This is a genomic window from Collinsella aerofaciens (assembly GCF_015555045.1).
Lineage (GTDB): Bacteria > Actinomycetota > Coriobacteriia > Coriobacteriales > Coriobacteriaceae > Collinsella > Collinsella aerofaciens_W.
The window spans coordinates 57,672-115,342 of the sequence record NZ_JADNJQ010000003.1 but is presented as its reverse complement, the minus strand read 5'-3'; the positions used below and the strand labels follow the sequence as shown (position 1 = coordinate 115,342).

46 protein-coding genes and 7 tRNA genes (1 of these 53 only partly in view) are annotated in these 57,671 nt (G+C 58.4%); 26 read left to right on the top strand and 27 right to left on the bottom strand.

The window, feature by feature from the left end; translation table 11 throughout:
• Positions 1 to 121 precede the first annotated feature (121 nt).
• From I2E45_RS02325 to I2E45_RS02280, 10 genes are all read right to left on the bottom strand, one after another.
• A tRNA-Lys gene (locus I2E45_RS02325) sits at positions 122 to 194 on the bottom strand.
• Between the two features lie 28 nt (positions 195 to 222).
• Positions 223 to 1,503 carry an aminopeptidase gene (locus I2E45_RS02320; protein WP_195444074.1) on the bottom strand — a complete coding sequence of 427 codons (1,281 nt, stop codon included), beginning with the start codon at positions 1,501 to 1,503 and terminating at the stop codon, positions 223 to 225.
• A gap of 89 nt (positions 1,504 to 1,592) precedes the next feature.
• Entirely contained in the window at positions 1,593 to 2,168 is a 576-nt protein-coding gene (locus I2E45_RS02315; protein WP_022093792.1) for an ABC-2 transporter permease, read from the bottom strand.
• Positions 2,169 to 3,047: a phosphoribosylaminoimidazolesuccinocarboxamide synthase gene (locus I2E45_RS02310; RefSeq protein WP_035136481.1), complete on the bottom strand. Its 879-nt coding sequence runs from the start codon at positions 3,045 to 3,047 to the stop codon at positions 2,169 to 2,171.
• A gap of 118 nt (positions 3,048 to 3,165) precedes the next feature.
• On the bottom strand, positions 3,166 to 4,731 hold the full coding sequence (locus I2E45_RS02305) for a sensor histidine kinase (protein WP_195444072.1): 1,566 nt from the start codon (positions 4,729 to 4,731) through the stop codon (positions 3,166 to 3,168).
• Between the two features lie 11 nt (positions 4,732 to 4,742).
• Positions 4,743 to 5,465: a response regulator transcription factor gene (locus tag I2E45_RS02300; protein ID WP_006236208.1), complete on the bottom strand. Its 723-nt coding sequence runs from the start codon at positions 5,463 to 5,465 to the stop codon at positions 4,743 to 4,745.
• Positions 5,466 to 5,618: 153 nt separating this feature from the next.
• A complete protein-coding gene (locus tag I2E45_RS02295; protein WP_055310311.1) occupies positions 5,619 to 6,830 on the bottom strand; it encodes a twin-arginine translocation signal domain-containing protein in 1,212 nt (403 codons plus the stop codon).
• Complete coding sequence (locus I2E45_RS02290) at positions 6,830 to 7,093, bottom strand: TIGR03905 family TSCPD domain-containing protein (RefSeq protein WP_022093796.1); 264 nt, start codon at positions 7,091 to 7,093, stop codon at positions 6,830 to 6,832. The genes I2E45_RS02295 and I2E45_RS02290 overlap by 1 nt, the downstream gene beginning before the upstream one ends.
• Before the next feature lie 128 nt (positions 7,094 to 7,221).
• Positions 7,222 to 8,568 carry an adenylosuccinate lyase gene (gene purB / locus I2E45_RS02285; RefSeq protein ID WP_195444070.1) on the bottom strand — a complete coding sequence of 449 codons (1,347 nt, stop codon included), beginning with the start codon at positions 8,566 to 8,568 and terminating at the stop codon, positions 7,222 to 7,224.
• A gap of 555 nt (positions 8,569 to 9,123) precedes the next feature.
• Positions 9,124 to 9,198: transfer RNA gene (locus I2E45_RS02280), tRNA-Gly, on the bottom strand.
• A 297-nt stretch (positions 9,199 to 9,495) separates the two neighbouring features.
• Here I2E45_RS02280 and I2E45_RS02275 point away from each other — a divergent pair.
• Complete coding sequence (locus tag I2E45_RS02275) at positions 9,496 to 12,927, top strand: SpaA isopeptide-forming pilin-related protein (RefSeq protein ID WP_195444067.1); 3,432 nt, start codon at positions 9,496 to 9,498, stop codon at positions 12,925 to 12,927.
• A gap of 66 nt (positions 12,928 to 12,993) precedes the next feature.
• On the opposite strand, the gene I2E45_RS02270 is transcribed toward I2E45_RS02275, so the two are convergent.
• Both I2E45_RS02270 and I2E45_RS02265 read right to left on the bottom strand, forming a co-directional pair.
• Positions 12,994 to 13,212, bottom strand: coding sequence for a hypothetical protein (locus I2E45_RS02270; protein WP_195444065.1), 219 nt, complete (start codon positions 13,210 to 13,212; stop codon positions 12,994 to 12,996).
• Between the two features lie 21 nt (positions 13,213 to 13,233).
• Positions 13,234 to 16,410 carry a prolipoprotein diacylglyceryl transferase gene (locus tag I2E45_RS02265; RefSeq protein ID WP_195444063.1) on the bottom strand — a complete coding sequence of 1,059 codons (3,177 nt, stop codon included), beginning with the start codon at positions 16,408 to 16,410 and terminating at the stop codon, positions 13,234 to 13,236.
• A 198-nt stretch (positions 16,411 to 16,608) separates the two neighbouring features.
• Here I2E45_RS02265 and I2E45_RS02260 point away from each other — a divergent pair, with 198 nt between their 5' ends.
• Complete coding sequence (locus tag I2E45_RS02260) at positions 16,609 to 17,631, top strand: helix-turn-helix transcriptional regulator (RefSeq protein ID WP_195444062.1); 1,023 nt, start codon at positions 16,609 to 16,611, stop codon at positions 17,629 to 17,631.
• Positions 17,618 to 18,535 carry a helix-turn-helix transcriptional regulator gene (locus tag I2E45_RS02255; protein ID WP_195444060.1) on the top strand — a complete coding sequence of 306 codons (918 nt, stop codon included), beginning with the start codon at positions 17,618 to 17,620 and terminating at the stop codon, positions 18,533 to 18,535. The genes I2E45_RS02260 and I2E45_RS02255 overlap by 14 nt, the downstream gene beginning before the upstream one ends.
• Here I2E45_RS02255 and I2E45_RS02250 read toward each other — a convergent pair.
• Both I2E45_RS02250 and I2E45_RS02245 read right to left on the bottom strand, forming a co-directional pair.
• Entirely contained in the window at positions 18,532 to 21,426 is a 2,895-nt protein-coding gene (locus I2E45_RS02250; RefSeq protein WP_195444058.1) for a helicase C-terminal domain-containing protein, read from the bottom strand. The genes I2E45_RS02255 and I2E45_RS02250 overlap by 4 nt on opposite strands.
• Positions 21,420 to 22,385 carry a D-alanine--D-alanine ligase family protein gene (locus tag I2E45_RS02245; RefSeq protein ID WP_195444056.1) on the bottom strand — a complete coding sequence of 322 codons (966 nt, stop codon included), beginning with the start codon at positions 22,383 to 22,385 and terminating at the stop codon, positions 21,420 to 21,422. The genes I2E45_RS02250 and I2E45_RS02245 overlap by 7 nt, the downstream gene beginning before the upstream one ends.
• Before the next feature lie 85 nt (positions 22,386 to 22,470).
• Between I2E45_RS02245 and rlmN the strand changes: the two genes are divergently transcribed.
• Positions 22,471 to 23,523, top strand: coding sequence for a 23S rRNA (adenine(2503)-C(2))-methyltransferase RlmN (gene rlmN, locus I2E45_RS02240; protein ID WP_195444053.1), 1,053 nt, complete (start codon positions 22,471 to 22,473; stop codon positions 23,521 to 23,523).
• Between the two features lie 197 nt (positions 23,524 to 23,720).
• On the opposite strand, the gene I2E45_RS02235 is transcribed toward rlmN, so the two are convergent.
• The 9 genes from I2E45_RS02235 to rpmH all read right to left on the bottom strand — a co-directional run bounded on the left by I2E45_RS02235 (position 23,721) and on the right by rpmH (position 28,761).
• Entirely contained in the window at positions 23,721 to 23,975 is a 255-nt protein-coding gene (locus I2E45_RS02235) for a hypothetical protein (protein ID WP_138374275.1), read from the bottom strand.
• Positions 23,965 to 24,870, bottom strand: a complete 906-nt coding sequence (locus I2E45_RS02230) for a ParB/RepB/Spo0J family partition protein (protein ID WP_195444051.1) — start codon at positions 24,868 to 24,870, stop codon at positions 23,965 to 23,967. The genes I2E45_RS02235 and I2E45_RS02230 overlap by 11 nt, the downstream gene beginning before the upstream one ends.
• Positions 24,863 to 25,663, bottom strand: a complete 801-nt coding sequence (locus I2E45_RS02225; protein ID WP_022093800.1) for a ParA family protein — start codon at positions 25,661 to 25,663, stop codon at positions 24,863 to 24,865. The genes I2E45_RS02230 and I2E45_RS02225 overlap by 8 nt, the downstream gene beginning before the upstream one ends.
• Before the next feature lie 134 nt (positions 25,664 to 25,797).
• Entirely contained in the window at positions 25,798 to 26,463 is a 666-nt protein-coding gene (gene rsmG / locus I2E45_RS02220; RefSeq protein ID WP_229058784.1) for a 16S rRNA (guanine(527)-N(7))-methyltransferase RsmG, read from the bottom strand.
• 169 nt (positions 26,464 to 26,632) lie between these two features.
• Positions 26,633 to 27,202, bottom strand: coding sequence for a Jag family protein (locus I2E45_RS02215; protein ID WP_022093802.1), 570 nt, complete (start codon positions 27,200 to 27,202; stop codon positions 26,633 to 26,635).
• 44 nt (positions 27,203 to 27,246) lie between these two features.
• Positions 27,247 to 28,017: a YidC/Oxa1 family membrane protein insertase gene (locus I2E45_RS02210; RefSeq protein WP_195444049.1), complete on the bottom strand. Its 771-nt coding sequence runs from the start codon at positions 28,015 to 28,017 to the stop codon at positions 27,247 to 27,249.
• 29 nt (positions 28,018 to 28,046) lie between these two features.
• The gene (gene yidD, locus I2E45_RS02205; protein WP_022093804.1) at positions 28,047 to 28,271 is read right to left on the bottom strand and encodes a membrane protein insertion efficiency factor YidD; all 225 of its coding nucleotides are present in this window, start codon (positions 28,269 to 28,271) and stop codon (positions 28,047 to 28,049) included.
• Entirely contained in the window at positions 28,268 to 28,606 is a 339-nt protein-coding gene (gene rnpA, locus I2E45_RS02200; RefSeq protein ID WP_195444047.1) for a ribonuclease P protein component, read from the bottom strand. Before rnpA ends, yidD begins: the two co-directional genes overlap by 4 nt.
• 20 nt (positions 28,607 to 28,626) lie before the next feature.
• A complete protein-coding gene (rpmH, locus tag I2E45_RS02195; protein WP_019127408.1) occupies positions 28,627 to 28,761 on the bottom strand; it encodes a 50S ribosomal protein L34 in 135 nt (44 codons plus the stop codon).
• Positions 28,762 to 29,106: 345 nt separating this feature from the next.
• Between rpmH and I2E45_RS02190 the strand changes: the two genes are divergently transcribed.
• The 16 genes from I2E45_RS02190 to I2E45_RS02115 all read left to right on the top strand — a co-directional run bounded on the left by I2E45_RS02190 (position 29,107) and on the right by I2E45_RS02115 (position 49,981).
• The gene (locus I2E45_RS02190; protein ID WP_195444045.1) at positions 29,107 to 30,459 is read left to right on the top strand and encodes an ATP-binding protein; all 1,353 of its coding nucleotides are present in this window, start codon (positions 29,107 to 29,109) and stop codon (positions 30,457 to 30,459) included.
• 15 nt (positions 30,460 to 30,474) lie between these two features.
• Positions 30,475 to 32,199, top strand: coding sequence for a DnaA ATPase domain-containing protein (locus I2E45_RS02185; protein WP_324249324.1), 1,725 nt, complete (start codon positions 30,475 to 30,477; stop codon positions 32,197 to 32,199).
• A 238-nt stretch (positions 32,200 to 32,437) separates the two neighbouring features.
• On the top strand, positions 32,438 to 33,541 hold the full coding sequence (gene dnaN, locus I2E45_RS02180; RefSeq protein WP_138341047.1) for a DNA polymerase III subunit beta: 1,104 nt from the start codon (positions 32,438 to 32,440) through the stop codon (positions 33,539 to 33,541).
• 9 nt (positions 33,542 to 33,550) lie between these two features.
• Entirely contained in the window at positions 33,551 to 34,657 is a 1,107-nt protein-coding gene (gene recF / locus I2E45_RS02175; protein WP_195444043.1) for a DNA replication/repair protein RecF, read from the top strand.
• Complete coding sequence (locus I2E45_RS02170) at positions 34,644 to 35,207, top strand: DciA family protein (RefSeq protein WP_271742068.1); 564 nt, start codon at positions 34,644 to 34,646, stop codon at positions 35,205 to 35,207. The genes recF and I2E45_RS02170 overlap by 14 nt, the downstream gene beginning before the upstream one ends.
• Before the next feature lie 105 nt (positions 35,208 to 35,312).
• On the top strand, positions 35,313 to 37,343 hold the full coding sequence (gyrB, locus tag I2E45_RS02165; RefSeq protein ID WP_055310298.1) for a DNA topoisomerase (ATP-hydrolyzing) subunit B: 2,031 nt from the start codon (positions 35,313 to 35,315) through the stop codon (positions 37,341 to 37,343).
• A 41-nt stretch (positions 37,344 to 37,384) separates the two neighbouring features.
• Positions 37,385 to 40,096 carry a DNA gyrase subunit A gene (gene gyrA, locus I2E45_RS02160; protein WP_195444080.1) on the top strand — a complete coding sequence of 904 codons (2,712 nt, stop codon included), beginning with the start codon at positions 37,385 to 37,387 and terminating at the stop codon, positions 40,094 to 40,096.
• A 300-nt stretch (positions 40,097 to 40,396) separates the two neighbouring features.
• Positions 40,397 to 40,473, top strand: a tRNA-Ile gene (locus tag I2E45_RS02155).
• 67 nt (positions 40,474 to 40,540) lie between these two features.
• A tRNA-Ala gene (locus I2E45_RS02150) sits at positions 40,541 to 40,616 on the top strand.
• 4 nt (positions 40,617 to 40,620) lie between these two features.
• Positions 40,621 to 40,697 (top strand) — tRNA-Ile (locus tag I2E45_RS02145).
• A gap of 158 nt (positions 40,698 to 40,855) precedes the next feature.
• Positions 40,856 to 41,356, top strand: coding sequence for a bifunctional nuclease family protein (locus I2E45_RS02140; RefSeq protein ID WP_006235839.1), 501 nt, complete (start codon positions 40,856 to 40,858; stop codon positions 41,354 to 41,356).
• Between the two features lie 18 nt (positions 41,357 to 41,374).
• Positions 41,375 to 41,746 (top strand): hypothetical protein, encoded by a 372-nt coding sequence (locus I2E45_RS02135; protein ID WP_147293023.1) that lies wholly within the window; start codon positions 41,375 to 41,377, stop codon positions 41,744 to 41,746.
• A gap of 30 nt (positions 41,747 to 41,776) precedes the next feature.
• Positions 41,777 to 42,226, top strand: coding sequence for a hypothetical protein (locus tag I2E45_RS02130; protein ID WP_040359688.1), 450 nt, complete (start codon positions 41,777 to 41,779; stop codon positions 42,224 to 42,226).
• Positions 42,227 to 42,343: 117 nt separating this feature from the next.
• Entirely contained in the window at positions 42,344 to 44,182 is a 1,839-nt protein-coding gene (gene typA, locus I2E45_RS02125; RefSeq protein ID WP_195444041.1) for a translational GTPase TypA, read from the top strand.
• A gap of 425 nt (positions 44,183 to 44,607) precedes the next feature.
• Positions 44,608 to 48,342 (top strand): Spy0128 family protein, encoded by a 3,735-nt coding sequence (locus I2E45_RS02120; protein WP_195444040.1) that lies wholly within the window; start codon positions 44,608 to 44,610, stop codon positions 48,340 to 48,342.
• Positions 48,343 to 48,448: 106 nt separating this feature from the next.
• On the top strand, positions 48,449 to 49,981 hold the full coding sequence (locus I2E45_RS02115) for a SpaA isopeptide-forming pilin-related protein (protein ID WP_195444039.1): 1,533 nt from the start codon (positions 48,449 to 48,451) through the stop codon (positions 49,979 to 49,981).
• Between the two features lie 192 nt (positions 49,982 to 50,173).
• On the opposite strand, the gene I2E45_RS02110 is transcribed toward I2E45_RS02115, so the two are convergent.
• The 4 genes from I2E45_RS02110 to I2E45_RS02095 all read right to left on the bottom strand — a co-directional run bounded on the left by I2E45_RS02110 (position 50,174) and on the right by I2E45_RS02095 (position 52,716).
• Entirely contained in the window at positions 50,174 to 51,319 is a 1,146-nt protein-coding gene (locus I2E45_RS02110; protein ID WP_195444038.1) for a bactofilin family protein, read from the bottom strand.
• A 107-nt stretch (positions 51,320 to 51,426) separates the two neighbouring features.
• Positions 51,427 to 52,116: a trimeric intracellular cation channel family protein gene (locus I2E45_RS02105; protein ID WP_229057814.1), complete on the bottom strand. Its 690-nt coding sequence runs from the start codon at positions 52,114 to 52,116 to the stop codon at positions 51,427 to 51,429.
• Between the two features lie 370 nt (positions 52,117 to 52,486).
• Positions 52,487 to 52,577: transfer RNA gene (locus I2E45_RS02100), tRNA-Ser, on the bottom strand.
• Positions 52,578 to 52,625: 48 nt separating this feature from the next.
• Positions 52,626 to 52,716: transfer RNA gene (locus I2E45_RS02095), tRNA-Ser, on the bottom strand.
• Positions 52,717 to 53,220: 504 nt separating this feature from the next.
• On the opposite strand from I2E45_RS02095, the gene rpsF reads away from it, so the two are divergent.
• From rpsF to I2E45_RS02065, 6 genes are all read left to right on the top strand, one after another.
• On the top strand, positions 53,221 to 53,514 hold the full coding sequence (rpsF, locus tag I2E45_RS02090) for a 30S ribosomal protein S6 (protein WP_006235831.1): 294 nt from the start codon (positions 53,221 to 53,223) through the stop codon (positions 53,512 to 53,514).
• 48 nt (positions 53,515 to 53,562) lie between these two features.
• On the top strand, positions 53,563 to 54,015 hold the full coding sequence (locus I2E45_RS02085; RefSeq protein WP_006235830.1) for a single-stranded DNA-binding protein: 453 nt from the start codon (positions 53,563 to 53,565) through the stop codon (positions 54,013 to 54,015).
• A 72-nt stretch (positions 54,016 to 54,087) separates the two neighbouring features.
• Positions 54,088 to 54,354, top strand: coding sequence for a 30S ribosomal protein S18 (gene rpsR, locus I2E45_RS02080; RefSeq protein ID WP_006235829.1), 267 nt, complete (start codon positions 54,088 to 54,090; stop codon positions 54,352 to 54,354).
• A gap of 15 nt (positions 54,355 to 54,369) precedes the next feature.
• Positions 54,370 to 54,909 carry a 50S ribosomal protein L9 gene (gene rplI / locus I2E45_RS02075; protein WP_138113615.1) on the top strand — a complete coding sequence of 180 codons (540 nt, stop codon included), beginning with the start codon at positions 54,370 to 54,372 and terminating at the stop codon, positions 54,907 to 54,909.
• A 218-nt stretch (positions 54,910 to 55,127) separates the two neighbouring features.
• Positions 55,128 to 56,525, top strand: a complete 1,398-nt coding sequence (gene dnaB, locus I2E45_RS02070; protein WP_006235827.1) for a replicative DNA helicase — start codon at positions 55,128 to 55,130, stop codon at positions 56,523 to 56,525.
• Between the two features lie 93 nt (positions 56,526 to 56,618).
• Positions 56,619 to 57,671: the 5' portion of an adenylosuccinate synthase gene (locus I2E45_RS02065; RefSeq protein ID WP_161160904.1), read on the top strand. The gene runs 234 nt beyond the window's last position; 1,053 of the gene's 1,287 nt are visible here — the first part of the coding sequence; it begins with the start codon at positions 56,619 to 56,621; its stop codon lies beyond the right edge, outside the window.

The following is a 57,671-nucleotide window of genomic DNA, read 5'->3' as shown; positions in this document are numbered from 1 at the left end:
CGGTAAAAGGCGGGTTTTGTTCGCCAAGCGTTCTTATATATAGATAGATACGGGTTCGAACCCGTGCACCGGCAACAAAAAAGACGGCCAACCGAAGTTGACCGTCTCAACAATCTTTGGGTGGGCCGTCAGGGGTTCGAACCCTGGACCTTGGGATTAAAAGTCCCCTGCTCTGCCAGCTGAGCTAACGGCCCGCGGGTGGCATTGTACCACGGTCTGGGACTATTCCCAACTCCATTGGCCGTTCTGGAAAATCACAACTTCACGTCCATCAGGCGTAATGCCCGTAATATCGATGTCGTCCGTGCCGATCATAAAATCGACGTGCGTGCTCGAGACGTTAACACCATGCTCCAGGAGCTCCTCCTTGGACATGTCGTACCCACCCTCGATGCATTCGGGGAAACCGACACCTAGCGCGAGATGGCAGCTAGCGTTCTCGTCATAGAGCGTATCGTAGAACAGAACACCACTTTCGCGGATCGGCGTGTTCTTGGAAATGAGCGCGACCTCTCCCAGGTGAGCAGCGCCCTCGTCAGTATCGATGATACTTGCGAGCGTTGCCTTGCCCACGCGGGCGTCGTAGTCCACCACGCGGCCGCCCTCGAACTTAATCCAAAAATCGTCGACTTTATTGCCGTGGTGGATGAGCGGCATGGCCGAGTACACGATACCGTCGGCGCGCATGCGATCGGGCGAAGTGAAGACTTCCTCGGTGGGAATGTTGGGGAAGAAGGGGTGCCCATCGGGCGTCTTGCCCTTGCCGCCGGCCCACTCGTGACCCTTCGTCATGCCAATCGTCAGATCGGTTCCATTTGCCGCGGTGTAATGCAGGCAGTCGAAACGATTGCCGTTCAGGAAACGCAGGTTCTTTTCGAATGCGGCGTCATGGAGCTCCCAGTCGCTCTCTGGGTCCTGGCCATCGGCGCGAGCGGTGTGCAGAATCGCATTCCACAGCTTATAGATTGCAACCTCATCGGCGTCTCCCGGGAACACCTCGCGCGCCCAAGCCACGACCGGAGCGCCGGCGATGCACCACGGATTGATGTTGTAATCCAGTCCACGGCGGAAAACTTTGCACTGCGTGTTCTTTGCCTTAGAAGCTGCAGCGGGCTTAGCGGGATCGATGCCCTTAAGGGCGGCGGGGTCCGCACCCTCGATAAAGATAAAGCAGGCACCGTCCTGGGCCAGGGAATCCAGCTGCAGGCGCTTCCACTCGGGCGTCTGCTCAAAATAGCTTTTCTCGACATGCTCGTACGTGAGCCTCGTCACGGCATCATCGGCCCAGATGACCGTCACGTGGCCGGCGCCGGCAGCATAGGCCTCCGCGACCACCACGCGCGCAAACGGCGCGCACTCAACCGGAGACTGAACGACGACTTCCTGGCCGGGCTTAACGTTTACGCCCTTGCGGACAACCAGGCGCGCATAGTTTTTAATCTTGGGCTCCAGGGACTTCATACCCTCCAGGGCCTCTTCGACCGTCAGGGCAGCTCGAATCATGTGCCACTCCATCTATCTATAGAACAGTAAAAAGGCGCGCCGCAAAAACGACGCGCCTTATATCTTAGCGATAAGTATGTATGCAAACGCTACTTCTTCTTGGAGTCCTTCTTGTCCTCCTCGGCAGCTGCGCGCTCGATAAGAGCGTTGAGCTTGTTCTCGGACATGCCCTCGGCCTGCGCGCGGTACATGTTGCGCAAGGGACGAATACGAGCGAAGTCGTAGATAAAGTCACCCAGGATGATGACATAGGACAAAACGATGCCGACCATCTGGACAGGGCTGGACACCATGCCAGCGGGAGCGAAGTACAGCGAGGCCCAAATTGCCACGACGAGCACCATGCCAATGGCGAGCACAATCCACCAGATGCGACGGCGCTTGGTGTAGTCCTCGTCCTGCTTGAGGAGGATATTCGACACCGTATAGATGCGGTCCTCCTTGGCGCGCTGCTTAGCCTTGCGGGCGCGCTTCTCCTCTTTAGAGAGGCCCTCGAGGTTCTCGCCCTTCTCGAGCTCTTTGCGGCGTGCCTTAGACGAAGCCGGCACGACGCGAACGGAGCTCGCTGCTTGGCGGGCGGGCTTAGCAGATGCGGCAGACTTGCGCGCAACCCCGGTAACTTCGTGGGATTGCGTGCGCTTGTTCGTGGCGCTACGGGTACTCACTTATGCGTTCTCCTTCATGCTTGTGAACTGGGAGCCCGTGATGATCTGGAAGGCCTCGCGATAGCGCTCGGACGTGCCATCGATGACCTCGGCGGGCAGGTGCGGGGTCTCCCCCGTCATATCCCAGTTGGCCTTGAGCCAATTGCGGACGAATTGCTTGTCGTAGCTAGGCTGGATCTTGCCCTCCTCGTAGCTGGCAGCAGGCCAGAAACGGCTGGAGTCGGGCGTGAGGCACTCGTCGATCAGCGTGACCTTGCCATCGATGACACCAAACTCGAACTTGGTGTCGGCAATGATGATGCCACGGGTCGCGGCGTACTCGGCAGCGGCCTTGTAGATCTTGAGGGAAAGGTCACGAATCTGCGTGGCGATGTCCTCGCCCACGATCTCGCAGCAACGCTCGAACGAGATGTTCTCGTCGTGGTCACCGATCTCGGCCTTCGTGGACGGCGTGAACAACGGCTCGGGAAGCTTGGAAGCCTCGGTCAGGCCCTCAGGCAGCTGGATGCCGCAGACGGTGCCGTTCTCGTCGTAGGTCTTCTTGCCCGAACCGGTCAGATAGCCGCGGACGATGCACTCGATAGGAATCGTCTGGGCCTTCTTAACCAGCATGGCGCGGCCAGCGAGGTAGTCACGATACTCAGCAAACTCCTCGGGGAAATCCGCCGGGTCGATGGAAACGAGATGGTTGGGAACGATGTCGGCAAACTTATCGAACCAGAATGCCGAGATGCGATTGAGCACCTCTCCCTTAAACGGAATCTCGTCGGGAAGAATGAAGTCGAACGCAGAAATGCGGTCGGTGGCGACCATCAGCAGGTTTTCACCGGCATCGTAAATATCACGAACCTTGCCACGGGAATCCGGACGACGCTCCATCGTTGTCACGTGAGTCACTCCTTACCTAAATACGACAGAAATGCGGGTTCTTTCCCGCATGTTTTCGCAAACTCGGAGCGGCAGGGACGCGGCCCCTCCTTCACCGAATAGCGAAAAGCTAGTGCTCCATTGTAGTAGATGCCGCGTCCGCCGTGTGCTCGCGGGGCAGATGAATTGTAAAAGTCGTACCCTTTCCAAGCTCCGACTCCACGGATATGTAGCCATGGTGACGCTCGACGATCTGCTTGGTCACGGCGAGGCCGACGCCCAGGCCGCCAGCTTCGCGGGCGCGGCTGGCATCGGCGCGCCAAAACCGCCCGAAAATGCGCGACAGATCGTCCTTGGCAATACCGATGCCGGTATCAGAAACGGCAATGCTGACGTGCCTGCGGTCACTGAGCACCGACACCACGACCCAACCGCCCTCGGGGGTGTAGCGCATGGCGTTGCTCATGAGGTTGATAACACATTGCGTGATCATGTCGGGATCGGCCTCGACGACATCGTCGTGCCCTTGGGTTTCATCTGCAAAGCGAAGACGAAGGTCACGGTCGGCAAACAGACGCGCCTGGCCGTTCACAATCGATCGCACGAACGGAACCATGTCCACCGGTTCTAGATTGAGCGGAGCCGTGCTGTTTTCCATACGCGATAGGTCGAGCATCTGCTGCACCAGACGAGCCAGGCGACGCGTCTCGGAAGCAACGGTCTCCAAATGCTCATCGTCGGTGGGATACACGCCATCCTGCATGGCCTCGACCGTTGCGAGCATGGCCATAAGCGGCGTGCGAAGCTCGTGTGCAACGTCTGAGGTCAGGCGCTTCTCGTGTTTCATATCCTTCTCGAGCGAGGTGGCCATCTCATCGAAGGTCTCACCCAGCTGATCGATCTCGTCATCACCGCGCAGCCCCGTGCGAGCCGACAGGTCGCCGTCACGGATTTGCTTTGCGGTACTGGTGATGCGATGAATCGGTTTGGTGAGCATGCACGACACGAGCGATCCGATAACGACCGAAATGCAGATTGCAACAACCGCGGCGAGGGCCATGGCGTTAAAGGTCTTCTCCCTAAACGCAGAGTCCGCCTTGGTGAGCAGAGCGTCGGAGCCGATGGCCCACAGCTTTACCTGTCCGACATGCTCGCCGGAAGACGTTACAATCTCGACGTTAGCAACGCTATCGGAGTCGGTTGGAGCAGACGAGACCGGGCTATGCGATGCCCTCTTGCCGCTCGTGTCGTCGGTCGTAGCCTGGTTTTCGCGTACATCGGCGGTGGCGCTTGCCGAGGGCCAGGAATCGTCATAAACGATCACACCCTTTTTATTGACGACCTGCATGCCCAGATCGTCGGAAACCAAACTCGACGTTGCGACCGTGCGCAGTTCTCCCGCGGTCCAAGAGCCGTTTTCCTCATATGAGGTCGCCAACTTCTCGGCAGCGGAATTTGCGATTTCGACGATATTGGAGCGTGTGTAATCCGAAAAGACCGTGCCCCACACAACAGAGACAACGCCCACCAGCACCAATACCGTCATGAGCGATGTCAGAGCAAAAGCAAGTGCCATGCGCGAGGGATAGCTCATCGTTGGCCGTGAATCGGAACGAGGCGTGTTCCAACTAGCCTTGGAACCCGCCTCGCTCTCCTGCTTGTGCTTTTGTCCGATTTCAAAGCGCGCAGGTGTCATATGTGATTTCCCTATTTCTCGTCCGACTTATCGGTCTTGGCCGGAGCCTCGAAGCGATAGCCGACACCATGGACGGTGTAGAGCCACTTGGGCTTCTTGGGATCATCGCCCAGCTTGGCGCGAAGATTCTTCACGTGGCTATCGATGGTGCGCTCATAGCCCTCAAAGTCATACCCGAGCACTTTCTCGACCAGCTCCATGCGGTTATACACACGGCCGGGATGGCGGGCAAGCGTGGTGAGCAGCTTGAACTCGGAAGCCGTCAGATCGACTTCCTTGCCCTCGACCAAGATCTTGTGGCCCGAGATATCGATGACCAGATCGCCGAAGTCGAGTACCTCGACGGCGGGCTCGTCGGCCTGATGGGCACGGCGGAACAGAGCGCGAACGCGGGCGACGAGCTCGCGCGGCGAGAACGGCTTAATCAGATAGTCGTCGGCGCCGAGCTCAAGACCGATAATACGGTCCTCGATCTCGCCCTTAGCCGTCAGCATGATGATGGGGACATCCGAGGTATCGCGAATGGTGCGGCAAACGCGCTCGCCGGGGATCTTGGGGAGCATAAGGTCGAGCACGACCAGGTCGAACTGATGCTTCTCGAACTCCTCGATCGCGGACTGGCCATCGCCGACGCCCACAACCCAGTAGCCTTCGCGCTCGAGATAGGCAGCGACGGCGTCACGGATTGCCTTCTCATCCTCGACCAGCAGAATCTTTTTTGCATCTGAAGCCATAACACGGCCCCCCTGTCTCAATTAGCTAAGAACAAGCCCATTTTAACGCACCTGAGCCCGCCAGATGCCGCTATGACGCGGCAGCTCGGCGGGCGGTACTCACAATTACAACGCGTTTATTCCCCTGTTGGCGCCTTTTTAACCCCTCTAAGCTTAAAGAGAGAATAGGCGTGCAGTGACCGTCTCTGGTATACCCTGGCTGTTGCGCACCGTGGCGTACGTAAGGAATGAGTCCGATTTTCCCGCCGTAGCTGGATAATCGCCATACTCCAAAGCGCGGTCGGGCGACAGCAGCGAGCCATAGGTCTTGGCAGAGGTGTCGATCAGGAAATGCGACGCCTGTACCTTAACAAGGTATTTATTCTTCTTGCCAGCCGCACATGCGAGCGGCTCGCGTGACAGGAAGAGGTACGGCCCTCCCTCATTACCGATATACGTGCCCATATTGCCCAGGCTGCCCACGCCACTATAGGCCGCCTCGATAGAAAACACGAAGGTATCGCCCATATATACGGCCTCGAAAGGCGAAACTGACGAAGGGAGGACCAACTGGGCACGCTTGGTGTTGTTGCCGTCGGTCAGATCGATTGCCGTTATGCCGTAGTAGACGCCCTCGTCGTTGCGGACACGCGGCGAGATGGTCAAAATGCCGTCGCTCGCGCGCGGGGCCGATGCAAAGCGGCCCGTCGATTTCCAAATTACCTCGGCCTTGGATTCATCAAGCGAGCGACGATAGCAAAACGAATCACTACTCGTTTTATTGCCGCCTGCCGAAGGCATTTTATACCAGATGACCGATGACCCGAACGCCGTAAACAGGGGCGGATCATAGTCCTTGCCACCTCGATCGAGCTCAACCACGTCGCCAGAGAGCGAAGCGCCCGACAGATTTTGAGCGTAGAGCTTCCACGATGAATTGGCAAAGTTCATCTCAACCCACGCGAATACGCCGTCGCCGGCACGGACATCGTAGAATGCATATCCCGTGCCCTCGATAGGATCCTCGATTAATGTGGTAAGCGAGCCATCACCCAGGTTGAGCACACCGAGTGTGTTGGCGTGCAGCGCCGATGCGGGCGCCATCATCGCCGCGGCGTAATCGCCGTCGCAGTAGTACAGCAGCGTACCCAGAGGCAGCGTCCACGACGCCGCCGGCTCAAGATCGATGTCGACTGCCTCGTACTCATCCGTAATCGAGATGATCTTGGAATCGTCCTTGATAACCTGCGGCTCGCCGGCGGCATCATCGCTGGTGCCCGTTTTTTTCGAGCATCCGGCAAGCACCGTGGCAGCGCCCGCGGCAGCCCCACCGAGTACAAAGCCGCGACGCGATATTCCGTTCTTGATGTGATCGGCGATACCCATTAGGCGATCTCGGCGCGAGCGGCCTCGATGGCGCGCGTAAGCTGGTCGGCGCAGGAGGTTTTTTTCATACCGCAGGTATTACCGGCGAGAACCTCGATTACGCGATCGGCAGGAGCGCCCTCGACCAGCTTGGAGATTGCCTTGAGATTGCCGTCGCAGCCACCGGTAAACTCAACGCCTATCACCTTGTTGCCGTCATCGGAAAGGTCAAGGTGAATATTGCGAGCACACACGCCCTGAGGCTTGTAATCAAACGAAATCATGCGATCCCCTCTCAGAATGTTATTCGAGACGACTATTATCCCCGTCTTTCCCTAAATGCAACGAGGCGCTTTGCCGGCAACACACATTACCAGCAAAGCGCCCTAAAAAGCTAACGTTATGCCCGAACCTACTCGAAGCTCAGCTGCCCCAGACGATCAAAGACCGTGTCGATACGGGTGAGGAAGTCCCATGGATCAAAGATCTCGTCGAGCTTCTCCTGGCTGACGGTGCAGCGCGGGTCGGCCTCGAGACGCTCCTTAAAGGTGGGGCCGGAGACACAATCCTGTACCTCGTGCCAGGTTGCCATGGCGTTCTCCTGCACAATGGCGTACGCGTCCTCGCGGGTGATGCCCGTATCGACGAGGGCGAGCAGCACCTTGGAGGAGAAGATGAGGCCGCGGGTCTTATTGAGGTTGGCCATCATGCGGGCAGGGTACAGCTGCAGGCCGTCGATAACGCGGATGAGGCACTGGAACATGTGGTCGAGTGCGATGAAGCTATCGGCCTGGGCGACACGCTCGGCAGAGGAGTGCGAAATGTCACGCTCGTGCCACAGGGCGACGTTATCGAAGGCGACCTGGGCGTTGGACTTCACGACGCGCGACAGACCGCAGACCTTCTCCATGGTGATGGGATTGCGCTTGTGCGGCATGGCGGAGCTGCCCTTTTGGCCCTTACGGAACGGCTCCTCGGCCTCGAGCGTATCAGTCTTCTGCAGATTGCGGACCTCGGTCGCGATGCGCTCGCAGGTGGCTGCGGTGGTGGCGAGAACGCCGGCGAGATAGGCGTGATGGTCGCGGCTGATAACCTGCGTGGACAGCGGGTCGTGAACCAGGCCCAGGTGCTCGCAGACGTACTCCTCGACAAACGGCTCGATGGAGCTGTACGTGCCGACAGCGCCCGAGATGGCACCAAAGGCAACGTTCTTGCGGGCATCCTCAAGACGGTCCAGATCGCGCTTGAGCTCCCAGGCCCAAGAGCCAAACTTCATGCCAAAGGTCATCGGCTCGGCATGGATGCCATGAGTACGGCCGGCGCAGAGCGTGTTGCGCTCCTCAAAGGCGCGACGCTTGCAGATCTCGCCGAGTTTTTTGACGTCCTCGATGATCAGGTCGCAGGCCTGGGTGAGCTGGTAGCACAGGGCCGTGTCGCCCAGATCGGAGCTGGTCATGCCATAGTGAACCCAGCGGCTGGGCTTGGGGTCGTCCTCGGGAACATCGGCATCGATGTATTCCTTCATGTTGGTCAGAAAGGCAATGACGTCGTGGCGCGTGACTTCCTCGATCTCATCGACCTTCGCCTTCTCAAAGTCGGCATGGTCGCGGATCCACTGGGCCTCGTCTTTGGAAATACCGATCTTGCCGAGCTCCGCCTGGGCCTCGCAGGCCAAGACCTCGATCTCCTGCCAAATGGCGTACTTGTTCTCGAGGGAGAAGATGTGTCCCATCTCCGGGCGGGTATAGCGATCGATCATAGCGGCTCCTTTTTGGTTATTGGCACGTTGGTCGTAACCCAACCATTGTACCGTGTGCAGGTGCAAGTATGGGCAGCAGGCATTAACCTAACATTTTGGAATTGGAGCGGGCAACGGGACGTCCGCGCATTTGCTTCGCAAATGCGCACCGGCTTCAGTGGCATACCGAGATCCGGGGAAGTGTGGGAGCAAAGCGGGCTGAATCTACCATTCCCGAAATCTTCCTTGCTCCATGGAGCGGGCAACGGGACGTCCGCGCGCCCGCGTCGCGGACGCGCACCGGCTGCGGCGATCTCCTCGGATTCACGGAGACGATGGGGGAGACTTTGTTGAATTGGCCGTCCCGAGGTCTTCCGCGCTCGGTGGAGCGGGCAACGGGACGTCCGCGTATTTGCTTCGCAAATCCGCACCGGCTTCAGGCGCCTGTCGGCGCCTTCGCCTGCTCGCTACAAACGCTTCGCGTTTGCTTAACGCTCGCACCCTGTCGGGTTCGAGTCCCGGCACTTTATTGAAAAAAGCACGGCACCGTGATGGTGCCGTGCTTGTGCTCTTAACTGGAGCGGGCAACGGGACTCGAACCCGCGAGTGTCAGCTTGGGAAGCTGATGCCTTACCACTTGGCGATGCCCGCATATGTGGAGGATAGTATAACGCGGTTGTCTTGTTCGATACAAGGGTGGCGATGCTTGTTTTAGCTGTGGAGATTCGTTTGAAAATCGCGTCAATTGTGGAGACGAGGACCTTTGGCTTCCTGTTCCCCTTATCTTCTACCTGCGCTTTTGCTTGATTGTTGTATTTGAGCTCAATTTGTCAGGAATTGGGCAAGCTTTTGGTCAGGCTCCGGTACTTACCCGCATGAACCTCGGGGGTAGCCTCATCCTACGCGTCGCAGCCTCCCCGTGCGGCGCACGAGGGATAAGGAGCAGCCATGTCCAACGCACCCACGCACTCTGTCCACAGCGCAATCGCAACAGGTCCGCTGCTCCTGCTCCTCTTCCTGCTTTTCGGCTGCCTGGCACCGGGAGCCTCATTTGCCGTCGATGGCTACGACCAGCTCGGCTTCCGCACTATTAGCGATGATTGTGGACCCTTCTTCATCGGCAAGTATGAAGCTCAAGACACCTCGATTGCCTACTGCATGAACCAGGAGCGCCCCGGTCCCACCAAACCGGGCGGCCCATGGCTCAACTTTGATCAAGGCTGGGTGTGGCTCGACGACGAGTTCGCGGCAATCGTTTGTCACGGATATCCTACCGCCACGTCGTTTGGCGGTTACCATCTTTCACCCGATCGCGCCCGCGCCGCCACCCAGCTTGCCGTATGGATGCTCAACGGCACTACCCATGTCGACGGCACCTACTCCTACACGACCGCTCAGGGTAAAACCAAGAGCGGACACTTTACCGCCGACAATGAAGTCGTGGCGGCTGCGCGGTGGCTCCACGACAGCGCAAAATCAGGAAGCATCAAAGCCGCTCCGCACCGCGCGCGACGCTATCTAGGGGCCGTATCGGGCGGCAGCAAACGTCAAGACATGCTCTATGTACTGCCGGCGGTCTCTGTTTCCTTCCAGAAGCAGTCTGCTAACACCGTTATTACCAGCGGAAACAATACCTATCAGTTTACCGGGGCAACATTCGATATTTTTGAGAGCACCAGCGGCGCGCGTGTCGGCACCATCAAGATGGACAGCAACGGTCGAGCGCAGGCAACACTTCTGCCCAACACGGCATACTACCTAGTTGAAACGAAGGCGCCGGCCGGCTATGTCCCCCGTCGCGATCGCATCGCCTTTACCACGGGGAATGACGGTGGAAAGGTCGCCATTGATGAACAGCCCGGCACCATCAATCTGCGTATCGTAAAACTCGATGCCGCGACGAATGCCGGCCCCCAGGCGGGATCTTCACTCGCAGGAGCAGAGTTCACGTGTGTGTCGCAATCAACCCCTGGATGGGCGCAAATTCTCACGACTGACGAAAGCGGTCGGGCTACCCTCGTCGATGTCCCCTTAGGAACCTTTACCATCTACGAATCAAAAGCCCCCGAGGGCTACCTGCCATCCAACGACAGCTGGACCTATACCGTTGGAGCCGACCAGCTCGGCGATTCAGGCGTAGTCGAGATCGAATCTCGCATTTCCGATATCCCCATTGCGTTTGACCTTGAGATTTCCAAATTCAAGGATTACGGCAATAGCGACCAATCCGGCCTGGAGCAGCCGGCGGGTGGTGTTGTCTTTGAAGTTGTCAGCAACAGCTCTCAGCAGGTTGTTGGCACATTGACCACAAACATCTATGGCTTTGCCTCCACCAAAGATCAGCCCGAAGCATGGTTCGGCACAGGCAAGCGACCCGCCGGTGTCCACGGAGCCGTCCCATACGACCGTGCCGGCTACACGATTCGCGAGGTTCCGGAAACCGTCCCCGAGGGTTTTAAACGTGCAGGGGAATGGACCGTCGGGGCCAATCAGATTTCCAACGGCGCCGAGCTTCAATATATCGTGGACAACCACGCTCTGTCGACGCATCTCCAGATTGTAAAACGCGATGCCCAAACAGGCGCTTCTGTTCCACTAGCCGGATTCACCTTCCAACTCCTCGACAGCAATCACGAACCTGTCTCACAAACTTGCTGGTATCCAGCACATAACGTAATGGACACCTTTACGACTGACGCGACCGGGACCGTCACACTGCCAGAATCGCTCGTGCCGGGCACCTATTATGTACGCGAAGCCTCGGCCAAAGAGCCCTATCTTGTCGGCGAAGAGATCGAGGTAAACATACCCGCCGACATGAACCTAACGCCCGTTGTAATCGCCTCGTATTATGACCACGCCGCGACCGGAAACATCAGGATCGTTAAAACCGATGCCGTAGACGGCAGCAGCCTCGCGGGCGCCGTCTTTGAGATCCGTGCCTCGGGTGATATCGTGCGCCCCGACGGTAGCATTGCCGCGCTCGACGGTGAGACTGTCGCTGCCGTCACGACGGATGAAACTGGAGAAGCACGCGCGGACGACCTCCCGCTGGGATCTGGCACCGCACGCTACGAGGTTGTCGAGACTCAAGCGCCGGCAGGCTTCTTACTCGATCGGACATCCCATATTGTCGACCTTACTTATGCCGACCAGAAAACACCCGTTGTAGAAGCACGGCTTAGCGTATCCGACGATTACACCAAGGTAGATATCTCCAAGGTCGATGCAAGCGGCGAGCAGGAAGTGGAAGGCGCACAGCTCACCTTATATGGTCCCGATAAAACCGAAATAGACTCCTGGACCTCATCCGACAAGCCACACCGCGTCGAACATCTTGCACCCGGCACCTACTCGTTGCGCGAAATGATGTCTCCGCGGACCTATGACCTTGCCGAGGAGATAACGTTTGAAATAAAAGATACGGGAGAAGTCCAATCCGTCGCGATGAAGGATGCGCCCATCGAGATCAAGGGGCAGGTCGACAAGCGTCAGGAACTTGTCCAACCTATCGAAAAGGGCCTGTTGGCTAACGGCGATGGTAAAAACCGCGCCACGACGCAAACCAATAGTGATGGGCTTTTCTCCTATACCATCGATGCTCGAAACGATTCCGCTACTTGGGTTGATGAGTTTACGATTACCGATGATCTTGAGTGCGCCAAAGACGGCACGGCGAGATTCATCTCAATCGAAACCCCCGTCGCCATCGGCGACCTCAACGGTCTGTGCAACGTGTGGTATCGCACGACGCCGTTGGACTCGACAGACGTCGATGAACCGGCGAACGCGACACTTGACGATGGACACGAAAATCCTTGGCTTGAGTCCGACGAAGTAAAAGAGAGCCTTGGTGAGGACTGTCGCCTCGTCGATTACGACGGCTGGCGCCTCTGGAAGGCGGATGTCTCGACCACGGAATCCACCACACTCGAGGCGGAAGAGCTCGACCTTACACCCAATACCGTCGTAACGGGCATTCGAATTGAATACGGTGCGGTAGCCGCCGACTTTACGACTCGAAGCGATGCGGATTCTTGGACCCGCGATGATCTCAAAGATGAGCACGACGACCTTGACGATGCCAAAGCAATCCTTGGCACAGACGCTCGGGGCGCAATCGTGCACATGCAGGCGACGTCGGCTTATACGCCCCAAACCGCACTCACCAACAGCGCACGCGTCGATCTTTGCCGCAACGGCGGCGGCGATAAACTTGAGTCACATGACGAGGACCGTGTCATTCAACGCTGTACCCTACTGCAGGACCTACCGGCAACAGGATCAGTTCCCATCGCCGCTTGCATCACCGCGCTCCTGACCTCGGGTGCTGCAGCCCTATGGTTCGCTCGCCTTAGGTCGACCCCAAAGAAGCGCTAGCGCGATGAAAAAGCGGGCGAGCCAGTCCCCTGGCTCGCCCGCTTTCAATCATGTAAATCGCCGTATCTACTCTGCAGGCGAAGATCCACCATCAACGATTGCCTGCTCGGACTCAGGAATCCCATCGGCACCCGTACTCTGTTCTTGCTCCACCTCTTCGCTGATTGCGGAGGCGGGGGTCGAGCCCTTTGCACCCACGATGTAGGCAGCCCCAAATCCTAACGCAATGGCAATCAAGGTCAAAATCACGTAGACAGGCCAATGGCGCTTAATATACGAAAACACGTTGACTCCTTAGAGCTCCGTCTACGAACGGCGGATAACCTCGGTCACGACCTCGGATACCGTGGCAATGTTCGTCGGGTTGACATTGTGGGGCAGGTCGTCCTCGGTACGAGCGCAAGCCAGACGCGTGCCGTCCACGCCGGCGATGGTGAGGGCTCGGCGGCTCGCCTCGAGCGCGGCATAGGCATCGGTCTTGGCATAGGGCATCTCGAGCGCGCCACAATCGACATGGAACGACTTGCACACCTTGCTGACCAGGTTCATGATGCGGCGATCGCCCTTGAGCAGCTGCTGTTCGCCCTCGACCGTCACCACCGAAAGCCTACCGGCGCCGACGGATTCAAGATTGATGAAGAATACGCCGCGGAGCTTATCGCGATGCGAAGCCAAGAAGGCCTTCATGCCGGCGCCATCACAATCCGAGGCGCCCGTTGCCACAAACCAGATATCGTGACCGAGCAGCTCATCATCGCCCATAGAGGCGACAGCCGAGAGCATATCTTCGGAAGAAGCGCCATCGGAAGACGTAGCGCCGCCCTTCCAACCATCGTTATCGTCCTCGAAGTTATCCCACGAACCGATACCGCGACCGGACTTCTTGGCATCGTAATTGTCTTCGACGCCCAGCCAATCACTCATGCTGTCCTGCTCGTTTTTCCTTTTACGACCGAACAGGCCACCCAGGCCGCGTTTGCGAGACTTGGGTGCCGCCGGGGCGGGAGCCGAAATGGTCTCGATCGGCTGCGCGCCCGACGCAACGGGCATAGGAGGCGCAACGGGTGCCGATGTTGGTTCGGGACCCTGGGCAGTAGCAAAGGGGTCGTTGACCTGGGCAGAGGGATCGGGAAGGTCGAACAGCGACGTGCGAGACGCAACGTTTGCCTGCTTCATAGACGGCAGCGACGGATCGGGGACCGAAGCCAGCGGAGACGAGGAAGGTGCAGGCGACGGTGCCGACGCCGGATCGGGAACATTCATCTGCGGACGCGGCGATGCCTGGGAGGAAATCTGGGCCATAAGGGAATCGACCGTTTCGTCCTGGGTGGGAGCGACATTGGCAACCGTGGCACCGGAACCACTCGGGGTCGGCATGGTGAAAATCTGCGTGGAGTAAGGCCTCGACTCATCCGTCTCGGGAGTCTCGGAAACCGCAGGCACTTCCTCCTGCTCGACCTCGGTCGAATCACCTTGATCGGCTGCCGCGTATTGCTCTTCGTCAGAGTTGGCCTCGACGGACTCGTCCTCGGCGGCATCTTGGATTTCGGCAGCATCAATGGGCTCGTCATCGTCTGCCGCGTCGCCCTGCTCATCGGAAACAGGAAGGGGCTCGGCAATTGCGGTGCCTTGCTTTTCAAACGTTATCGTGGAATCGAACTGCGCGGCATCAAACGACATGGTGCTATCGACGTGCTGCTGAGCCTCGAAAGACGTTGTTGCCTCAACAACATCCGCTGACGTCGGTTGCTGGGACTCAAAGGACGTCGTAGCTTCGGCAGCGTCGACGGGCCCGGACTGCATAGCCTCGTTCTGCTCGAACTCTTGCGCCGCGCGCTCACGTGCCGCCTCGGCTGCCTGCTGCTGAGCGATAGCCTCCTGCTCGGCAGCCTCGCGTGCGGCAGCGCGCTTCTCCTCGAAATCGTCGACAAATTTCCTGCCCTTTGCAAGCGCACCCTTAAAGAAGCTGGAAGCGCTGGCGCCAATCGAAGAGAACGCGGATGCAATATCGGCATGGGGCGTTGCCGCGGGAATCTCGGCAGAGAAATCAGTATCGCTCTCGTAAGACACGCGCCTCGGCTGTTCAACGTAATCGTCGTCAGACTCGTCCGCAACGTCTTGCGCCGGCGCGGCGGGAGCCAAAATGTCCAGTCCTGCCGCGGGATCGATCGCGGACACCGCCTCGGGCTCGGCAACGGCAGCGGTAACCGCGGCAGACTCATCATCCGCAGTGACAACGGGCGCAGGCTCGGGCTCAAACGTCGGCTCCTCGCCCTCCTCGTAATCGAGCGTGCAGGACTCGGGAAGCATTCCGAGTGCACGGATGGCATCCGAACCAAAGCGAATGTTGCCGGCGGCGTTGCGATAGAGCTTGGGCTCGGGCTCGGCCGCGGCAGGCTCCTCCGCCGGCTCAGCAGCGGGAACCTCGTCATTGAACTCTTCGGCCTGGACAGCCTGATTCTGATCCTCGGGCACGATGGCGCCAATCAGCGTCTCGTCGGCAGACGCACCCTCAAAGCCCTCAATCTGCTCGTCAAAAGCCTCGCCCTGTTCGGGCTCGGTTTGAGCGTCGGGAGCAATCGGCTGACCGAACTCGTCCTCGGCGTAGGTAGGCTCTTCGTACTCGATGGTGTTGCCGTAGTCGTTTTGCTGCTGGGCCGCGGCATACTCCGCCGCCGCGCGCGCCATTTCCTCGGCACGACGTTTCTGCTCCCCAAAATAGGTATCGAACGGAACATCGTCGGGAAACTCGTTCTCGCCCTGGAAGGGAGCAACGTTGTCCATAACGCCGAGCATAGCGGCGACAGAAGACTTGTTGCACACCGCGCCGGACGTATAGGGAAGAACGTGGCGGTTAGAGATGATGTTTGCCGCGTTGGCAAGTGCAACGAGGGAAGCGAGGATCGCGACAATCCACAGCAGAACCTTGAGCGCGCCGGGGAGCGGCAGGATACGCAGGATGGCAACGGCAGCAGGGGCAATCGTGGCAACGGGCAACAGCTTGGCGATGAGCGCACGATACGAAGCATAGGGCTCGCGGGCGAGCAGCTCAGCACGGGGAGAGTCGTAGTGTGCGACAACGACCACCGGGCGGTTGCGCGGAGACGCGAGCGGGCCCGAGGCCTTGTGGTAGGCGATGACATTTTGGCTCACGCCCGTCTTGCCCAGGCGCGAAACCACGGGGTGGCCCGTGCGCTCGAGCACGTAAAGAACGGCGCCGACAATGGCCAGCAAGGTGCCGACCAAGCCGATACCGCCGCCGATGCCCATCAGCAGGGCGCCGGCAAACGCAAGAATACCGGTAACGGCAAATGCCAATCTACTGGGCGCCGGGGCATTGAACTCCTGAACCTCGGGGTCAAAGCCGTGGTTGCGGAAGATCTGAGCGATATCCTCGGCAGCCAAGCGCTCTTCTTCGCTGCATGCCGGCGTAATGCCGGTGTTCTGCAGCAGGTGGTTAATATAGTTCTGGGTGTTCGCCATGTGCGCTCCACATCCATAATCCGACAAATAGGCCCAATGCATGCACATTAGAACCGTATATAGTCGAAAGTATACCCCGAGCGAGCGCAAACGACCGAATTCGGGCCATCTTAACGCCTCGAGCGGACAAGGATATAGCCTAATCTCCATATCGGACTAAAATCATGGCAGCAAACCACCTTCTCATGCGAGGACTCTATGACGGCAAGCGACACGACCGCGACAATTAAAAAGGGGAATTCGGAGCCCAGTTTCGATAAAACGGCTCAGCGCATCCTCAATCTTTTCTTTGTGCTCAACAGCTCCCCCGAACCGCTGACGACCGAGCAGATCGTCTTGGATTCCGACCTGGGATATGGCTCCGGCAACATCGACTCGGATAAGCGCAAGTTTCGGCGCGATCGTGACAAACTGCTCGAGCGTGGCATCTTAATCAAGGAGGTTCGCCCCGCCGGTGCGCAGGAGACCGAGGAAAGCTCGTGGACAATCGACCGCGAGCACACCTTTGCAGCAGGCGGCCTCATCACCGCAGACGACGCCGATATCCTGCTCAACGCCATCGACCAGACACTAGCGGCCGGCTCATCCACTTTTGCCGCACCGCTTGCCGATATTCGCTCCAAGATTGCCTATCTCACCGGTAGGACGACGGTGGACGAAGCACCAATCCGCCGCTCTCCCACCGTCGATGCGGTATGGAGCGCCTTTGCCGAGCGATGCGCACTGCGATTTTTATATCAGAACGGACGCGGCGAGCAGAAAGAACGTACCGTCTGCGTCTACGGCATGTTCGAACGCGAGGGCGTGGCGTACTTCTGCGGCCTCGACAATGTCACCGACGGCATCAGGACATTCCGCTGCGACCGTATCGTTCGCGCTTGGCGCCCCTCGAAGGCCTACGCCATCCCCGCGGACTTCAATCTCAACGACTATCTGTTCTTTGAATTCGATTTTGCCGACCGACCGCCCGTTGCAGCCACGTTCTCGTTCGCCCCTCAGGCGCAGATCGATATGATCAACGGCCTCACGCGCGGGCGAGGTGAACTCGCACACACCGATGCGGGATGGACCTGGACCGTTGACGTGCATGACCTTGAAGCCGCCGCCTCATTTTGCATGGCCCACGCCATGGACGGCATGAGGCCCGTGGCCCCCAAATCGCTCAAGCAGGCGTGGAACCGCCTCATTGAAAGGGCGGTGCACGAGCATGCCCGTGCGTAAACTCACCAGCGAGCAGAGACTCTCGCGCGCCATCGACATCATGGAGGCCCTCTACGCCGCCGGCGAGAGCGGCATGACACGAGCCGAGATTTGCAGCCGCTTTGACATCACAGGGGTGTCGCTCGACGAGATTCTCGAGATCGTCTCGACGCTCGCGGACCGAGAATCGGGCGCGCGCATCATCTGCGAATGCCGCGGCGAGCGTGTGGTCCTCACCGGCGACGCCGGGCGTGTTCTACCGTTGCGCCTGAGTGCCGCCGAGGGCGCTGTGCTCAACCACGAACTTGAATCGTTGGGGATCGAGCCACAGACGGCAGCCCGGATTCGGCATGCTCTTCTACCCGAAGAGCTCGGCTATAACCAGCGCGTCTTTGACACCGTCAACCACGGGTCGCACTGGCAGCAGCTGAGCTGCGCCATTCAGGACGGCGTTCGCTGCCGCATCTCGTATCGCTCGATGGACGATGCGCGGCCACGCGAGCGTCTGGTCGACCCCTTGCGCATTACGGCAAACGGCGACCAAACATACTTGATTGCCTGGGACATCGCAGTCGATGAGCAGCGCACCTATCGCATGGATAAAATCGAGGGACTCACCTTGACGGAAGACTCCGTCGTGTCTCACGCACCGGACGTCGCATCCCTCCACGATTCCCTTGCCCGGACGCAGCATAGCGCAAAGCTTTTGATGCCATTCGATATGGCGGAGCATCTGGACTGGGCCGGCATCACCCTAATCGAGCGCAGCGGGACAGACACGGCAACGGTAACCGTGCATTACGGCTCCGAGCGTTGGCTACTGAGCCAGATAATCGCAGCGGGCGGAGCCATCCGCATCTTGGATGACCCCGCCCTGTCAAAGCGTCTGTGCGATATGGCAAAAACCCTCGTCTGTCCGCTTTAGCGCCGCCGCTCGTGGCGTGCGCGCCACAGTTGCAGATAGTGCCCGATCTGCGCCGATTCGATGCGCTGGTAGGAGCTCGTGGGCAGCGACGTTAAGAACTTCTTTCCGTAGCCCTTCGTCACCAGGCGCGGGTCGGCCAGAATCAGCACGCCGCAATCGGTCGACGAGCGGATAAGGCGGCCGGCCGCCTGCTTGACCTCGAGCACCGCCTCGGGCAGCGAATAGCGCGCCCAAGCGCGGTCTTCGCGCAAGTTGCGCTCGCACGAGAGCGGGTCCGTGGGGCTCGAGAACGGCAGCTTGGGAATGATGACGCAGCGCAGCGTCTCGCCGCTGGCGTCGAATCCCTCCCAGAAGGCCTTAAGCGCAAAAAGCGACGAGGTCGGCTCGTTGATAAACCGGTCGCGCAGGCGACGAGGAGACGAGTTGCGCTGCTGGCAGTTGAGTTCCAGACCCGCACGGGCCATCTTGGGCTCAACGCGGGTGTACAGGTCTTCCATGTCGCGCCGATTGGTGAACAGCGTGAGCACCGATCCGCCCATGGCAAGATGGGCGTCGACCAGCACGCGCTCGAGCGCCGTAAGATAGCTCTCACGATCGCGCGGATCGGGTATATCGCCCGCAACGACTACAGCCATGTTCGAATCAAAGTCGTAGCTCGAGTCCAAGTGCAGCGATGAGGATGTTGAAGCACCGATGCGATCGAGGCCGACCGCGTGGTTAAAGTGTTCAAAGCTTTTGGACACCGTCATGGTCGCCGAGGCAAAGATAGCCGTGTGAACCTCGGGCAGCCACTCGGTTGCCAAGGCCTCGCCAATGTCGATGCGCTCTGCGGTCATTGACTCTCCGCCGGCACGCAACCTGCGATTGACCTGCAGCGAATACACGTAGTGTTCATCGGTGCCGTCGATGATGAGTTTGAGGTTCTCGGCCAGCTCGTGCAGGCGGCGCGAGATATCGCCCAGGTCGACAACAACCTCGGGCTTGTCGGCGGCGACGGCCTGCACCAGCGCGTCGACGCTCTTGTCAGCTTGTTCCAATGCATCGATAGCAGCGTAGGCCGACTGTAAGAAATCATGCCAGTCGTCAGATTCGCGCAGCTCGGGGCCAATCCATAGATTGGCATTGTCATAACCCCCACGGGCACGGCGGCCGAGCTCGCGAACGCCATCGAACACGTCGGCGATTGCCATGCTCGCGCGCGCAACCGTCGACGTCGCCTTGGCAGTAAGGCCCAGATAGAGCGTAGAGCCCTCGGAGGTTGCCAAATCACGGGAAACCTGGCTTAGCGCACCGGTGCTCGAGCCACCCAGGCGCTCAAACAGAACGCGTGATTCGTCCGCCGACACCACGCGCGCCCACTGACGGCGCGCCTCGCGCTCGATGGAATGGGCCTCGTCGATTACCCAATGACGAATCGGAGGTATAATCCTGCCCTCGGCCGCGACATTGCGGAACAGCAGGGAATGGTTGGTGACCACCACGTCGGCATGCGCTGCACGACGGCGAGCGCCGTGGACCAAACATTTATCAGGGAAAAACGGGCAGAGGCGACGAGCACACTCGCGCGAGGCCGTCGTAAAGTCGGGGCGGTTGACGCTGCGCCACCGAATGCCGAGCGAGTCGAGGTCGCCATCGGCTGATTGGCAGACGTACGCCATAATGACCGCGACCGCCGTGAGCGTGTCCGCCGGATCGCGCTTGGTGGTAATCTCGACCTGGCTTCGGCTCATGCGCTCAAGCTTGCGCAGGCACGGATAGTGGTCATAGCCCTTGAGAGCGCAAAATGACAGGCCACCGTCCAGTTGCTCGGCAAGTTTTGGCAGCTCATGGTACATGAGCTGGTCGGCAAGATTGTTCGATTTGGTCGCAATACCAACCGTGATGTTGTTGCGGCGTGCTGCCTCGGCAAAAGGCACCAGATAGGCCATCGATTTGCCGACGCCCGTGCCCGCCTCAATTACACGATGAGTGCCCGTGACCAGCGCATCGCGGACCTCGAGCGCCATCGCGATCTGCTCATCACGCGGCTCGTAGGTGGGATACATGCGATTGACCAGGCCACCTGGCGCATAGTCTGCCTCAATCTCCTCACGACTCGGCATCTTGAGTACCGGCAGTTCGTCGGCGTCCACCCGATCGTCGGCGCGATCGGCCTTGAGAACGTCAGCACGAGCGGCGCTGAGAGAGAAGATAGAACCAGGGTTCTGCCCCGCCAAGAATGAGAAGATTGGACGATAGGACCAAGGCACGTCCGGATGCATGTCGGCTAGGCGCGCCATGAGGCCCTGGGGCAAGTCGGTGAGTGCCACGAGCAACACGCGCCATACGCCACACAGGGCGTCGACGTCGGCATTGGCACGGTGTGATACCGAGTCACAGCCAAACAGATCGGCCATAAAAGACAGCTTGTGCGAGGCCAGGCGCGGAAGCGCGATGCGCGACAGCGCCAGCGAATCGATCCAAATACCGCTCACGTTGACGCCGCCTTTGACCGACTCGATAAACGAGCGGTCGAACGTGGCGTTATGTGCGATCACCGGGCAACCACCGACAAAATCGGCGAGAGCGGCGACAGCCTCAACGGCCGACGGGGCATCTGCCACATCGGCATTTGTAATGCTCGTGAGCTCGGTAATCTCGGCGGGAATCAGCTGCTTGGGATGCACGAAGGTATCGAAGCGGTCGACGATCTCGCGGCCCGAAAGACGGGCCGCCGAGATCTCGATCAGCTCGTTGTCCTGCACCGAAAGACCCGTGGTCTCGGTATCGAGGACAATCACATCTTCCTCGATAAGGCCGAAGGACTGCGTTTTGGCGCGTTCGGCAAGCGTGGCATAGGAGTCGATGACAAACTGCGGCGTTCCTGACGAAACCGCGTCCTCGATTAGCATGCAATGCCCGCTCGACGAAGGCCCATACGGATCAGGCTGTCACAGACCTGCGGGAACGTCATGTCGTCGGTGTGGCGGATCTCATCCGGATACAGCGACGTATCGGTCATGCCGGGAATGGTATTGGTCTCGAGGATGACGGGGCCGTCCTCACTCACAATAAAGTCGCTGCGCGAGATACCCAGGCAACCGAGGGCCTTGTGAGCAGCGCAGGCAAGCTCCTGAGCGCGAGTGTAATTCTCGGGTGAAATCTGCGCCGGAATGCGATGGATGTCCGTAGGGTCGACATACTTCACGTCCAGATCGTAGAACTCGCAGTCCTTGGGCTTACGAATCTCGACAATCGGCAGAGCGCGCACGTCGTCCTCGCCGTACACGCCGACGGTGATCTCGGTACCCTCGATGCACTTCTCGACCAGCACTTTGTCGCCGTACTCAAACGCCTTGGCAATTGCCGCGGGCAGCTCGGAGGGCTCATGGACCAGGGAAATGCCATAGCTGGAACCGTTGACGGCCGGCTTCACAAAGCTGCGCTCGCCACAAACCTCGACGATATGATCGATATCGACTTCATCGCCCACCTCGAGCGCAAGGCCGGGGGCAATGGGAATGCCCGCCTTGGCGTACAGGAGCTTAGAGACCTCTTTGTCGGCACCGCAGGCGCTAGCAAGCACGCCCGAGGCCGTGTAGGGGATACCCAGGGTCTCCATGGCGCCCTGCATGGCACCATCCTCGCCGCCGGCACCGTGCATGGCGATAAACGCCACGTCAAAGCCGCCGGTTGCCATGGTTACCATAAAGTCATCAGCGGCCGTATCGAGCAGCTCCACCGAGGTGTAGCCGGCTTCCTTCAGTGCCACCACAACGTTCTTTCCCGAATTGAGCGAGATCTCGCGCTCAGCGGAATGACCGCCCGCCAAGACCGCTACGTGCATGTTCTCTAGGCTTTTACCCGGCATGGGCAGACTCCTCCTCTATAATTTCTGCAGCTGATACCATATTGTAGCGATACCCTCTACGTTTCCCCAAAATCGAAAGGCTTCCATGAATCCCAGGACTAAATCTCAGGACATTCGCGACTTGAGCCAAAACGATATTCGCGAGCTCGTGGCCGAACTTGGCCAGCCCGCGTTCCGCGCGAAGCAGCTCATTGAATGGGTCTTCGAGAAGAACGTTTGTTCGTTTGACGATATGACCAACATTCCCAAGGCTTTCCGCGAGCAGCTTAAGGAGGCTTTTGCCTTTGACACGCCCACTGAACTCACCAAGCAGGTTTCCAAAGATGGCTCGCGCAAGTATCTGCTCGAATACCACGACGGCGTTTCCGTCGAGACTGTCGGCATGCCCCGTCGTAACAAGCTTTCCGTCTGCGTTTCCACCCAGGCAGGCTGCGGCATGGGCTGTGCCTTTTGCGCTACCGGTCTCAACGGCCTCAAGCGCTCTCTGACCGCTCAAGAGATCGTCGACCAGGTACTTCATGTATCCAACGACTTTGGCGAGCGCGCCACGAGCGTTGTCTTCATGGGCCAGGGCGAGCCGTTTGCCAACTACGACGAGGTTCTCAAGGCGCTGCGAATCCTCAACGACCCCGATGGCATCGGTATCGGCGCTCGTCACCTCACCGTCTCTACCAGTGGCGTTATTCCCGGTATTCGCAAATTTGCCGACATCCCCGAGCAGTTCACGCTTGCTGTTTCACTGCATTCCGCCATCCAGTCGACGCGCAATAAGCTCATGCCCGGTGTTAAGAAGTACACGCTGCTTCGCCTTCACGAAGCGCTTCAGCTCTACACCGAGAAGACCGGCCGCCGCCCAACCTATGAGTATGCCATGATCGAAGGCGTCAACGATACGAATCCGGAAATGCAGGCGCTCTGCGACTTCTGCGAGGGAACGCTGTGCCACGTTAACCTCATTCAGCTTAACGACATCGAGGGTAGCCCGCTCAAGCCGTCGCCGATTCATAAGGTTGAGGATCTTCAGCGTCGCCTTGAGTCCCGTGGCATCGAGACAACGATTCGTAACTCCCGTGGTAACGATATTGACGCCGCTTGCGGACAGCTGAAGCAGCGCTTCAAAGTTCAGAAGAACGCATAGGGGAGTCGCACCCAAAACGTTTCATGTGAAACATCGAACGACCCCGGTTGCAGGATATGCAACCGGGGTCGTTTCATTTATTGACCTTAATTTTGAATCAGCTGCTACTGGTCCCATTTTTACGGCCAAAATAAGGGGTCCTTGTCTCGTGAATCAGACAAGGACCCATCACAATATGCTAAGTAATTGTTAGGTACCTAATAGCCTACATTTTCCCATTGGTTGCTGACCCAACCCTGATTAATCTTGGGATTCTTCGTTACCTGAGCAGTACGCATTGCAACATCTTCTGTCATAACATCCATTTTCTTCTTGGATGTATCGATAATATCTTGCGCACTACGAAGCAAACGACCTCGAAGTTCATCGTCTGTCGCGATCTTATAGCCAGCAAAGGCACCAGCCGCGACAGTCGTCGCCAATGCAATCGCAGTTAAAATTCTATTCCTCATCTTGGCCTCCTTGATCAAACTGAATCATTTCGCCAAGAATACGAGAGAGCTCTTCCTCGTCTTTAAACTCAATCTCAATCTTATTCTTTCCACGCGAGCTCTTCACACGCACGTTGGTATTAAAAACTTGACGAAGCACGCGGGCTGCCTTTTTAAAAGACTGAGGGGTTGCAGGCCTCGGCGTCTTAGGTGTCTCTCCGGCAGAAAACAACGGAGCAAGATTTTCTGTCGCTCTTACGGAAAGGCCCTCTGCAACAACCTTCTCTGCAAGTCGAATTCGAGCATCCTCATAGGGAACTGCAAGAATCGCACGTGCATGACCAGCAGTAAGTTTACCCTCAAAAATCATCTGCTGAACTACTTCGGGGAGATCGAGAAGACGCAGTGAGTTTGTAATTGCAGAGCGTGACTTGCTTACTGCCTTCGACAATGCCTCCTGGGTCATACCGCTGGCATCGATGAGCTGTCGATAGCCCTTAGCCTCTTCGACGGGATTCAGATCTGAACGTTGAAGGTTTTCGATAAGAGCAAGAGCCAGCATCTCTTCATCATTTACCTCTTTAATGATGACTGGCAATTCTTCAAGGCCAGCAAGCTTTGACGCCTGGTAACGACGCTCACCAGCGATGATCTCATAGCCGTTTCCATGCTTGCGAACCAAAAGCGGCTGCAAAACGCCATATTCTTGGATTGACTCGCTCAACTCGCGAAGTTCAGTTTCGTTAAAGTGAATTCGCGGCTGATTAGGGTTGGGAACGATATCCTCAATAGGTAGTTTTGTTTCAGATGCAGCATTTGAAGCCGATGCAGCCGAACCGCCGGTCTCATACTCGGCCTCTGAAACCAAAGCATTCAGTCCACGTCCCAATCCGCCACGTTTCTTTACACTAGGCACGCTTGATCACCTCTTTTGCAAGGTTCATATATGCTTTTGCACCCTTATTTTGAGGTGCATAGGTAATTACTGGTTCTCCAAAAGACGGAGCTTCGGAGATTTTAACCGTACGGGGGATTAGCGTCTTAAACGCCTTATCACCAAAGTACGATTGAACCTCCTCAACAACCTGATTCGATAGTGAAGTACGCGAGTCATACATGGTCATAAGCACACCATAGGTGTCTAAGCCCTTGTTCAGCCTTGATTTGACCATCTTCATTGACTCAAGCAGCTTCGTAACGCCCTCGAGTGCGTAATATTCGCACTGGATCGGAATCAAAACGCTGTCTGCTGCGGTCAAAGCGTTGATAGTAAGCAGGCCGAGCGAAGGAGGACAGTCAATGAAAATAAAATCGAACTCGTCCTGAATCGGCTCAAGCAAATCTTTGAGGCGGGTTTCACGTGCAATTGCGCTTACGAGCTCAATTTCGGCGCCTGCAAGCTGAATTGTAGCTGGAATTACGAATACCTTTTTGCAATTTGTATCAAGAACAAGTGATTCTGCCGGCACATCATTCAACAATGCATCATAGATGCAGTGATCAAGGTCTTCTTTTTCAATTCCGAATCCACTGGTGCTGTTTCCCTGCGGATCAAAATCGACAATCAGTGTCTTACGACCCTGCTCACCCAGTGCTGCTGCAAGGTTTACAGCCGTCGTTGACTTACCGACGCCGCCTTTTTGATTGATGATTGCAATGATACGCGTGTCTTTTGCGCTCTTTGAACGCTTAACGTCGCGAAATCCCACGGTCCCTCCTGGTGTGTATTAAAGCTGTCAAACGGAGGATGTTTCACGTGAAACATTCCGAATCGATATCAACCGCCATGTTTCACGTGAAACACTGCAAGTTGTTAGTATCCATTATGTTTCACGTGAAACATCTAGGCAAGCGGATTCTTCTTTGCCACGCCATTTGCACGAGGCAATGAAACGGATGCTGGATGACTCTTCTTAAGAACAATGAACTCCCTGTGACCCAAGCCTTCAGGCAAATCAATTGCGTCATTCAGAAGCAAAGTGAAGCCGCAAATCTTAGCTGCTGACATGCCGGAAGCAAGCTCCTCATCCGAAGGATTGCCCTTGGTTATAACAAATAGCCCTCCATCCTTCAGATACGGAGCCGCATACTCAACAAGAATTGGTAGAGGGGCCAGTGCGCGGGCGGTTACAACAGAGAACTGCTTCTTATGGCTCCGAGCATATTCTTCAAGACGATCATGAACCGCATGGGCATGTTTCAATCCAAGAGCATGGACAAAGGAATTTACCGCATCAACCTTCTTGCCAACAGAGTCAATATAAGTAGCTTTACGATGCGTGGTTATGGTTAATGGAATACCAGGGAAGCCCGCACCTGTTCCCATATCGAGCAAAGCTCCCTCAGGAGCCTTGTTGATATAGGGGAGCAAAACAAGTGAGTCGAGGATATGAAGTACTGCAGCATCTTCTACGTTAAGAATACGGGTGAGATTGGATGTCTTATTTGTTTCTAGAACCAAATCCAAATGCTGAATACATTTCCTCAGCTCAACATCAGTTACGCTCAAGGAATACTCTTTGCAATAGAAAGCTAGACGACTCAACATCTCGTCAGCTTGCTGATCAGTAAGTACTAACAACGAAAGCTCCTTTCTGACAAAAATCAGCGTATCGAGAACTTTTGACAAAAAAAAGGGGACGTGGAAACCACGTCCCCTTAGCATAAACTCGAGTAGATTATCGAGCAACAATCACCACATGGCGATCAGGGTCAGAACCCTCAGAATGAGTATCGACGGCATCATTGCCACGAAGTGCAATGTGAACCAGTCGACGCTCGTAGGCATTCATGGGCGGAAGCGAAACACTCTTATGAGTGCGAATGGCACGCTCGGCAGCAGACTGAGCCATGGAGGCAACCTTGTCCTGACGGCGGCTCTTGTATCCCTCGACGTCCACTACAACCGGATACCTAAAGCCAAGCTTGCGGCTCACCAGCAAAGAGAACATAACCTGAAGGGCATCAAGGGTGCGACCATGACGGCCAATGAGAACAGCAAGATCGGGAGCCGTTACATCCAGAATCAGCTCACCCTCGTCACCCTCATACTCATCGATAGGAGAGTTGGCGGCATCGAAGTGCGAAAGGATGGAACGCAGGATGGAAATCGCAACATCGGCAATGGTGTCGAGCTCCTCATCGGTCAGCTCTTCACCAGCCTTGTAGCGCTGTGCAATCTCGGGATAATCGCCCGCGACCTGCGGGGCAACCTCCTCAAGCATATCCTCGATGATCTCTTCAGACATAACGTACTCCAAAAGTTAGGTACCTAAATAAGATTGATATCCCACTACTTCTTCTTGTGCGGGCGCGGCTTCTTCTCTCGACGAGTGACCTCAACCTGCAGCGGCGCGTTCTTAAGACGCTCCTCCTCATCGGCCTTGGCCTTCTCGATAACCTTCTGCGTCACAAAAATCTGCTGGATAACCTGCCAAGCAGACGAGACATCGTAGTACAGCAGAACACCAACGGGAAGGCTCCAGCCCATCCAAAGCATCATGACCGTCATGACAACAGCCATCATACGCATGCTCTGAGCCTGCTGGCCGGTCTGGTTGCGCGACATATAGAGCTGCGGAATCAGGGTCAGGACGGCGAACAGAATCAGGCAGACCAGCGCAGGCAGCGCAACCATAAAGCCATCGGCAAAGGAAGCGCTCGGCGTGGTGGTCAGGTCGGGCAGGATGTTGAAGAACGAGAACGTGCCGTCGTTAAAGTACTGCGGCAGGTTGCGCAGCAACGTAAACAGGGCGAACAGGACAGGCATCTGGATCAACAGCGGCAAACAACCAGCCATCGGGTTGAACTTGTTCTCGCTGTAGAACTTCTGCATCTCCTCGGCCTGGCGCTGAGGATCGTCGGCATAGCGCTCCTGAATCTCGAGCATCTTGGGCTGCAGCACCTGCATGCGAGCCGTCGACTTGGTCGACTTGAGCATAAGCGGCGTCAGCAGCAGACGGATGATGACCACCAGGATGATGATGGACAGGCCCCAGTCGACCGCAAAGGTCTGGATGAGCTTGAGCAGCTCGAAAAGGATGTTAACGATCCAATCCCACATGTAAGTTTTCCTCCGATAGCGAGTGCCCGCTAGGGCACAGGGTCATAACCGCCGACGTGCAGGGGATTGCAGCGAGCGATGCGCCTCACGGCAAGCCAGCAGCCTCTCAAAACACCGTACTTCTCAATCGCCTGGACGGCGTATTGCGAGCACGTTGGGTAATAAATGCAGGCGTCAGGCAATAAGGGCGAAATAACCTGTTGATATATGCGAATAGGAGCGATGGCAACACGTCGCAAAACGTGATTGCTCATCGCTCCTCCCCGGCAACGCCGGCGCGTTTCACAAGCGAACGCAATGCCTTGTCCATCTCCTGCGGCGAGGAAACCCTCGTCTTGGGAGTTGCGAACAAGATGATGTCATAACCCGCAACGGGAAATCCACAGCTGCGGGCGGCCTCGCGCATCACACGCTTAGAACGGTTGCGCACAACTGCACAACCGAGCCGTTTAGCACCAACGAAGGCGACCCTTCCGGAGTCGCCTTCGCCAACCGATTCACATATGGTCATTCGAATCAGAGGGTGATTGAAACGACGCCCCTGACTGAACACATGCTCGAAATCTTGCCGAGACTTAATAGTCTTCATGCGAGATGTGTGTATCGCTGCTAGACAGTGAGACGCTTGCGGCCCTTGGCGCGGCGACGGGCGAGCACGGCACGACCACCCTTGGTGGCCATACGGGCACGGAAGCCATGGGTCTTGGCACGCTTACGCTTATTAGGCTGATACGTACGCTTCATCTTAAGTTCCTCCTGCTGCATTTCGAGTGTCCGCGGGAGCGCGGACGCAGATATAGACACGTGAGCTTGAAGATTGTAGGGAAATCAATGTTCAAATGTCAAGAAATCAAAGGTAAAAGGTTGCGCAGTTCACACGGTTCCCCCATAAGCACAACCGAAATTTGCGCCTCATGGCAACCTTTCACGATATTTCATCGAGTTTTCAACAGGTCATGTTGGCAATGTTGAGAACCTTTCGCCAGTTTTCCAAAGTTTTCAACAAGTTTTGAAAAGTTGTCGAAAGATGAGAAACGTTGCACGGTGAGCTACTATTTGTTCGAAACCTTTTGAAAGATTGCGAGCGGCATGTCTGACGACTTTTACACCATGGTCGATTCCGGAGACCCGGCACCCGACAACGAGCACATCACCGGCGTGCGCGAAGAGCGTGCGGAAGGCGAGCAGACGACCACGCAGGCGCCAAAAGCCATGTACGCCGCGCGCATCGCCGTCTATGACGACATGCTGTCGACACCGCGGGTGATCGTCATTGATCCGCAAGATGTCCGCACGTATTTGGAAGAGACGACCAACACCGTCTACCAGTGCATGAAAGAACAAGGTGGCCACATCTCGCTCATGGTCATCCGCGAGATTGTCGAAAACTTTATCCACGCACACTTTGCCGAGCCCATCATCTCAATTCTGGACGGCGGAGACACCATCCGCTTTGCTGACCAAGGACCCGGCATCGACGACAAGGAACGTGCTTTCGACTTTGGCGTTACCAGCGCAAACAGCAAGATGAAGCGCTATATCCGTGGAACCGGAGCAGGGTTTCCCATGGTGCAGGAGTATTTGGAAAACGCCGGCGGTGCCGTATCCATCGAGGACAACATGGGCAACGGCACCGTGGTTACGGTAAGCCTGAACCCTAAACGCGTGCAGGAAATCGAGCGTGCCGGCGGACGCGGCGCTGCCGTGCGGCCCGAGACGGAACAGCCCACATATCCCCTGCCGGGAGCTTTTGCGCAGCAGCCCATGGCAACGCAGCAGGTGCAGCCCCCCGTGGCACAGATGCAGCAGCCCGGAATGCTTCCCACACAAGAACCCCAGGCGGCATCTATGTCGATGCCGCCAAACATGCCAGAGGCCATGCCGCTGGCTGATCAGGATGCAGCAGCAATGCAGCAGGCGACGGGGGCGCCGGGTGGCCAGCAAATGGGCTATCAGCCGTACCAACAGGGATATCCATATCAGCAGATGCCGCCACTGGGGTATGGCCAGCAGTTCCCGCAGCAGTACCAGCAGGGATATCAGCAGCCGTACCAGCAGATGCCGCAGCAGCAGTACAACCCCTGGGCCCAGCAGACGCCTCCGCAGCCTTACCAACAGTGGCCTCAAAGTTTTCAACAGCAAATGCCGCCGACGCAGAGTTCTCAACAGCCAGCAGCTCAAATGATGTATCCTAATGCAGTAAATCAGTATGCACAGCCACAACCGGACGTGTTCGTAAGCGATCGCGGCAACGCCGCGCTGGGCTATCTGGCGCAAAATCAAGCGTGCGGCGCAACCGATCTTGCGAGGGCGTTTGGAAACTCGGCCCCCACTTGGTCACGCACGCTCAATGACTTGGCGCAGGCTGGCTTGGCCATCAAGCATGGCCAGAAATACCATCTGACCGAACTCGGCGCCGCTCGCGTGCGAGCTCAGAGCTAAAGAACGGGAGAGACAGTGGACGAGGAAGCAAGCATCATCCTGGGGGATGCCATCGCCTTTTGCCAGCGCGACGGCCAAGATGCACGCCTCATCAACATGCTGGGGCAATCGCGCGCCATAAGCCTGACCGAAGATACGCTCACGATCGAGGCGCCCTCGCGCTTTGCCATCGCGCAGCTCAAAAAGCATCAGCCGACTATTGAGGCCTATCTGGAAGAAATCGCCTTTGCACCGATTGCGCTCGACATCGTGGCACCGCAAGGCGCCGCGACGGAATCCGCTGCCGCGACGGCGCCCGCCACGGCTCCCGCTGCTTCCCCGGCGGTGCCGGCCTCCGCAGGCGACGCGCCGACAATCGAGCACCAGCACGGTGATGTTTCCCGTGAAACCATGGCACCATTGCCAACCGCGGCGGCGACGTCAACGAACGCACCCGTCACGCACATGCCCATCGCTCACGACGCAGCGGCGGGCGCTGATTCGGGCATTGCAATCAAGAACACGCTCTCGGCCGATGATTTTCGTCGCATGATGAACCAGATGAAGGGCGGAGCGCCGACTAAACCCACGCAAGCTGCGACCCCCGCTTCACCCATGTCAGCACCGACCGTGCCGGCCGAGCAGAATACGGATGGAGCCCCGCTCGCCGCGAACTCAAAATTTACCTTTGAGAACTTTGTCTACGGCCCAGAGAACAGCCATGCCTATCGCTCGGCACTCAAGTTTGCCGCCCTCGCGGACGAGCGCGGCACATGCACATCACTGTTCATCTACGGCAAATCGGGCCTGGGCAAGACGCACCTGCTGCTTGCCATCAAAAACGAGCTCGCCGAGAAGTCGCCCGAGATCAAGGTCAAGTATGCCAACTCCCAGGCATATCTGGACGACCTGATGACCGAGTTCGACCGCCAAAAGAAGAGCAACGCCCCCATCATGCAGGCGTACCACGGCGTGGACGTGCTCATCATCGATGACATCCAAAACATCATCGGCAAGCGCGCGAGCGTGGACTACTTTTTCCAGCTCATGGACGAGTTCATCCGCAACAACAAGAAGGTCGTCATCGCGGCAGACCGCGCCCCCAAGGACCTGAGCATGGATGAGCGTCTGACCAGCCGCTTCAACGCCGGCATGCTCTGCCTGGTCGCAGAGCCCAGCTACGAGATGAAATACAAGATCTTGCAGCGCTATTACGAGAACACCATCGTCGCCGCTCCCGAGGCAGGCGACGACTCGCTGCTGGCGGCCTATGGGGGCGACGGCGGGCACCTGACCGACGAGCACTTTAAACACATGGCCGAAGTCTCGGGCACCAACATCCGCGAACTCGAGAGCTTTTGCGAGCGCTGTGCCGGCGAGGCGGGGGACCGCGAGCGCGAGGGCGGGGAGCTCACCTTTGACGATATCGACGCCATCGCCAGCCAGTACTTCGACACATCGGCCAAAAAGATCAACGTCCAGACGGTTCAGTCCGTCATCGAAGAGCAGTACGGCGTGACGCACGAGGAGCTCATCGGCCCGCGTCGCAACGCCAATATCGCCAAAGCACGCCATATCGCTATCTACCTGGCCATAGAGATGTGCGAGATGACGACCACGGCGGTGGGCGCCGAATTTGGCAACCGCAACCACTCGACCGTCAGCACGAGCTACAAAAAGGTCCAGAAGATGATCCAGGAAGACCGCACCGTCACCGAAGACCTCAAGTCGCTGCGCGATAAAATTACACTGCGCTCGTAGGGAAATAGAGACACCTGTTGAAAACTTGTCGAAACCACGGGCATAAGGTGTCTAAAACCCAACCCGCGGTGATGAAAAGTTTTACGCAGGTTTTGAACGTGGAAAACCACCCCTGTTGCACACAGGTTGCTGTCGATTCTCTTTCTGGGTCTGACCTGCGTCTTTGGGAGTAATCAACAGTTTCGTCAGTGCTATTACTATTATTAAGATATTTATATCTATAGAAAGGTATTAAAAGATGAAGTTCACCGTCAGCCAGAGCTCGCTTACACAAGCCATCGGCGTCGTTATGAAGGGTGTCGCTTCGGCATCCACCCTTCCCATCCTGTCGGGCGTGCTCGTCAAGGCCCAAGACGGCATCTTGGAATTCCAGACCTCTAACTACACCATCTCGATCCGTCATCGCATCGCGGCGCATGTCGAAGAAGAGGGCGAGATGGTTATCCCCTGTAAGATGCTCTCCAATATCACCAAGACCCTCCCCGATGCCCCGGTCACCTTTGAGCTGTCCGAGCGCCAGGTGCTGATTGGTTGCGAGAAGAGCTCTTTTAGGCTGAACACGCTCGATGCCAATGACTTCCCCGAGTTTCCGGCCTATGCCATCGAGAGCGCCGTGGAGCTGCCGACCGATATCTTGTCCGAAATGGTCGGTCGCGTGTGGCGCGTCACCTCGACCGACAAGGCCCGCCCCATCCTGGGCGGCGTGCACATGAAGGTCGAGAACAATACCGTGCGCCTGGTGGCGACCGATTCCTTCCGCTTGGCCGTGTGCGATACGCAGGTCGAGACCTCGACCCTCGAGGGCTCCTTTGAGCTCAACGTTCCGGCTGACGCCTTTAACGACGCGCTGAACATCATGGCCAGCCAGGCGACCATCATGATCGGGGCTACCGACACCCAGGTCGTCTTCGAGGCCGGCAACACCACCTACGTGTCGCGCCGCATCGAGGGCATGTATCCCAACTACAAGCAGCTCATCCCCGATTCGTGCGTGACGAGCGTCAAGATCGATGTCGCCGCTTTTAACGCCGCCCTCAAGCGCGTGGCCGTTATCGCGAGCGCCAACCCCGCCGTCAAGTTCGAGATCGATGTCGAGAACGGGCAGATGGGCCTGTCCTCCATTTCCAATGACCAGGACCTTGCGCAGGAGACGATCGATGTCGAGGCCGAGGGCGAGTCGGGTACCATCGCCTTCAACTACCACTACATCTTCGGCTGCCTCAACGCCCTGTCCAAGGAGAAGGAGATCACGCTGGAGCTCAAGAGCTACTCGCAGGCGGGTATCTTCAAGTCCTACGACAAGATCAACTACCTGTACCTGGTCATGCCGGTCCGCATCTAGCGCTGCGCCATGACCATGTTCGCCCGCGATCTTTCCGTCGCGCACTACCGCAGCTTCGATAGCTATCGCCTTGCCCTGGACGAGGGCGTGACGATACTTGCGGGACCCAACGCGGCGGGAAAGACCAATCTTATAGAGGCGCTGCAGCTGCTGACGAGCGGCGCCTCGTTTAGGCATCCGACCGCAGCCGAGCTCGTCCATGACGGCGTGGGCTCGTGCAAGGCCGAGCTGAGGCTCGAGGGCGACGGCCGCGTACTTGATATGGGATTGAGCGCGGAGGACGGTAAGCGCTCGTTTAGCCGCAACGGCAAGAGATGCTCTGCCGCCGGTGTGCGCGGCGTTCTGCCGAGTGTGCTGTTTTGCCCCGACCATCTGGACATGGTTAAGCGAGGCGCCAGTGTGCGCCGCGCCGCCCTCGATGACTTTGGCATGCAGCTGAGCGCACGCTATGCCGATCTTGCGAGCGCCTATGGGCGCTGCGTGACCCAGCGTAACGCCTTGCTCAAGGAGACCTGGTGCTGCCGCGAGATGCTCGGCGCGTGGAACGATTCGATTGCCCGCGCGGGCTCGGCCCTGCTCGTGCACCGGTTGGCCCTGCTCGACCGGCTGGCGGGCCATGTGCGTACTGCCTACGGGCAAGTGGCGTCCGGTGAAGCCGCCAACGTGTCCTATGCGTCCACGCTGGGGGATTTGCCCCAGGTCGAGGATCGCGAAGAGCTGAAGGGCTGGGCGTACGAGCGCATGCTGGCTGCCCTTGATGAGCGCGCCGACGAGGAAATTCGCCGCGGCGTGACGTTGGTGGGACCGCATCGCGATGAGATTGAGTTTGCCGTGGCGGGCCGCTCCGCCCGTTCATTTGCCAGCCAAGGTCAGCAGCGAACGTTGGTTTTGGCCTGGAAGGTGGCGGAGGTGGCCGTGGCTCGCGATGTCCTGGGCACCGCCCCACTGCTGCTTTTGGACGACGTGATGAGCGAACTCGACGGCGAACGCCGCGGTGCTTTCCTGCGGCTGATCGGCGATGATATCCAGACGGTCATAACCACGACCAACCTGGGGTACTTTACCGATGACCTGCTTGATCGAGCCAAGGTGGTGAGCATGGGTGAGACGTGCTAATTACGAGCGCGAGAGCGAAACGGTCGCCTTCAGTGGGTTTTTGAACGCAGAGCGCCAGCGCATCCTGGCGGCTGCAACGCCCGAGCGCCGTGCGCAGATGGAGGCTGCCGAGGAGTCGCGCGTGGTCTATCGCGCGTGGAACGCGGTGTGCTCGGGCACGCGCGAGGGACGGCATGTGACGGGCCTGCGCTACCTGCCCGAGTCCAATGAGCTGCTGGTATATCTCGACTCGCCCTCGTGGACGCAGGAAATGACGCTGTTGCGCGAGATCATTCGCGCGCGCATGGAGCGCGCCGGTGCGCATGTGGACGGCCTGGTGTTCAAAACCACCGCGCCCGGTCACACGCCGCCCGCCGCCAAGGAGCGCCTGCGCCCGGCGACGACCGAGCGCCCGTCGGCCCCGCACGCCGACCTAAGTGAGGCCGAGCGCACCGAGATCGAGCGCCAAGTGGCGCCCATCGAAGACCAAAAACTGCGCGAGGCCCTCGAGAATGCCATGAGAGCCAGCGCCGAGTGGGCCAAGGGCGTGCAAAGCAAAAAAGAGCCTTAAATCGCATCTGGTGGCCTTGTAGAGCCAAATACCCTCGTTCCCGAGGGTATTTTTTTACGATAAACTAGTAAGGCTGTACACATTTTCTTGACTGAAGGAGGACGTGTGGCAAACGAAAACGATTACGATGGCGGCGAGATTAAGATTCTCGAAGGTCTCGAGGCCGTTCGTAAGCGCCCGGGCATGTATATCGGCTCGACGAGCGCCAGCGGTCTGCATCACCTGGTGTGGGAGATCGTTGACAACTCCGTCGACGAGGCCATGGCCGGTTTCTGCACCGAGATCCAGGTGACGGTCCACGCCGACAACTCCATCACGGTCGTCGACAACGGTCGCGGTATCCCCGTCGACGAGCACCCTGTTAAAAAGATCCCGACGCTCGAGGTCGTCATGACGATCTTGCACGCCGGCGGTAAGTTCGATAACTCGGCCTATAAGGTTTCGGGCGGCCTGCACGGCGTTGGCATCTCCGTCGTCAACGCACTGTCCAAGCGCGTGGTCGTTCAGGTTCGTCGCGACGGCAACACCTACGAGATGGAGTTCTCGCGCGGCAAGACCGTCAAGAAGATGGAGGTCGTGGGCACCTCGGATTCGACGGGCACCACCGTCACTTTCTGGCCCGACGACGAGATCTTCGAGACCTGCATCTACGATTTCGATACGCTGCACAACCGTCTGCAGGAGACGGCGTTCCTCAATAAGAACCTCAAAATCGTGCTGACCGACGAGCGCGAGGCGACTCCCCATGTGGAGGAGTTTTGCTACGAGGGCGGCATCATTGACTTCGTCAAGTTCCTCAACGAGGGCAAGGACGTCCCCGAAGCCTTTAAGGAGCCCATCTACATCGAGGGCAAATCGGACCCGGACGCGCCTGTGACCAAGATGGGCGAGGTCGAGGTTTCCCTGCAGTGGAATAGCGGTTACGGCGAGAACGTCATGTCGTTTGCCAACGACATCTACACTCCCGAGGGCGGCATGCACCTTGAGGGCTTCCGCACCGCGCTCACCCGCGTAATCAACGACTACGCACGCAAGCAGAATCTGCTCAAGGAAAAGGACGCCAACCTGACCGGCGACGATGTGCGCGAGGGCCTTTCGGCTGTCATCTCGGTCAAGCTGCCCGACCCGCAGTTTGAGGGTCAGACCAAGGCCAAGCTCGGCAGCTCCTATATGCGCGCGCTCACGCTCAAGATCGTGACCGACGGCCTTGCCGATTACCTCGAGGAGCATCCCAAGCCCGCTCGCGAGATCGTCAAGAAGGCGCAACAGGCCTGCAAGGCGCGCAATGCCGCCCGCAAAGCGCGCGAAGCGACCCGTCGCAAGAGCCTGCTCGAGACGGCGTCCCTGCCCGGTAAGCTCGCCGACTGCTCGGTGCGCGATGCCGAGCTGACCGAGCTCTTCATCGTAGAGGGCGACTCGGCAGGCGGTTCGGCCAAGGACGGCCGTCGCCGAGACATCCAGGCGATTCTGCCCCTGCGCGGCAAGATTTTGAACGTCGAACGCGTTGGTGACCATCGCGCGTTCTCGAGTGACACCATTCAGTCGCTGATTACCGCGATCGGCTGCGGCGTCACGACGAGTGCCGGCGACGGCGGCGACTTCGATATCACCAAGGCGCGCTACCACAAGATCATCATCATGACCGATGCAGACGTCGACGGTGCGCATATCCGCATCCTGCTGCTGACGTTCTTCTACAAGTACATGCGTCCGCTGATCGATGCCGGCTACGTCTATGTTGCCTGCCCGCCCATCTTTGGCATTAAGGTGCGCAACAAGATCCACTACGTGTATCCCAACGGCCGCCAGCCCGAAGACGAGATCCTGCGCGACACCATCCAGAGTCTGGGCCTGAACCCCGACGATAACGACGAGGACGGCAAGGCCAAGGACGGCAAGATTACCAAAAAGCGCAAGGGCTATACCGTCCAGCGCTACAAGGGCCTGGGCGAGATGGACCCCAAGCAGCTTGCCTCGACGACGATGGACCCCAAGACCCGCATTCTGCAGCGCGTGTCGATCGAGGACGCCGTGGTGGCGGACCGCGCCGTGCGCGAGCTGATGGGTTCCGAGGTCGGCTATCGCCGCGAGTACATCGAGAAGCATGCACATGATGCACGATTCCTTGACGCTTAAGAGGAGGTAACGTGGCAGACGATATCAACAACAATGAGGGTATGGATGAGGCCGGCGATGCCGGTATGCCCGATGATCTGAAGCGCCTGCTTGCCCGTGCTGAGCAGGGCGAGGACGGCGACCCGGACGCCTATAACCCCGATGCCGATGATGATGAGGAAGAGGACGACGACGCCGAGCTCGAGGAGAGCTTTGGCGAAGTCGACCGTGGTGCCTCGGCCGGCGAGGATATCAACGGCGGTCAGCTCCAGATTTCGGAGTTCGGTCGCGAGATGAAGCAGTCGTTCATCGAGTATTCGATGTCGGTCATCACGGCGCGCGCCCTGCCGGACGTGCGCGACGGCTTAAAGCCGGTGCACCGCCGCATCCTGTACGCGATGAACGAGAGCGGCATCTACCCCAACCGCCCGCACAAGAAGTCAGCCTGGACGGTCGGCGAAGTTATCGGTAAGTACCACCCGCATGGCGACTTCGCGGTCTATGAGGCCATGGTCCGCCTGGCGCAGTGGTTCTCCATGCGCACGCCGCTCATCGACGGTCACGGCAACTTCGGCAACATCGACGGCGACGGCGCGGCGGCCATGCGTTACACCGAGAGTCGCCTGGCCAAGCCCGCCATGGAACTGCTGCGTGACTTGCAGAAGGATACCGTCGACTGGCAGCCCAACTACGACGAATCGCTCGCCGAGCCCGTGGCACTGCCTGCGCGCTTCCCCAACCTGCTGGTCAACGGCAGCCAGGGCATCGCCGTCGGCATGGCCACCAACATCGCCCCGCATAACCTCACCGAGGCGATCGAGGCCACCTGCTACCTGATCGACAACCCCGACGCCACCGTCGACGAGCTCATGCAGATCATGCCCGGTCCGGACTTCCCCACCGGCGCCATCATCATGGGCAGCGCCGGCATTAAGCAGAGCTACGAGACCGGCCGCGGCTCCATTACCGTGCGTGCCAAGGCACATGTGGAGTCCACCAAGACCGGCCGCAGCCGCCTGGTCTTTACCGAGATTCCCTACATGGTCAACAAGGGCACCCTGCAGGAGAAGATCGCCCAGCTCGTCAACGACAAGCGCATCGAGGGCATCTCTGATATGCGCGATGAGTCCAACCAGAAGGGTATCCGTCTGGTCATCGAACTCAAGAAGGGCGTCATCCCGCAGGTCGTGCTCAACAACCTGTACAAGTACACCTCGCTGCAGACGACCTTCGGCGCCAACAACCTGGCGCTCGTCAACGGCGTTCCCAAATGCCTGAGCCTGCGCGAGATGCTGCAGCACTACATCGACCACCAGGTCGACGTCGTCACCCGACGCACCCGCTTCGACCTTAAGAAGGCCCAGGCCCGCGCGCATATCCTCGAGGGCTACCTGATGGCCCTTGACCATATCGACGAGGTCATCAGCATCATCCGTTCCTCGCAGACCGACTCCGAGGCCAGCAGCCGCCTGATCGAGCGCTTTGGCTTTACGCCCGAGCAGACCACGGCCATCCTCGAGATGAAGCTGCGCCGCCTGACCGGCCTGGAGCGCGACAAGATTCAGGAAGAGCTGGACGGCCTGCGCCGCGCCATCGCCTACTACGAGGACCTGCTGGCGCACGAGGAGAAGATCCTGGGCGTCATTAAGGAAGAGATGCGCGAGATCTCCAAGAAGTTTGGCGATAAGCGCCGCACCGAGATCAGCCAGGTCGAGAAGGACCTGGACGTCGAGGACCTCATTGCCGACGAGGACATGGTCGTGACCATCACCCACACCGGCTATGTCAAGCGCATCCCGGTGGCCGCCTACCGCGCCCAGAAACGCGGCGGCAAGGGCGTGTCGGGCGTCAACCTCAAAGAGGACGATGTCATCGACGAGATGTTCATCGCGTCCACGCACGAGTACGTGCTGTTCTTCTCGAGCAAGGGCAAGGTCTATCGACTGAAGGTGCACGAGCTGCCGGTGGGTACGCGCCAGGCGCGCGGTACCGCGATCGTCAACCTGCTGCCCTTCGAGGAGGGCGAGAAGATCGCGAGCGTCATCAGCTGCCGCGAGTTCCCCGCCGACGAGTATCTGATGTTTGCCACCAAGAGCGGCATGGTCAAGAAGACCGTGATGAGCGCGTATGACCGCAGCCGTCGCGACGGCCTGATCGCTATCAACCTGCGTGACGACGACGCGCTGCTAAACGTGCGCCGCGTGCGCGAGGGCGACAAGATTATCCTGGCCACCACCGCGGGCAAGGCGATCATGTTCTCCGAGGAGCAGGTGCGCGCCACCGGCCGCGATACCAGCGGCGTTCGCGGTATCGGTATGAAGGACGGCGTGAGCGTTCTGGGCATGGAAGTCACTAACGGCAACGGTGATCTGTTCGTCATCACCGAGCGCGGCTACGGCAAGCGCACGCCGGTTGCGGACTACCCGGAGCAGAATCGCGGCGGCCAGGGCGTCTACACCATCCAAATGACCGAGCGTAAGGGTAACCTCGCGGCCATGAAGACGGTGGGCCCGCAGCACGAGCTGTTCATCGTGACGGAGGGCGCGACGGTCATTCGCGTCAAGACCGACGAAATCAGCCAGACTGGCCGCGCCACCCAGGGCGTCAAGATGATGACCGTCGACGACAACGACCGCATCTGCGCCGTGGCCCGCATGACAGCCGCCAAAGAGAAGCCCGAAGGCGAAGCCACAGAAAACGGCTCCGCCCCCGAAGAAACCCCTGTCGATCTAGGCGACGGCAACGACATGCCGGAAGATCTCCTTGACGAGTAAGAGGCCCTAACTGTTAGAAAATATCAGACCCCATATATCGGCGGTCGGCGCACTGCGCGCCGACCGCTTTTTTGAAAACCTTTGAACCCCGCGTCGGCCCCGGCTGCCCGGCGGCATGCGAAGTCGATCGCGAGTTCCGCACGAGCCGGAGAGCACTTAATGTGCTCTCCGTGTGAGCAGGACTGTCCGAGCAGGCGACTTCGCATGCCGCCGGGCAGCCGGGGCCGACACCCCTCAAAGATTTTCAAAAAAGTTGTTGACGCGCGCGTAACGACTCGTCTAATATATCCCTTGCGCGATGGACCTGTAGCTCAGTTGGTTAGAGCGTCCGGCTGATAACCGGGAGGTCACAAGTTCGAATCTTGTCAGGTCCACCACTTTCTTTCGCAATAAACACCCCAGCGAGAGCCGAGTCGCCGCTGGGGTGTTTATTACTGTCTCCGTGGGGGTTTAGCTCAGCTGGGAGAGCGCGGGCTTTGCAAGCCTGAGGTCAGGGGTTCGATCCCCCTAACCTCCACCATGATGGACCTGTAGCTCAGTTGGTTAGAGCGTCCGGCTGATAACCGGGAGGTCACAAGTTCGAATCTTGTCAGGTCCACCATCAAAACTGTGAAGAGCCCTGGGGCGTTGCCTCGGGGCTTTTTTCTTGTCTGCGATAAATCTCATTTTGGTTTTGTGTGCTGTGCGAAAGATTGGGTAGTATAGCTATTCAATGCGGCGGGCTGCCGCGTGTTAACCGCTACGTACCGGAGGTGTTCCATGGTTCGTGTCGACATAGAGACCATCGTCATGGCCGCCGGTCCCGTGCCGTCGCTTATTGTGCTTCGTGAGCGCAGCAGCAAATCGGACTCGCCCGCGCCGCTGCGTTCCCTTTCCATTCAGACTGGTTCGTTTGAAGCTGCTGCCATTAGCCGTGGCATCGATAGCGGCCGCGCCGAGCGCCCGATTACCCATGACCTGTTGCTCGATACTGTTGGCGCCCTGGGCGCCAAACTCGAGCGCATCGAGATCGTTCGCGCCGAGCCGCCGGTGTTCTACGCGACAATCGTCGTACTGGCCGATGGCGAGGAGCGCAAGATCGACGCCCGCCCCAGCGATGCCATTGCCCTTGCCGTGCGCAGCAATGCTCCCATGTTTGTGGAGGACGACATCATGAATCGCCTGGGCACTGTTTCTACCCGCGCCGAGGAAGTCGACGACGAGCAGGAGTTCGAGAAGTTCGACGAGTTCGTCCATACGCTCTCCCCCGATGATTTCTAAATGCGGGGCGTTCAGGTTGTGGAGCGTTCGCTGATGGCCGGCGGCATGTCGGCCGAGGCAGCGGCTATCGCGCGCGAGGCCCAGATGCGCTCTGAGGCTTCTGAGGCGGCGCGCATTGCCTATGTGACGCAGGCCCGCACGCTTCGCGAACGCCGCGGCTCGTTTATCAAGATGGTTGTCATCTCCGCCCTTGTCGCGGCAATCTGTTCGCGCCTTCGTGGTACAGTTGGTGCGCTTGGGTTTTCGATCTCTACGGGCCTGGTGATCTGGGGTGTGGTCGACGCGGTAATGCTGACCAGTCAGATCAAGGTGCTCGACAAGCGCGCGATGGATATGATGCGCGCCCGCGACGCTGCCGCCAAGATCGCCGCCGAGGCACAGGAACTGTAACGACGCCGGACTCGATGGGAAGGTCTAAAGATGGCACAGGATATGCAGGACGCCGGTAACGTCTCCGCCGAGCTCGACGCCATGGTGTGTGACCTGATTGGTGCGTTCTTGGACGACCTTGCCGCCGGCGAGAATCCGGGCGTAGTTGTGGCGATTGAGGACGCTGCTTCCAACCGATATCTGGCGGCGCTCGACGAGGACGGCGAAGAGGCGTGCCTCGAGGCGGCCACCAACTTTATCTCCGAACACAAGATGGGTCTTAAGGACGAGGGCCTGGGCCGTATCGCCCGATATGCCATCGGCTACACCGGCTGCGTCGAGGTTGACGGCGGCTATCACGATGCTCTGCTCGTGAGCTTCTTCGAAACCACGCTCGAGAGCGGTTTTTCGGCATATGTGCTGTATGAGGGCATGGGCGCCGGCGATGGTTTTATGTGGAGCGACCCTGAACCTGCAGGTGAGGAAACCCCTCTCATCTAAAATCGCTAAAATAAACGAGTTTTCGGTAAAAGGCTCAATATTCCCGCTGAGCGTTGTATCGCTGGGCGGGCCGCATACGCGTGCCGTTTGTATATGGATAGAAGATAGGGGAACTACATGCGCGTAGACAATCTGAGGAACATCGCCATCATCGCTCACGTCGACCACGGCAAGACGACGATGGTCGACAAGCTCCTGCGTGCCACGGACGCCTTCCGTGCCAACCAGCAGGTCGAGGACCGCGTCCTGGATTCCAACGACCAGGAGCGCGAGCGCGGCATCACGATTCTCGCCAAGAACATCTCTATCGAGTACAAGGACGTCAAGATCAACGTCATCGACACCCCGGGCCACGCCGACTTCGGCGGCGAGGTCGAGCGCGTGCTGCGTATGGCCGACGGCGCCCTGCTGCTGGTCGACGCCTTTGAGGGCCCCATGCCCCAGACCCGCTTCGTGCTGCGTCACGCTATCGACACCGGCCTCAAGATCATGATCGTCATCAACAAGATCGATCGTCCCGGCGCCAACCCCGAGAAGGCCTACAACGACTGCCTGGACCTTATGGCCGACCTGGGCGCCACCGACGACCAGCTTGAGTTCGCCATGGAGCACGTGGTCTACGCCAGCGCCATGAATGGCTTTGCCCGTCTTGACCCCAACGACGGCAATATGGACATGTACCCGCTGCTCGATATGATCATCGACGACATGCCCGCCCCCGAGGTTGACGATAACGCCCCGCTGGCCATGCAGTGCGTGACCATCGACCACTCCAACTTCGTTGGCCGTATCGGCATCGGTCGCGTGTATTCCGGCGCCATCCATCAGGGCGACCAGATTCTTGTTGTGAAGAACGACGGCTCCAGCGCCACCGCTACCGTCAAGCAGCTCTTTACCTTCGACTACCTGGGCCGTACCGAGTGCCAGGAAGTCGGCGCCGGCGACATCGCTGCCGTCGTGGGCATTGACCGCACCGATATCGGCGATGTCTACACCGACCCCGAGAACCCCGTCGAGCTCGAGCCCATCGAGATCGACCCTCCGACCCTGTCCATCGTCTTTGAGGCTTCGACTTCCCCGCTCGTCGGTCGCGACGGCGACATCGTAGGCGCCCGTCAGCTCAAGGAGCGCCTGTTCAACGAGGCTGAGAACAACGTGACCATGAAGATCGAGGAGCTCGAGGACAAGAGCGGCGTCGAGGTCTCGGGCCGCGGCATTCTGCACCTGTCCGTTCTGATGGAGTCCATGCGCCGCGAGGGCTTTGAGTTCCAGGTCGGTCGTCCCCGCGTTCTGTTTAAGAAGGACGAGAACGGCAACAAGATGGAGCCCGTCGAGCAGGCCGTCGTCGAGTGCCCGGACGAGTACTCGGGCAAGGTCGTTGAGGTCTTCGGCACCTCCGGCGGCATCATGACGAGCATGGACACCTCGGGCATCGTGACGCACCTCGAGTTTAAGATCCCGACCCGCGGCATCATGGGTCTTAAGAACCGCATCATGAACGTCACCCACGGCGAGGGCGTGTTCTACCACACCTTCCTGGAGTATGGTCCCTACGCCGGCGAGATCGGCAACCGTCAGAACGGCGCCATGATCTCCATGACTACCGAGAAGGCCGTTGCCTACGCTCTGGGCACGCTGCAGGAGCGCGGTCAGCTGTTCGTTGAGCCGGGCACCGAGTGCTATGAGGGCATGATCGTGGGCGAGCGCAGCAAGGCCGGCGACATGGTCGTCAACATCGCCCGTACCAAGAACCTGGGCAACCAGCGTTCCTCGACCTCCGATATCTCCGTCCAGCTGGTGCCGCCCCGCACCTTCTCGCTGGAGGAGGCGCTGGAGTACATCGCCGACGACGAGCTGGTCGAGATTACTCCCAAGAACATTCGTCTGCGCAAGCGTCTGCTCAACGCCACCGACCGCAAGAAGGCCGCCGTCCGCGCCGGTCAGGTCAACAAATAAGCGCTGGTCTTTATAGCGTCTAACAAGAAAGGGCGTCGACCGTGATGGTCGGCGCCCTTTTTGGTGCAAGGGGGACGGGTTAGTTTGCACCACAGCTGGGGCGACTATCCCTCCGATTGGCTTCCCAGTCAAAGTAAAGTTGTTTAAACATATACATAATTCCACTGAATATAGCCGGTATGATGCAAAACTGTTAACAGATAAATATCAACTGGTATTAAATTAAAAGACCTATTGACCTGCGGTTTACATGATTGGTATCTATATATTATTTTATGCATTGTGGCATAGACGAACCGTCTTAGAAGGTGCTCCCCAATGGGTTCTTGCAATGCGCTAGGTAGGTTCTCGTTGATGTTGGGGCTTGTGCTCGATCCGACGATTCGCCGTATTCCACACTGTGTTGTAGGAATTAGGGGACAACTATGGACGTACACCGCTCACGGTCGCTGGGTATGGCGGCTCTGATTTTCATTTTGATTAGCCTCACCGCCGCAGTATTTCACGGCGCAGCCCCCGAGCGCGCCGAGGATGTGACGACGCCGACGCCGATTGAGATCAACGGCGATACGGCAACGGTTGAGGTCAAGCTGTATACCGATGAGAACCATAATAAGCCTTTGGGTGATACTGCCGTAACGTCTACTTCGAAGCTCTACGGAGCTTTTTCGGCACAATTTAAAAGCGGTAAGGCGCCTTCGTCTGGGAACAACATCGCTGTCTATGAGCTGCCAGGCACCATCGTCGTTGATGACGCAGGTGGCAACCTCATGGAGGGTCCGGAATCTTCTGCCGCCCAAGCTGGCACGTGGAAGATCGAAGGTAATAAGGTTGTCTTTACGTTTGACAAGGGCTGGCTTGAACGGAATCCTGCGAACATTCATGTCGCGGCAAACTTCTCGTTCCAGCTTAAAAACAAGAATGTCGGTTCTGGTAGCAACGCATCTGTCGTGTTTCCTGGTGCGGGAACGATCAATATCCCTACCAAAGACGGCAAAGTCACAGGGACGAAGTCGGGGACCTTCTTCCAGGGAGTAGATGGCGTGGCCAAGGTTACCTGGACCGTTAAACTCACCGTCGAGTCGTATGCCACGAATGTCAAGTTAACCGACGCGCTGGGCGACAACTTCAACTTTGTGATAGGCAGCTTCGCACTCGACGGCACGAAGCTCGAACCCCAGCCGAAGATCGACAGCCAGGTCGCGACCCTCGACAGCCTGGGCAATCTTTCCCAAGGCGACCACACGATCACGTACGAAACGGAGCTGAAGAGCGGCGTTTCGGCAAACAGCGGCGATTTGATCAAAGCTGACAATACGGCAATGTGGAATTGGGCTGGTTCAACCGACGGCGACAACAAAACAGCTACGGCTGAGCCTGTTACATTCGGCTACGACATGATTGACAAGTCCAACGGATCGGGCACACCGTCGGACATCAAGTGGACGGTCAAGCTCAACCAAGGCAAGCTCAAGGCCGACATGAGCGGATACATGTTCACCGATAATCTGGACGGAAAACAGACGTATACGGGCAACTTTACGGTTTACAAAGGCGACTCGGAGGCGAGCGGAGTCAAGATTTGTGAAAGAAAACTTGAACCTAAGGATAATTTCTTTTCCTATACGTTCCCGAACAACCTTGAGGATAAGTACGCCACCTACTGCATCGTTTATCACACCAAGATGAACGATACGAGCTCGTACGACACCGTGCGCAACAACGCGACCATCGAGCGTGAAGGCTCCGTTTCCGGTACCGATGAAGGCAGTTTCACGCCGCAGCTGACGGGTGTTGTGCCGATCACCAAGAGGCTCGTGAGATCCAATGAGGCGGCGACGACGGGCAGGGCGACATGGGAGACGAAGGTCGCGCTGAAGGCGATCGTCAATGCGGTCCATCCAGACGAGGTGACGGTGAAGGACACGTTTCAGTCGGCATGGTCGCAGAAACTTGGTGTCGACGAAAGCTCCATTACCATTAAAATCGGCGATACCGTGCTGGAACGGGGCGCCGACTGGAATCCAACGGCTAGCTTTCCGGGTAATGAAACAAAGGAAAACTACGACCTCAAAATCATCGTTACCAACAAAGTGAAAGACGCCCTCGAGAAAGAGGACTACGCCGTTATCACCTACGACACCACATCAGAAGAGCTGTCGGGCTGGTACTCAAACTTTGCGTCGGTCAGCGCGCCGGGCCTGAAATTAAAGTGGTCGTTCACCGAACCCGTCAAGTACGTTGTCAACCAAGAAACGAAGCCCGCGGTCGAGAAGCCGGAAGCGGAGTCGAAGGTGTCTTGGGTTGAGAACTTCGATTGGCATACCGTTGACGGCTCGGATGAGAAGGGCGCCTGGATCGTCGACTGGACGGTGTATGCAAACCGCCAAAAGGGTAATAAGGGCGCAAATGGCGAGTTCGAATACTTTGGAGCTGGAAAGCTGGGCGGGAAACCGCTGAATATCGTTGATAGCCTTCCGGATGGTATGAGCTATGTTGCGAATTCCGCAAAGTATACGCTCGTGCAGAATCCCTATGATAAACATACGGGGCTCCATCGCGGAAGCGAGGCCGAGACGGTCGTTGATAGCCAACCGCTTGTCACCGATAGTGTCAAGAGTGATGGCAACACTGTCACCTTTTCTATTCCTACGACTAAGCTTGAAAGCTATGCCGGTTATGTCAAGCTTACGTATCAGACAGCGGTCAAGCGCGGTGAGCTCGATACCTCCACGAACGAGGTGAAGTTCACCAATTCTGCGCGCGCCGAGTCGGGAAGCAAGAAATTCGACTCTGGCAGTGGTGCTGTCACCATTAAGAACAACGTTATCGAGAAGACCGGCGAACAGGTCGACAATAGCAATCGCATCAAGTACACCATTTTCGTTAACGAGTCAGCTGTCGATCTTAAGAGTGGCGCTGGTGTTCTCGAGCTGGTCGATACCATGGATGCCAAGTGCACGTTGGTGCCGTCGACGCTTAAGGTCTATGAGCGCGTGAACAACGATTGGTCTGAGCTGGCCGATAAGGATTATTCGTCAAAGATGGAGCAGGTCAACAACGAATCTGGCTCATGTACGAGATTGACACTTAACGTGCCCGATGAGAAATACCTCAAGGTCGAGTACGAGGTCATCCCGAGCGGAAATCCTGGCAACAAGGTTCCTCTTTCCAATACCGCCATGCTTACGGGTGTGAAGGACGGTTCTGCGACTGATGATCAAACATGGGAAATTAAAAAAGCTTCTGCCAGCGCAGGTGGCAACGGCTACGGCATCACGATGACCAAGTACGACGCCCAGCAGGTCGGTGCGACGCTCGAGCGTGCGGAGTTTACGCTCTACAGCGTGAATATGGACCAGGTTGCAACGGTGGGTATCGAGAATGCAAGGACTAAGTTTGAAGCCGTCCCCACCGACGCCAACGGCAAAATCTCGTTTGGCGCAGAAGGCAAGGCGATGGTAAATTGCGTGCTCTACCAGCTCGTGGAGACGAAAGCGCCTGACGGCTATGCCGCGGCGGCGCCCACGTGGATCATGCTTAAGGGCAATGCTGACGATGAGGAGTATCAAACTGAGCTCAATAAAGCGAAGAGCATCGTCAAAGACTCCGAAATCATCGGCGATGACAAAAAGGACGAGATCTGGATCTACGACAATCGCCTAACGGGCTCTGCGGTTATTAAAGCAAAGAAAGTGCTTGAAGGTGGCACCTTCAAGGCGGGACAGTTCTCGTTCGAGCTCAAGGATGCCGAGGGCAAGGTGCTCCAGACGGTGACTAATGACGCCGAGGGCAATGTCTCCTTCAACGTCGACTACAACAAGGCCGATACCTACACTTACACCATCTCTGAGGTCGTCCCCGAGGGCGCCGAGAACAACGTCAAGGACCACATCACTTACGACACAGTCGGGCACAATGTCACGGTTAACGTGACTATCGACAATAAAAATGAGCAGCTCGACACCGTCGTCAAGTATGACGATGACTCCCAGGTGCCGCCGACTTTTATCAACAAGTATTCGACCACGCTACCTGAGGCGGGCGGGGCTGGTTTGACTATGACGTATTTAGCTGGTGCTTCGATGCTGTGTTTTGCTGCGACATGGATGCATACTCGTCGCCATCGCGATCAAGGTCGAGGTGGTAGCCGTGAGTAGGCTTTGCCGCCGCTTGTTGGCTATCGCGACAATAGTTACGGTCGCAATGCTCTCTTTTGCGATGTTGCCCGGGATGGCCCGCGCGGCAGGCACTGGAGCCATTACGGTGGACGGTACGGTTGCGACGCGGTATGACGCGTACCGGCTCTTTTCGGCGACCGTTGTCGACGACGCCGATACTGACCAAAAAATTGCAACTGACGTAACGTGGGCGAATGATGCCGTTTGCCAGGCCGTTCTCCCGGTGCTTCATGACGTGGGGCTTGATAGCTCGGCATCGACGGCGCAAGAGGCTGCCGAATGGATGAATGGCGACGGACACATGACGACCGCGCTGGCGACAAAACTCGCCAGAGCAATTTGCAGATCCGGCGTCCCTTCCGTGGCCCTTAACGCGGGCACGGTGGCCGAGCTGCCCAGCGGATACTGGCTCATCGTCGCCGACGACGACGCCATCGCCCAGGGCGAGGCCGGCACCGCGCCGATCATGGCCCTGGTCGGCGGCAGCGCCGTCACCGTCAAGCCCAAGGCTGCGACGCCCAAGGTCGCCAAGCACGTGCTGGAGGACAGCACCACTGCATGGCAGAAGGCCGCCGACGCCACGGTCGCCGACGACCTGTACTGGCGCCTCTCGGCTACGGTCCCGGCCGGGCTCACGGCCTACGACACCTATACGGTGCGGTTCGTCGACACCATGGGCGCGGGACTCGACCCCTCCAAGGTGGCCGCGAGCATGCGCGTGTACGTGGCGGCGGGCGCGGACGGCGGCTTTGACGCCGTCCCGACCGGCAAGGACGGCCGCGCCGGCACCGAGCCCGCGAAGGGCTGGACCGACATCACGGCCCAGTGCGGGGTCTCGGTCGACGGTAAGACCTTCACCGTGCGCACCGGCGACCTGATCGCCGCGCTCGGCGGGGCCGACGCCTTTACCGCGGGCGCCCGCGTGGTCGCCGTGTACAATGCGCCGCTCAGCAGCGCATGCAACCACGGCATCGCGAAGGGCAACCCCAACGAGGTCTACCTGCGCTATCCGCGCTCTCCCTTTGCCGACCAGTCCGGTGACGCCGGCTTCACCCGCACGCCGAGCGATGACGCGTGCGCCTACACCTGGGGACTCAGCCTCATCAAGCGCTCAAGCTCGGACGATAAACCGCTCGCGGGCGCCAAATTGCGCATCATCGATGACCGCGGGCGCATCCTAACGACCGACGGCTCGTGGTCGACGGATGCCGACGCGTGCGTCACCACGGGCGCGGATGGCCATGTGGAATTGAGCGGTGTTGACGCGGGTGTCTACACCGTCGAGGAGGTCGCGGCTCCCAAGGGCTACACCGCCTTTGAAGGCAAACGTACGGTGACGGTTACGGCCGAGGGATTGGACGTTAAACAGGTTGCAGTCGCGAAGCCCAAGGTGACCGTGTCGGCCGAAAGCCCTCTGCGGGTTGATACCGCCGATGCCGGGACGGGTTCGATTGAGCTGTCGGTGCTCAACACCCCAAGCAAAGAAGCAAGTCGAGGCTTTATGCCCTCGACGGGAGATAGAACGTTGGTGCTAGTGGCGGTTTTGGCTGCCATCGGAGTGGCGGTTATTGTTGTCGCGCTCGTCATCAAGCGGGGAGGAGGTCGCCGTGAAAAATAATTATCCCCTCTGCTCAATGGCGAACTGCCTCCGTAGCGAGTGATGCGTAGGCCTACCGACCTGATGATCATTGGTTTTGAAAAAGTTACTAGAGAACCCTCCATGAAAAGCGGGGCACCCGGTCGATATGACCGAGTGCCCCGCCTCGTTTGTTGGTGCAAAGTAACCTGGCACCTTTGTGGTGGTTGGTGGCTAAGCGGTGGGGAGTCCTGGCATGTTAGCCGGCTGCTGCGGCTTGAGGCGGGCGTTTCGCCAGATGATCTGGATAACGTAGCCGAGCATAAAGACAAAGGCCACGCCGCTGATGAAGTCACCTACGAGGGGAAGCCCCGTGAGGGCGCCTGCGATTATGCCGCCCACGGCTGCCATGGCGTAGCGGTTTTGGTTGTGTCCGACCATGCGGGCGAGCGCGCACCCCGAAAAGGCACTCGACACCAATGCGATGCCGATAACGCCGCACAAGAGGGTTCCAGCAAGCGACAGACCAGCGATAGAGATAATCAGCAGTAGGACGGCGGGGGCGATAGCAATCGTGCCCAGAAGACCGCTCACCCACAGGGGCATGGGGCGCTGGTGGAGCATGCCGGCGGCGCCGGCGGTCGCGCGCGGAAAGACGAGCTCGAGCAGCAGAGCGACAAAGCAGGTCGAGAGTGCCGCGGCGACGATGCCGCCGATGACATCGTTAACGGTGGAAGTATCCTCGTTCTCGGTGCGGTCGATCTTGAGCGCGCCGACCTCGGCTCCCGCGGCACGCTCGGGGTCCTCGGAGACGTGCGCGTTCACGGTGCCGGTGATGTGGGCGTTCTTGCCTAGGATGAGTTTGTCGGCCCAAACCTCGACATCGCCATCGATGGTGCCATCGATGGTCACCGTATCGCCCGCGAGCGCTGCCGACTTGGTGGAGCCTCGCAGAGCAACCGTCTCGCCTATCGCGTAGAAACAGTTGGCGGTGCTGTCGGAATTGAGCACGACATGCTGGCCAGCGATGGTCACGCTGCCATCAACCGCGGTCTTGGCAATATCGATGGTGCGTGCCGCCAGACGGACGGCGCCGCCCACTGTGCAGTCGCGGATCGAGAGGGTATCGCCCGCGGCGATGATATCGCGGTCGATGGACGTATCGTCCAAGTTGAGGTCCTGACCTGCCCAGTACAGGTCACCTTCGACGCCGGACGGATTGGCGTCATTGTCGGTCGCAAGTACGTTGCCTGCGGTGTCCGTGCCGGCGAACGACGCCGTGGGAAGCGCGGTGATCGCCAGCGCGATGAGCGCGAATGCCATAAGCAGGCAGCGACGCATCTTGTGTGACGGCGCCGCCGCGGTTTGATTGAAAGCCATGGTTGATCCTTTTGTTAGGTGTTTGGCATATACCTAACAGGGTACCCAACGCGCGGGCGCTCTAAAAGAACCTCTCGGTTGCATTTCGAAGGATGGGCCCGCGCCACCTATTTTTTGCGGTGCAAAAAGCGTGCGATGTCTTCCTCGGTGGGGCTTTTGATGTCAAAGCGCAGCGAGAGCCAGCGCAGACCCATGGTCACGACAACGCATACGACCAGCGCGGCGACATTGCTCATGATGCCGCTCATAACGAGACACACATAGCTTGTCGATCCGGCGATGGCGGCGATGGCATAAAAGTTAGTACGTTGGAAAATGCCCGGAACCACGCCCATAAAGCCGTCGCGCAACATGCCGCCGCCCACCGCGGTAAAAAAGCCCATCATGATGCACACCGCCGGTGCAAAGCCGTAGACCAGCGCCTTGTCCGCTCCGGTGGCGGCATAGATGCCGACCGAGATGATGTCGAGCAGGGGAATGAGTTTTTCGGGTTTGTCGACGATTGCCGGGAAAATGTAGATGATGGCTGCCGTGGCAATGGAAAGCGGCAGCGCCATTGGCTGGTTGAGGATGTAGACGTTGCCCACCTGCAGCGTCATGTCGCGTAAAAGACCGCCGCCCAAGCCACAGACCACGGCGAGCGCGACGGCGCCCACCAGGTCGAGTTTGTGCTCGCGTGCGACCAACACGCCCGAGATCGATGCCGCGACGACGGCGAACATTTCGAGCCAAAACGGGATGGCGACCATGGCATCCGTGGCGTGTGAGGTAACGGTCATAGCGGCGACGACGGGCAAGATGGGGTCCTTTGGGTTGTGGGTTTAGACAATGCCCGTACATAGTACATGGTTGGTGGGCGTGGCGACCCTATTGCTCGGTAAACGGTTGGGATCGGGTGGGGGCGTAGGTCCCATGTTTGGGGATCTGGACTGATGCTGAACGCGATGGGGGCGTGGCTGAATAGGAGGGATGTTCAAATTTTGAGCTTTGCTCAAAATTTATCCGGTCGGCTTACGCCGACCGCGCTGCGCTAAAAACGCGCCACGGGCGCGTTTTCTTTACGCGTCGCGCCCTGGCGGGTTCGAATCCCTCCTCCTCCGCCGTATTTGCTTGTTAGAGACTCAAAACAAAAAAAGCTCCCATTCTTGGGAGCTTTCTCAACCAAAATGGCGGAGGAGGAGGGATTCGAACCCTCGTGACCTTATACAGGCCAAACGGTTTTCGAGACCGCCGCATTCAACCACTCTGCCACCCCTCCGCGTGGGGTAAAAACAAAGCAGGCTCAAAGGCCTGCTTTGGAATTAACTGGCGGAGAGTCAGGGATTTGAACCCTGGAGACGCTTTTGACGCCTACACGATTTCCAATCGTGCTCCTTCGGCCACTCGGACAACTCTCCGTTAAATGCGAAAGTCAGTATACACGAGGAATCGCACAGTGCAAACAGAAAAGTTGGCATTTTTTAAAACGCTTGGCCGCGTTTGGCGTTGCAGCGGGGTTTGAGATGCCAAAAAACGGCTTCCGACCAGCGTAGTTGATCAACTCAATTGTTCAAAAGGGGTATTTATAAGCGATTTGGCAATGAATTTAAAAATCTTTGGGTGGTGCTGTGGGCCACTGGTATGCATTTTGCGACCACAACCATGCGCCCGTTGACCTGCGACTTGGCTCAGCTTGTCCTCACGGCACCGTATCTTGTCCACAGATCCGTCAAGCTTTTGGTCAGCATTTGGTTGGAATGCGCATGAAACGTCGTGCGAGTATGGGCATATGTGGAGGTCATGAGGTTGTAGCTGCATATTCTTGCAGCCTAGGAGGTTGAAAGATATTATTACCAAGTCTTTTCCTGCTTCAGGCGCACCTTCACGACCTGAAGCCACATTTGCCCAGAGGAGGTGACAATATGAAGGCTTATGAACTGCTGTTCTTTGTTGACCCGTCGCTCGACCCCGAGACTCGTCTCGCTGTTATGAAGCGTATCGATACCACGATCGCTGAGGGCGCTGGCAAGGTCGACTCCGTTGACGAGTGGGGCAAGCGCAAGCTCGCCTACGAGATCAACGACCTCACCGATGGTGACTACACCCTCATCAACTTCCACGCAGATCCTACCCAGATCGCCGAGCTTGATCGCGTCCTGCGCATCACCGACGCTGTGGTCCGCCACATGATCGTCCGTCGCGACGACCAGGAGTAAGACTGTCGTTTTGGACTGGGCTTGTGCCCCAAGAGGAAGTAGTGAGTTATGAGCATCAATCGAGTGAACATCACCGGTAACCTCACCCGCGATCCCGAGCTGCGCGCCACCGCCGGCGGAACCCAGGTTCTGTCCTTTGGCGTTGCCGTGAACGATCGTCGCCGCAACGCGCAGACTGGCGAGTGGGAGGACTATCCCAACTTTGTCGACTGCACCATGTTCGGCACCCGCGCCGAGGCCGTGAGCCGTTTCCTGGCAAAGGGAAACAAGGTCGCGATCGAGGGCAAGCTGCGCTACAGCTCTTGGGAGCGCGACGGCCAGCGCCGGAGCAAGCTTGAGGTCATCGTCGATGAGATCGAGTTTATGAGCTCCCGTGGTGGCCAGGGTGGCTACGATCAGGGCGGTTACGCCCCCGCAGCTCCCGCGCCCGCAGCACGTCCTGCCGCGCCGGTGGCTACGCCGCCCGCGGTCGACGTCTACGATGAGGACATCCCGTTCTAAGGGTTGTTCACCTATTTTTGAGTGAGAGGCGGCTTCGGTTCGCCGAAGTTGCCAAATGAAAGGTATTTTGACATGGCTAATGATTTTTCTGCACGTCAGCCGCGTCGTAAGTACTGCCAGTTCTGCAAGGAGAACACTGAGTTCATCGACTATAAGGACACTCAGCTTCTCCGTAAGTACATGACCGACCGTGGCAAGATCAAGCCCCGTCGCGTCACTGGCGCTTGCACGCAGCATCAGCATGACATCGCCAACGCCATCAAGCGCGCCCGCGAGATGGCTCTCCTGCCGTACACCGTCCCCGTGGTTTCCTCTCGTGGCAACCGCGACCGCGGCTAAGAAGGGAGACGCATCATGAAGGTTATTCTTCTCGATGAGATCAAGGGCAAGGGCGGCGAGGGTGACGTCGTAGAGGTCGCTCAGGGTTACGCTGAGAACTTCCTGTTCCCCAAGAAGCTCGCTGTTGCCGCCACCAAGGGCAACCTCAAGCAGCTTGACGAGCGTCGCAACAACATCGCCAAGCGCGAGGCCGTCCGTCTGGCTACCGCCAACGAGACCAAGGCTGCCTTCGAGGGCAAGACGGTCACCGTTGACGTCAAGGTCGGCGACGAGGGCATCCTCTTTGGCTCCGTTACCGCCGCTATGGTCGCTGACGCCATCAAGGCTCAGCTCGGTATGGACATCGACCGCAAGCGCGTCGAGCTCGGTAAGCCCATCAAGGTTGCCGGTGCCCACACCGTTGCCATCTCGCTGTACCGCGAGATCAAGGCCGAGGTTGTCGTTCTCGTCGGCGTTACCGCCGAGGAGCTCGCTGCCGAGGCTGAGGTCGAGGAGGCCGCTGAGGTCGCCGAGGCCGAGACCGCCGAGGTCGAGACTGAGGCTGCTGCCGAGTAGCATTTGCTGCAACGCAACAATCTTGTTCTAAGAAGGGCGCTCTGGGAAACCAGGGCGCCCTTTTGTTTTTTGCGCTGAGTGAGTGTCATGGTGAACGTTGCGTCGAAGTCCTATATACAGGACCGTTCATCCGTTTGGTTCGGTGATGATTGGCGGCGCGCGGCGCGTTTTGGGACCGTGGCTGATACTATGGATGCTCGCAAGCGATATGAATGAGGATGCTCATGGCATATGACGATAGGGAGACGGGGCTGACGGTCGAGGACCGCGGCTCAAAGTTGGGTCTTCCCCAAAACCAAGATGCAGAGGCCAATGTACTGGCCGCTATGCTGCTATCGCCCGAGGTGGTCGAAGAGGCCCAGGTCGAGCTGCAGCCCGATGATTTCTACCGGCCCATTCATAAGACCATCTACACCGCGATGGTCGATATGTACAACAGCCGCATTCCCATCGACTCCATCTCGCTGATCGATTACCTGCGAAGCATCAACAAGCTCGATGCCGTGGGCGGCGAGGCCTACATTTTGGAGCTGATGGGTCAGACTCTGTCGCTCGTGAACTGGCAGCACCATGCCGCCATCGTTCGTCGCGATTCGATGCTGCGCGAGCTGATCGGCGCCACCAACGAGATCAACGCGCTGGCATATAACGCCCCCACCGACACCAAAGAGGTCGTGGAGCTAGCCGAGAGCAAGCTGCTCAAGGTCACGGCACGCGAGGTCAAGTCGAGCTACAAGACGCTGACCGAGTTTATGGTTGAGGCCTATAACGAGGCCGAGGAAGTGTGTCAGGCCGGTGGTCAGGCTGCGGGCGTGCCCACGGGCTTCCCGTCACTCGACCGCATGCTCATGGGCTTCCGCGAGGGCCAGCTCATCATTATCGGCGCCCGCCCTGCTGTGGGTAAGACGTCGTTCGCCCTGAATCTGGCGCTCAACGCTGCCGCTGCCGGTTATACCGTCGGCTTCTTCTCGCTGGAGATGTCGGGCAAAGAAATTGCCCAGCGTCTGATTTGCGCCTACGCCATGATCTCGATCAGTGACTTCCGCATGGGCCGCATTAGCCCCGAGCAGTGGGCCAATATCAACGAGGCCACGCAGACCTTGTCCAAGCTCGATATTCTGATTGACGATACGCCCGGCACCACAGTGACCGAGATTCGCGCCAAGAGCCGCCGCATGCTCCATAACAAGGAGAAGGCAATCATCATCCTGGACTACCTGCAGCTGGTGAGTCCTCCGCCGGGACGCCGCTCCGAGAGCCGTACCGTCGAGGTTTCGGAGATGTCGCGTGGTCTGAAGATCATGGCCAAGGAGCTCAAGATCCCGCTCATCGCGCTGTCGCAGCTCTCGCGTCAGGTCGAATCCCGTACCGGCAAGCGCCCGCAGCTTTCCGACCTTCGTGAATCGGGCTCCATCGAGCAGGACGCCGATATCGTTATGTTCTTGGACCGCTCCGCCGACGAGGCCGAGGCCTCGCGCGACGATCGACCCGACGAGGGCGTTACGCGTATCGTCGTGGCCAAGAACCGTTCGGGCCCGATCGGCGACGTCGATCTGATGTTCCTGCCGGCATCCACCAAGTTCTATGAGCTTGATGGGGCACATGCCGAGGAGTAGGACAGGCGCCCGTTGCACGGGTATACTGGGAATGTTTTGTGCTTCTGCGTGCCGGCGTGGCGCGTAGACAGTCCATGAATGTAAGGAGTAAACATGCCGTCAACCGTTTTGGTCGGTGCCCAGTGGGGCGATGAGGGCAAAGGTAAGATTTGCGACCTGGTCGCCGGCGACTTCGATGCCGTCGTGCGCTACTCGGGAGGCAACAACGCCGGCCACACCATCGTCGTCAACGGCAAGAAGTACGGCCTGCACCAGGTGCCCTCCGGCATCATGTATTCCGATCACGTGTCGGTGATCGGTAACGGCTGCGTCGTCAACCCCAAGGTTGTCCTTGAGGAGATCGATATGTTCGAGGCCGACGGCATCACCACCAAGAACCTCAAGATTAGCGGCAACGCGCATGTCATCATGCCGTACCACATCGATCTGGATGGCGCCTTTGAGCAGAAGCTCGGCAAGAAGAACATCGGTACCACCAAGCGCGGCATCGGTCCGTGCTATCAGGACAAGATGGCGCGCATTGGCCTGCGCATGCAGGACATGCTGGACGAGGCACTGTTCCGCGACAAGCTGGAGACCGCTCTCGCCCGCGTGAACCCCGAGCTCGAGCTCATCTACAACCTGCCCACCTACACCGTGGACCAGATTTGCGACGAGTACCTGCCGATGGCCGAGCGCCTGCGTCCCTACATCACCGAGACGAGCCTGCTGCTCAACAACATGATCGATGAGGGCAAGAACCTGCTGTTTGAGGGCGCCCAGGCGACGCTGCTCGACATCGACCACGGCACCTATCCGTACGTGACGTCTTCCAACTGCACCGCCGGCGGTGCCATCACCGGCTCTGGCGTGGGCATGAAGAACGTCGACCGCGTGCTGGGCGTCATGAAGGCCTATATCACCCGCGTCGGTTCGGGCCCCATGCCCACCGAGCTTTCCTATGAGTCCGAGGCCGGCCACACGCTGACCGAGGAGGGCTATGAGTACGGCGTGACCACCGGTCGCCGTCGTCGTTGCGGCTGGTTTGACGGCCCTATCGCCAACTATGCCTCGCGCGTCAACGGCCTCACCGACATCGCCGTGACCAAGCTCGACGTGCTTTCGGCTTTCGACACCATTAAGGTGTGCGTTGCCTATGACGTCGAC

What these genes read in the sequence shown, in the direction of transcription:
- I2E45_RS02320 (WP_195444074.1), bottom strand. Translation starts at nt 1,503, where the DNA reads ATGATTCGAGCTGCCCTGACGGTCGAAGAGGCCCTGGAGGGTATGAAG.
- I2E45_RS02310 (WP_035136481.1), bottom strand. Translation starts at nt 3,047, where the DNA reads ATGGAGCGTCGTCCGGATTCCCGTGGCAAGGTTCGTGATATTTACGAT.
- I2E45_RS02305 (WP_195444072.1), bottom strand. Translation starts at nt 4,731, where the DNA reads ATGACACCTGCGCGCTTTGAAATCGGACAAAAGCACAAGCAGGAGAGC.
- I2E45_RS02300 (WP_006236208.1), bottom strand. Translation starts at nt 5,465, where the DNA reads ATGGCTTCAGATGCAAAAAAGATTCTGCTGGTCGAGGATGAGAAGGCA.
- I2E45_RS02295 (WP_055310311.1), bottom strand. Translation starts at nt 6,830, where the DNA reads ATGGGTATCGCCGATCACATCAAGAACGGAATATCGCGTCGCGGCTTT.
- I2E45_RS02290 (WP_022093796.1), bottom strand. Translation starts at nt 7,093, where the DNA reads ATGATTTCGTTTGATTACAAGCCTCAGGGCGTGTGTGCTCGCAATATT.
- purB (WP_195444070.1), bottom strand. Translation starts at nt 8,568, where the DNA reads ATGATCGATCGCTATACCCGCCCGGAGATGGGACACATCTTCTCCCTC.
- I2E45_RS02275 (WP_195444067.1), top strand. Translation starts at nt 9,496, where the DNA reads ATGTCCAACGCACCCACGCACTCTGTCCACAGCGCAATCGCAACAGGT.
- I2E45_RS02265 (WP_195444063.1), bottom strand. Translation starts at nt 16,410, where the DNA reads ATGGCGAACACCCAGAACTATATTAACCACCTGCTGCAGAACACCGGC.
- I2E45_RS02260 (WP_195444062.1), top strand. Translation starts at nt 16,609, where the DNA reads ATGACGGCAAGCGACACGACCGCGACAATTAAAAAGGGGAATTCGGAG.
- I2E45_RS02255 (WP_195444060.1), top strand. Translation starts at nt 17,618, where the DNA reads ATGCCCGTGCGTAAACTCACCAGCGAGCAGAGACTCTCGCGCGCCATC.
- I2E45_RS02250 (WP_195444058.1), bottom strand. Translation starts at nt 21,426, where the DNA reads ATGCTAATCGAGGACGCGGTTTCGTCAGGAACGCCGCAGTTTGTCATC.
- I2E45_RS02245 (WP_195444056.1), bottom strand. Translation starts at nt 22,385, where the DNA reads ATGCCGGGTAAAAGCCTAGAGAACATGCACGTAGCGGTCTTGGCGGGC.
- rlmN (WP_195444053.1), top strand. Translation starts at nt 22,471, where the DNA reads ATGAATCCCAGGACTAAATCTCAGGACATTCGCGACTTGAGCCAAAAC.
- I2E45_RS02235 (WP_138374275.1), bottom strand. Translation starts at nt 23,975, where the DNA reads ATGAGGAATAGAATTTTAACTGCGATTGCATTGGCGACGACTGTCGCG.
- I2E45_RS02215 (WP_022093802.1), bottom strand. Translation starts at nt 27,202, where the DNA reads ATGTCTGAAGAGATCATCGAGGATATGCTTGAGGAGGTTGCCCCGCAG.
- I2E45_RS02210 (WP_195444049.1), bottom strand. Translation starts at nt 28,017, where the DNA reads ATGTGGGATTGGATCGTTAACATCCTTTTCGAGCTGCTCAAGCTCATC.
- yidD (WP_022093804.1), bottom strand. Translation starts at nt 28,271, where the DNA reads ATGAGCAATCACGTTTTGCGACGTGTTGCCATCGCTCCTATTCGCATA.
- rnpA (WP_195444047.1), bottom strand. Translation starts at nt 28,606, where the DNA reads ATGAAGACTATTAAGTCTCGGCAAGATTTCGAGCATGTGTTCAGTCAG.
- rpmH (WP_019127408.1), bottom strand. Translation starts at nt 28,761, where the DNA reads ATGAAGCGTACGTATCAGCCTAATAAGCGTAAGCGTGCCAAGACCCAT.
- I2E45_RS02190 (WP_195444045.1), top strand. Translation starts at nt 29,107, where the DNA reads ATGTCTGACGACTTTTACACCATGGTCGATTCCGGAGACCCGGCACCC.
- dnaN (WP_138341047.1), top strand. Translation starts at nt 32,438, where the DNA reads ATGAAGTTCACCGTCAGCCAGAGCTCGCTTACACAAGCCATCGGCGTC.
- recF (WP_195444043.1), top strand. Translation starts at nt 33,551, where the DNA reads ATGACCATGTTCGCCCGCGATCTTTCCGTCGCGCACTACCGCAGCTTC.
- gyrA (WP_195444080.1), top strand. Translation starts at nt 37,385, where the DNA reads ATGGATGAGGCCGGCGATGCCGGTATGCCCGATGATCTGAAGCGCCTG.
- I2E45_RS02140 (WP_006235839.1), top strand. Translation starts at nt 40,856, where the DNA reads ATGGTTCGTGTCGACATAGAGACCATCGTCATGGCCGCCGGTCCCGTG.
- I2E45_RS02130 (WP_040359688.1), top strand. Translation starts at nt 41,777, where the DNA reads ATGGCACAGGATATGCAGGACGCCGGTAACGTCTCCGCCGAGCTCGAC.
- typA (WP_195444041.1), top strand. Translation starts at nt 42,344, where the DNA reads ATGCGCGTAGACAATCTGAGGAACATCGCCATCATCGCTCACGTCGAC.
- I2E45_RS02120 (WP_195444040.1), top strand. Translation starts at nt 44,608, where the DNA reads ATGGACGTACACCGCTCACGGTCGCTGGGTATGGCGGCTCTGATTTTC.
- I2E45_RS02110 (WP_195444038.1), bottom strand. Translation starts at nt 51,319, where the DNA reads ATGGCTTTCAATCAAACCGCGGCGGCGCCGTCACACAAGATGCGTCGC.
- rpsF (WP_006235831.1), top strand. Translation starts at nt 53,221, where the DNA reads ATGAAGGCTTATGAACTGCTGTTCTTTGTTGACCCGTCGCTCGACCCC.
- I2E45_RS02085 (WP_006235830.1), top strand. Translation starts at nt 53,563, where the DNA reads ATGAGCATCAATCGAGTGAACATCACCGGTAACCTCACCCGCGATCCC.
- rpsR (WP_006235829.1), top strand. Translation starts at nt 54,088, where the DNA reads ATGGCTAATGATTTTTCTGCACGTCAGCCGCGTCGTAAGTACTGCCAG.
- rplI (WP_138113615.1), top strand. Translation starts at nt 54,370, where the DNA reads ATGAAGGTTATTCTTCTCGATGAGATCAAGGGCAAGGGCGGCGAGGGT.
- dnaB (WP_006235827.1), top strand. Translation starts at nt 55,128, where the DNA reads ATGCTCATGGCATATGACGATAGGGAGACGGGGCTGACGGTCGAGGAC.